Here is a 55131-nt window from a genome sequence, read left to right as displayed (position 1 = left end):
CTTTTATAAGGAGTGGTTTCATGTTTTCAAGCTTTCAATTGCCCATTTTAAGGCATCCACCACTTGGTCTATATGTTCCCTTTCCACCACCAAAGGCATCATCAAAACCATCACATCCCCTAATGGTCTGAGGAACACGCCTTTTTCTCTGCATTTGTAAGCTACCTTAAAGCCCGTCCTTTCTCCATAGGGAAAGGGTATTCCCTTTTCCTTGTCCTTTACCAGTTCTATGCCTGCCATAAAGCCTAGCTGTCGGACATCCCCTACGAAGTCCAACTCCCAAAACTCCTTTAGTCTTTGGCTCAGGTATTCAATCTTTGGCTGGAGCTTTTCTAAGGTTTTCTCCTCCTCAAAGACCTCAAGGTTTGCCAAGGCTACCGCACATGCCAAGTTGTTGCCCGTGTAGGTATGCCCATGGTAAAAGTGTTTCATCTCTCCAAACTCACCAAGGAATGCATTGAAGACCTCCTCGGTGGTCAAGGTTGCCGCCAAAGGAAGATAGCCACCCGTTAAGCCCTTCCCCAAGCACATAAAGTCTGGGCATACATCCTCCTGCTCGCAGTAAAACATAGTTCCCGTCCTTCCAAAGCCTGTGGCAACCTCATCCACGATCATTAAAACCCCATACTTTTTAGTCAGTTCCCTAACGCCTCTAAGGAAGCCCTTCGGAAAGGGCAACATACCCGCTGCACCCTGGATGCCAGCCTCCAAGCTAACCGCCACTATATCGTCCCTGCTTTTTAGGATTTCCTCCAAGATTTCCAAAAGGGCATTCTTGCACTCTTCAGATAGCCCTCCGTAGTTCTTTTTGCAGAAGATGTAAGGAGAGGGCAGTTTTATGGTTTCAAAGAGTATGTCTTTGTAGGTGCCATGGAAGAGGTCAATCCCACCCAAGCTGACCGCACCGAGGGTGTCTCCGTGATAAGCCTCAGAGAGGGTGATAAAGATCTTTCTCTTTTCTCCCTTGTTTCTCCAATACTGGTAGGCAATCTTTATGGCAATTTCCACCGCCTCTGCACCGTCTTCGGAGTAAAAAACCTTGGTTAGGCATTTAGGAGATATCTCCACCAACCTTTTGGCTAACAGAATAGCGGGCACGTTGGAACTGCCCAGTGTGGTGGTGTGGGCAACCTTTTTAAGCTGGTCTATTAGGGCTTGGTTTAGCTTTGGATGATTGTGTCCATGCACGTTGCACCAAAGGGAAGAGATGGCATCTATAAACTTTCTGCCCTTTACATCGTAAAGATAAACACCCTCTCCCCTCTCAAAGATCAGGTTTTCTTCCTCCCTGTAGACCTTCATTTGGGTGAAGGGATGCCAGAAGTATTCCTTATCCCACTGTTCCAAAATGCGCCAATTCATAAGAAAAGAATTTTACATTAAAGGAGCACTTCTAAGAACCTTTTAAGTATCAAGTTGTCCTCGGTTTTCATTCTCCTCTGCAGACACTCAAGGGCGTCTGCGGTTCCTATGTTCAAAAGGGCTTTTGCAATTTCAATAAGCTCAAAGGTGTCCCTGTCTTCAAAGAGCATTCTGCAGAGCTTAGGCACCGCCCCTTGCGTTTTTCTCCTGCCGAGCACCTCAATAACGAACATTCTGCTCTGCGTTATAGGACAATCAAGGGCAAGAATTAGTTTTTGGTCGTAATCTAAGGAACTAAAGCCCTTGAGGTCCGCACCGCAATGAGGACAAACTTCGTCCCTCTCATCTACCTCATTCCAACAGTAAGGACAAAACCAACGAACCATAGGGTATCATGGAATATATTTAAGCCCTTCCCAGAGAAGTTTTTGAGGATGCTAGCGGACAGTCAGCTTAACAGAAACTTAACAATTCCCTGCTAAACTGCATTCCCAAGGAGGTTCAGCATGAAAAGGACTGCTATTCTACTTTCTGCACTGTTTGGTAGTTTGGCTTTTTCTCAAGAGACACTAATAAAAGTTAGAGTAGAAGAAGAGGGTGGAAAGGAAGCCATCCTGCCGGTGGAAGTTAAAAGAAGAACTCCAAAGACGGAGACCACTGTAAAGGAGGAAGAGCTAAAAGTCAGATCTGGTGCGGGAAGTGTAAATATCTTCAAAGCCATAGAGCTCACGCCCTCCTTGAACATCCAGACGGATGATGCCTACGGTCTTGGCGGTGGAACCATAAGACTGAGAGGCTTTGACGATACTCAAATCGGAGTAACCATTGACGACATGCCCCTAAACGACTCTGGAAACTTCAGGCTTTATCCTCATGAGTACGCAGACGTGGAAAATTTAGAGAGCATCACCGTAGAAAGAGGTGTGGTGAGCAAGAGAAACCCCTTCTACGTAGAGATAGGAGGTGCCATAAGGGTCAGAACAAGACCTCCCGCCAACAAGTTTGGGATCACTCTCAGCGAAAAGTACGGTTCCTTTAACTTTAAGAGGCACTTTATAAGACTTGATACGGGATACCTTTTAGGAAACAGAAACCTTCCCAAGCTGTTTGTATCTTACTCTCACACGGAGGCGGACAAATGGAAGGGTCCAGGCAAACACCCCGAATACAGAGACCACTACACAGTGGGCATATCCCACAAAGTTGGCAGGCTCTTTTGGGAGTTTTACTACGACAAGAACGTCCAGCTGAACTACTTTTACAGAGGGTTTACCTATAGTGAACTTAGCACAATGTTCAGAAGGGGAGACTATAATGATAGACTGCTCTATCCAAATACAGGAGCAACTAACCAAAATCATAACAGATTATACTACGAATTCCACAAAAACCCCTACACCAACCAACAGCTTAGGGCTAACATAGAGCTGGACATAACAAGCAGTGTAAAGCTAAGCTTAAAGCCCTACATGTGGATAGGTAGGGGTTCGGGAACGAGTGCCATAAGAAGAACCACTCCACCACCAGCAAGAGTATACTTTAGAGAATCCTTCAACTACACGGACAGACCTGGTGTTATAGCAGAATTGAAGTTTGAACTGCCAAAGGACTCAAGACTATTTTTGGGATACTGGTATGAGTATGCGGACCTAAAGCAGTGGCAACCACACCGCAGAGTCGACGTCTATCCGGACGGCACCTTCACCTTGAATGATAATGACTCTTATTATGGATACATCCAACGCACAAAGACCATAACAAATACACCTTATTTATTCCTTGAGTCCAAGGGACTTTTGGATAAAATGGACATCAACCTCGGAGTGAGATTTGCAAGCGTAAAGAGAGACTTTAAAAGCTACCAAACTCCAACTACACTCCCTTATTACCCAGAAGACGGCATTTATAAGCATCCGGGGCTAACTCTGGATCCAGATAGAACCTACGAAAAGACCTACAGAAAAACACTTCCCAGCTTTGGAGTTGGCTACCAATTTACAAACTTTGCCTACGGTTATTTTGCCTATGCAAAGAACTTTAGGGTGCCCCAAAACTTTTTAGGCACGATACCCTCAGGCGTCTCTGCACAGTTTGTGGCGGACCAGCTAAAGCCAGAAGAGGCGGACAACTATGACTTGGGCTTAAGGTTTGACTTTGATAAGTTCTACATAGCACCTTCTGTTTACTATGTGAAATACAAAAACAGGCTTATACGCATTGCGGACCCCAATGACCCAACCCTCATATACCTTAGGAACGCAGGAAAGGTGGATGCTTATGGGGCGGAGTTGGAACTGGGTATTGTGCCCGTAAGGAAAGTAAGCATTTATACATCCTTCTCCTACAACGAAGCCAAGTTTAAGGATGAGAGTTTTTACGATGGGAATACAAGGTATAACATAAAGGATAAAACAGTGCCCGACACTCCCGAGCGCATGATAAAGCTTGGTGGTAGGTTTGAACTATTGGGATTTAGAATAAGTCCAAGCGTTCAGTATGTTGGTTCAAGGTACGGAAACTTTATCAACACGGAAAGGGTATCTCCGTATACTCTGGTAAATCTCAACGTGCAGAGGAGGATATACAAGGGCATAGACTTACTCGTGGATGTGGTGAATTTAACGGATAAGAAGTACGTGGGAAGGATATCTCCCGGAACCGAGAGGGGAACCTACTATGCAGGAGCACCCTTTACAATCTCCGTAGGACTCAGGGGGAGGTTCTAACCATGCAGACGGTAAAGATAGCGGTCTTTATACTGATGTTCCTTGTCTTTTTCTACGGAAACTACATAGTGTTTTTGAAGCTGTTGAGCCTAAGAAGAAAGCCAAACACAGAACCTATGGATTTAGTGCGTTGGCTCTTAGACTTTAAAAAGGGTCTTTGGTTTTTGGACTTTTCTGCCACCACCTCCCCCCTCCTGGGGCTTTTGGGGACGGTAATAGGCTTAATAATTGCTTTTGTGGAATTGGGAAGGAAGGGAGTGGCGGGTGCTGGTGAGATAAGCAGTGCCATAGGCTTGGCGTTGGTGGCTACCGCGGTGGGTATAGCCATGTCCCTTTGGTTTTATCTGTGGTATAAGTTCTTCATCTCAAAGCATCACCAGATAAAAGAAGAGCTAAAGATCAAACTTTTGGAGGAAGAGTATGAAGAGACAAAGACTTTTGTCAATGCTTGAGGAACCAGAGCAAGAAAAGGAAGAGATACAAATAATCCCAATGATAGACATAATGCTCTTTTTGCTAACCTTCTTTATTCTTTACACTTTGAACGTCTTTCCCATGCTCTTTCAAAACCTAAAGCTTCCTACCTCCTCCACCCTTGAGACTATCCAAGTGAAAGAGCCCCTTAAGGTTTACATAGGCAAAGACGGAGACATAGAAACCGAGAATGTAGGAAGGGGCATTCAAGCCCTAAGGTCCTACCTAAAGGGTATAACCCAAAAGGATCAACTGATGGTGGTTATAGTGGCAGACAGAGATTCAAAGGCTCAGCACCTTATGAATGTAATAGATGTATTAAAGGAGGAGGGAATCTCCAGAATCGCCATAGCGGGTGAGAAAAAATGAACGCAGGGCTGAAAAGGGAGAGGTTATATACTATTATCAGTTCATTTGTTTTCTCTTCCTTTTCAGCTGTGGCGGTAGCACTTCTTTTCTCAAGGCTCACCCTCTACTCTTTGCCAGAAACTCCCCAGCAGGTGGTGGAGGTGATAAGCCTTCCCATTTTGGAGCAAAAGCCTCAAAGCCCACCTGAGCAACGAAAGGTTGAAAGACAAGCCCAGCGGGAACAAAAAAGGGAAAGGATAGAAAGAAAAACTCAAGAAAAACTCCCACAACAGCCACCGAAAGCGCAGGAAGAAAAATTAAAAGAAGAGACAACGAGACAGACTCCAGTTCAAGAGAGCCCAGTGGCGCAGGAAGTTAAACCTCTTGCCACTCAGGAGGCAGGCACAAGAGAAACTCCTAGGGAGGAGAAGAGAATAATCGGTGGAGAGGCTCGCGCGCAACAGGAAGCTCCTCGCAGTGGAGAGGTTCAAAGACAGGAGGTAGCTACTCGCGAAAGGGTGGAAAACCCACCGCAGGTTCAAGAAAAAAAGCCCACCTTGTCCCCTCCTGCAGACCAACTGAGTAGATACTTTGCCCTGGTGAAGGGTATAATAGAGTCCAAAAAACGCTATCCAGAGGAGGCAAAGAGAAGGGGAGAGGAGGGAACAGTGGTGGTTAGCTTTACCATAGATGAATCTGGAAACCCCGTCAATGTGAGGCTTGCAAGCTCCAGCGGAAGCTCCTCCATAGACAACGAAACCCTCAGGCTCATAAGGAGTCTAAAGTTTCCCCCTCCCCCAGATGGAAAGCCTGTCAACCTGAGGGTGGAGGTGGAGTACCAACTGAGGAGGTAAAGGCATGCTTACAAGAAGAGAGTTCATAAGCGTGCCTCTGCTGTGCTTACTTACCAGAAACTTGGAAGCCTTTGCCAGTGACACACCCGAAGTCTTTCCTCAGGGCGTCGCAAGCGGAGACCCTACCCAGGACAGCGTAGTGTTATGGACAAGAATTGAGCCAAAGGTGCACGAAAGTATGAAAAGGGACCTGGTGCTTGAGATATCCACAAAGCCTGACTTTTCGGAGGTGGTCCAAGTTCGCATACCTGCAGACAGAATAAACCCCTCAAGGGACTACACAGTAAAGCTTACCATAGATGGATTAAAGCCAGGTGGCACCTACTACTACCGCTTTGTGTATGCAGATGTTCCATCTCTAACGGGAAGGTTCAAAACACTGCCTGCAGGAAGCCCGGAGGAGTTTAGGTTTGCTTTTATCACCTGCCAAAACTATGCGGATGGCTACTACTCCGCCTTTAGGCACATTTCCCAAGAGGACGTAGGTTTTGTGGTGCATTTGGGAGACCAAATTTACGAGAAGATCTACGGACCGCCTAGGGTGCCCGGAAGGGATCTGAACCTTCCCTCCGGTGGAAGAATAGCCCTCACCTTGGAAGACTACCTGTACCTATACAGAACCTATCTTTCTGACAAGGACTATCAGCTTGCCCGTGCCATGCATCCTTTCATATACATCTGGGATGACCACGAGTACGCCAACGATTACTCCTATGACTACGAGGGAGGCTACTACCTATTGCCCAGACATCCCTTTTACAGGAAAAAAGCCCAGAGCTTGGCACTAAGGAGGATAGCCATACAGGCATGGCTTGCCTACACACCCGCCAAGGTAAAGGTAGACCTAGATTCAAGGGATCCATTAAAGTGGATAACCATATACAGGGACTTTAAGGTGGGAGACCTTCTTCACTTGATATGCACCGACGAGAGGTCCTACAGGACGCCTCAACCTTGTGAAAAGAGATTTGCACACCCAGGCTGTCCCGAACAGAGAAAAACCTCTATGCTGGGAAAGGAACAAAAAACTTGGTTGTTCAGAAAGCTGGAGGAAAAAGGCTACAACTGGAAAGTTTGGGCAAACGAGGTTCAGTTTGTTCAGGGTAGGGTCAACGGACTCTTTGGTTCCTTGGATGCTTGGGATGGCTACGCAGGAGAGAGGGAGGAGATCCTCAGGTTTTTAGGGTCAAAGGCTATAAACAATCTGGTTATCATAACGGGAGACAGGCATGCGGGGCTAGTGGCAGAGGTTCCAGACAAGTTTGAAGGAGACTATCAAAAGGTTCTTGGGATGGAGTTTATGACGCCAGCCCTTTCCTCCATAAGTGCCGCAGAGACCACCTGGTGGAGAGATTACGGCGTGTCAAACCACGTGGAGTTTGCCCAGGCGGAAAAGAACCAAAACCCTTGGACTAAATATATAGAACATAAAATCTGGGGCTACTCGGTCCTTACGCTTACAAGGGATAGGGCTGTAGGAGAGATGTTCTTCGTGGATAAGTACAGGAAGGATGCGGAAAAAGTAAGGGCAGTTAGGGCAGTTTATGAAAGAGGAAAGCCGATAACTTTGCTGTAAGGGATTATAATTTTTCCTGTGCGTATTAGAATTGCCCACAGCCCAGATTCAGACGATGCCTTTATGTTTTATCCTCTCACTGCAGGGGTCATAGACACGGAAGGTTTAGAGATAGAGCACGTTTTGGCGGATATTGAAACCCTCAATCAACGTGCCCTGGAGGGAACCTACGAAGTTTCTGCGGTGTCTTTTCATGCGTACCCATACATAGCGGACAAATACTTGGTGCTTCCAAGCGGTGGCAGTGTAGGAGATGGCTACGGTCCCTTGGTTGTGGCAAGGGAAGAGTTAAAGAGCTTGAAGGGAGAAAAGGTCGCGGTGCCGGGGAAGTTGACCACCGCCTACTTGGTTTTAAAGCTTTACGAGCCGGACTTTGAGCCGGTGGTTATGCCCTTTGACAAAGTGCTTGATGCGGTGCTTTCGGGGGAGGTAAAGGCAGGCTTGGTAATCCACGAAGGACAACTGAGCTACAAAGATAAGGGACTAAATAAGGTGGTTGATTTGGGTGAGTGGTGGAAGGAAAGCTTTGGTTTGCCTTTGCCCTTGGGTGGAAATGTGGTTAGGAAGGACTTGGGAAAGGAAATCATCCAAAAGATAGAAAGGCTTATGAGAAAGAGCGTAGAGTACGCCTTGTCCCACCCGGAGGAAGCCCTAAAATACGCAAGGGAGTATGCAAGGGACATAAAAGAAGACACAGAAAAAACAAAAAAATTTGTGAGCATGTATGTGAATGAAAGGACAATAGATTACGGAGAGGATGGCAGAAGGGCGGTGAGGCTACTTTTGAGCCTTGGCTACCAAAGGGGGATTATAAAGGTCCCTCCACCAGAGGTGATATTTTCCGATGAGGTTTAAATTTTAAACTATGCCCATAGACCAACTTGGAAGAGAGCTAAAGGACCTGCGAGTATCGGTAACAGACCGGTGCAACTTCAGATGTCAGTTTTGTATGCCGGAGGGGGAAAACTATGAGTTTTTCAAAAGGGAAGAGATTCTGAGCTTTGAAGAGATCGCAAGGGTGGTGCGTATAGTCAAAGGGCTTGGAGTTAAAAAGGTAAGGCTTACAGGCGGAGAGCCACTTCTCAGAAGGCACTTGGAAAACTTAGTAGCCCTCATAAGCCAAGAGGTAGAGGACATAGCCCTTACCACCAACGGCTTTTTGCTAAAGGACAAGGTCCAAGATTTAGCTTCGGCAGGATTAAAGAGAGTAACTGTGAGCCTTCCTTCTTTGAGGGACCAGACCCTTTCTAAGCTTGTGGGAAGGGATGTTAAAGTGGGTCAGATTTTGGAGGGCATACACAGGAGCTTGGAGCTTGGGCTTTCGGTCAAGGTTAATGTATGCGTGGTGAGGGATATAAACGACGATGAAATTTTAGACTTTATAGAGTTTTTCAGACCCTTGGGGGTGGAGGTTAGGTTTATAGAGTTTATGGATGTGGGAACTTTAAACGGATGGTCCCTTGAACGGGTCTTTTCTGCTAAAGAGATTATCAACGCCATCTCCCAAAGGTACAGAGTAAAACCCATCGGAAGGCAAAGGAGGGGAGAAACTGCGGAGAGGTTTATGCTGGAGGATGGCTACAAGTTTGGGATAATAGCGTCTGTAACACAGCCCTTCTGTGGGGAGTGCAACCGTTTAAGGCTAACCGCAGATGGCAAGCTTTTCACGTGCCTTTTTGCAAGCGACGGCTATGACCTGAAAAGCCTTCTAAGGGGCGGTGCAAAGGACGAGGAAATAAGGGATTTTATAGTGGCCCTTTGGGAAAAAAGAAAGGACAGGTATTCAGAGGAAAGGCTTGAGCTTTTGAAAAAGGGCATAAAGCCCAAAAAAGTGGAGATGTTTAAGCTGGGGGGATGAAAAAAGAAAAAACATTCTTTGTCTGTCAGGAGTGCGGATACTCTTCCACCAAGTGGTTTGGAAGGTGTCCTTCTTGCGGTGCTTGGAACAGTATGGTGGAAGAGAGGGAAAGGGTTGCCACCAAGACCCTTGGTCCTGCCATGGTCTACAAGCCCTTACCCATGTGGGTGGAGGAGGACTTAAAAAGGCTATCTACTGGCTTTGAACAGATGGACTTAGCCTTGGGCGGAGGGCTTGTAAAGGGACAGGTTTTACTGATCGCAGGGGAGCCGGGCATAGGAAAATCTACCCTGCTTTTGCAGTTGGCGGAAAAGTACTCAAAGGCTTACGGAAAGGTTCTGTATGTATCAGGGGAAGAGTCAGGCAGTCAGATAGGAACGAGGGCAAAAAGGCTAAAAGTGGAAGGGGAAAACCTCTACCTTTTGCCCGAGACTGAGCTTGAGTATATTTTGGAAACCATCCAAGAACTAAAGCCAAGCCTTTTGGTAGTGGATTCCATACAGACCATCCATTCTTCCCAGTTGGAATCTGCACCCGGTTCAGTGGCACAGGTTAGGGAGTGTGCGTACAAGCTGGCAGAGTTCTGCAAAAGAAGGGACATCCCAGTGTTCATAGTAGGACAGATCACCAAGGAGGGAAGCATTGCAGGTCCAAAGGTTCTGGAACATCTGGTGGATACAGTCCTTTATTTTGAAGGAGAAAGGTTCAGCTTTTACCGAGTTTTAAAGGTGGTTAAGAATCGCTTTGGTGCAAGTGGGGAGGTGGTGGTTTTTAAGATGACGGAAAGGGGATTGGAGGAGGTGCCCGAGCCATCAGCCCTATTTTTGCAAGAGAGAAGGGCAAGCCCGGGCAGTGTGGTATTTCCTCACACGGAGGGCAACAAGCCAGTGCTTTTGGAGGTGCAAGCCTTAGTCATAGACGCCCTGTACACAACACCTCAGAGAAGGACCCAGGGCTATGACATAAACCGCCTTGCCCTTATCCTTGCGGTCCTTGAGAAGGAGGCTAAAATATTCACAAGGGATAAAGATGTCTTTGTGAACGTGGTGGGGGGTATGCAGATCGTGGAACCTGCGGGGGACCTGGCGGTAGCCTTAGCCATAGCATCCTCTGTGAAAGGAAAGGAGCTGGGGGATGTGGTGGTCTTTGGAGAGCTGGGCTTGGGTGGAGAGGTCAGGGCGGTGCATTTTCCAGAGATGAGACTAAAAGAGGGCAAACGCTTTGGCTTTAAAAGGGCAATGGTTCCAAAGGGCAACATCCTTGAGATGGATGATATGGAAATATACGCAGTTTCCCACATAAAAGAAGCCCTTGAGCTTTTGCTATGAAGGTGCTTTTGGTGGAGGATGACCGGCTTTTGGGGGAGAGCCTAACAGAGTACCTGCAGTCGGAGGGATTTATTACAGATTGGGTGTATGACCCAAGGGAGGTTATGGACCTCTTGGAGGTATCCCGCTACGATGTGATCGTCCTTGACCTGATGATGCCGCACATAGGGGGTGAGGAGCTTATAAAGGCTATCAGAGAAAAGGACAAAGAAACTCCCATCCTTGTTCTTACCGCCAAGCAGAGGCTTGAAGACAAACGCACCTGTTTTGAGCTTGGGGCGGATGACTATCTAACAAAGCCCTTTGAGATGGAGGAGCTAACCTTGAGGCTAAAAGCCCTATACAGAAGGAAAAACCCGCAGGATGTGGTGGTTATTGACGAAGTGGAGGTCTGCTTTAGCAAAGAGATGGTAAAGGTGAAAGGAAAGCCAATTCCTTTGAGCAAAAAGGACTGGCTTATTTTGAAGTTTTTGGTAGAAAACAGGGGGCGCTTTGTCTCCCACGAAGAAATCCTTAACTATGTGTGGGGTGACGAACCGGTGGGGGAAGATGTAGTGAGGGCACACATAAAGAACCTTAGAAAGTTGCTACCAGAAGGATTTATAAAGACCATGAAGGGAAGGGGATACCGGGTTGGGTGAAAGGCTAAAGCTTATGCTGATTTTTCTTTCCCTGATTACAGTCGGATTTATAACCTTGAACATTCTCATGTTCTTTGAACTAAAAAGGGTAGTAGAGGAAAGCATCTACTTTAGGGCATACTCCCACTATCTTCTTTACACCATAAGCAAAACCCACAGAGGGGATGAAAACTTCCTTGTCTCGGAGCAAATTCCAACGGGCTTTTCCTTTTCCTTTAGGGACCCTTCCGACCCTTCTAAAAATGTCTATGTGGCTGTAAGGGAAGAGTATTTAACGGAGAGCATAAAGCCGAGCCTAAAGAGATTATTCTTTTTTCAGTTTTTGCTGATCCTTTCCTTGATTTTGGTCTATCAGTTGGCTTTGGACAGACTTTGGAAAAATGTAGAAGAAGGCAGGGAGTTTGGCATGTATTTAATAAAGTCCGTAAGCCACAAGCTTGGGAACTTTCTGGCAGTTCAAAAGACAAACCTTAGCCTTTTGCAAAAAAACAACTCTCCTCAAGCCTTGGGTAGGATGCAAAGAAGTATAAAGAGGCTTGAGAAGGACGTTAGCTTAATCCTCAGACTATCGGAGGAGGAGCTAAAGCCTGTTAAGGTTTGGGTGGATTTTTGGAATGTTCTGGAGAATGTGCTCAGCCTCTTTGAGGAGGAGATAAAGGAAAAAAAGCTTATCTTCATAAAAAGGAAAGATCTTTACCTGCATACGGACGAACGAATTCTGGAGGATGTGCTTTATAACCTCCTCAGCAACGCCATAAAGTATTCAAAGAACTTTATACATCTGAGGGTCTCTGTGGGCAAGGACTGGGTGCTCTTCAGCGTGAGAAATGACTTTGTGGAAAATGCTAAAGGAGGCATGGGCTTGGGGCTAAAACTTTTACAAAGGCATGCCCAAAGGATGGACAGTGAGTTATTTATCCGCATAAAAAAGCACTACACCGCCCACCTTTGCTTTAGGGAGTTTAGAGTGATTTAAGACTTTCCTCTTGACCTATAACAAAGGATGTAAGATAATCTTTTAAGTGAAAAGCGTAAGGAAAGTTCGGTGCCTAAAGGGTGAGCTAAGGGTTCCCTCCGACAAATCCATCTCCCACAGGGCGGTTATATTGCCAGCTTTGGCAGAGGGAGAAAGCTACGTTCAGGAGTGGCTGTGGTCCAAAGACACCTTAGCAACCCTTAACATAATAAGGGCTTTGGGTGTTAAAGTCCGGTACAAAAATGGCACCTTGAGAATAAAGGGTTCAAACTTTGAGCTTTCGGAACCTCAAAGGGTCCTTGATGCAAAAAACTCGGGCACTACAGCCCGGCTCATGCTCGGCGTCCTGGCTACTCAGAGGTTTTTTGCGGTCCTCACGGGAGACCAAAGCCTGAGAAGAAGACCTATGCTCAGGGTGGTGGAACCTCTAAGAAGGATGCGTGCCCACTTGGATGGCAGAGAAGGGGGAGACAAGCTACCCATTGCCATAAGGGGCGGAGCACTAAAAGGCATATCCCTCTTTAACAAAAAGGCATCTGCCCAGGTAAAATCCTGCGTACTTTTGGCTGGGCTAAGGGCAGAGGGTATTACAGAGGTGTATGAACCCTACCTCTCTCGGGACCACACTGAAAGGCTACTTTCTGCAATGGGTGTAAAGCTCATCTCTTACGATGGAAAGGATGGCAGGGTTGTAAAGCTGGAGGGAGGGCAGACCTTGAAGGCTACGGAGATCCTTTGCCCTGCAGACCCATCTTCCGCTGCCTTTTTCACTGCGGGTGCAGTCCTCTTGGAAGGTAGCGAGATTCTCCTTAAAGATGTCCTTGTAAATCCTACAAGAGATGGCTTTTTTAGAAAGCTAAGAGAGATGGGTGCCCATGTGCAATACGAAAACCTGAGGGAAATATCCGGCGAGCCCGTTGCAGATGTGTATGTCAAGTACTCGGGAGGACTAAAGGCAGTGGATGTTCATCCTGAGGAAGTGCCGAGCCTTATTGACGAAATCCCAATACTTGCGATAGTTATGGCCCATGCACAGGGTGTTTCTACCGTCAGGGGAGCGGGAGAGCTTAGGGTAAAAGAGAGCGACCGTATAAAGGCAATCGTGGAGAACTTAAGAAGGATGGGTGCTAAGGTAGAGGAGTACGAAGACGGCTTTTCTATTGAGGGAGGAACTCCCTTACGAGGTGCCCTCATAAAAACCTACGGAGACCACAGAATAGCCATGAGCTTCACCATCGCTGGGCTTACCGCGGAGGGAGAAACCCAAATAGACGAGCCAGAGTGCGTGGCGGTTTCATACCCTAACTTCTTCCAAGACTTAGAAAGGCTAACATGCTGAGGAAACTACTCTTTGAAGATATTCAATACAAGGTAGTATCCCTTATTGTGGGCTTTTTACTGTGGTCTGCGGTAAATTTTGGAACGAGGGCAAGCCTATCTGTGGAAAGAGAAATAGAGCTTAAAAACGTCCAAGACAACTATGTCTACAAGCTATCAAGAAAAAAGGTCAGGATGAAAGTTAGCTTTGTGGAAAGGCTTGTTTCAGAGAGTGCCTTGGAAAACCTACAGCCCTTTGTGGATGTTAGAGGTTTAAAAACCGGAAGGTACTTGTTAAAGGTGGATGTGAGGAACCCTTATAAATTCTTGGTATTGGTGGATAAGGTGGAACCGGAAAAGATTGAAGTTATAATTCAGGAAGCCCCCCAAAGGGGGGAGAGATAGTTTTATCCGCAGGAGAAGCTATTTCCGCAACCGCAGGAGCCGGTCACGTTGGGGTTCCTGATGGTGAATCCACCACCCATAAAGTCCATAACATAGTCCAGCTCTGCGTTATTTACATAGGGCATGGAGAATTGGTCTATGGCTATTTTAAGCCCGGGGTATTCAAAGACGAAGTCTGTTTCTTCTATGGTGTCGTCAAAGCCCATGGCATACTGAAAGCCAGAGCATCCGCCGGGAACAACCCTTATCCTGAGGATGGGCTCCTCTATGTTGTTTTCCTTTGCTATGCGTGTTACTTCCTGAACAGCCCTTTCGGTGGCAAAAAAGTTGTAAGTTACGTTTTGCATGACTTACCTCCTTAAAGGTTTTAGTTAAAAGTAAAAATAATAACCCTTTCATAGGATGCAATATGATGGTTATCACCTAATGCCCGCCAAGCTTTCCAATATGTATCTAAAACTCTTTGGATCTATAAGCTTTATGCCCACCCGGTCTGCCCACCGATGCAGTCCCTCATCTCCCGTTATCAGGATGGCATCCAGCTCGTAAGCAAGCAGTAAAACATCCGCATCCTCCTTGCTGTCTATTATGCCAACCCTTAGGGCTTCTCTGTATTTTTCCCTGAGTTTGGTTATTACTCTACCCGTTTCGGTTTCTGTTAGCCTTCCCGCCTCCCTTGTGTGCTCTTCTGCCACCCTCAAGCCCTTGTTTATTCTGTATCTGACTTCTTCTATGAATTCATACAAAAACTCCGCTGGGATCATAAGGTTATATCTCCTTGGGGAACGTATTCGCACCACCAACTCAAACTTGGGCTTTAGCTCTCCAAGGGAGACCATATTGTTGAATTCTTCATAAACCGAAAGGGGCATATAAAACTGAGCCTTTGAGTGATAAGCCAAAGAGAGAAAGTTCTCTATGGCACCCAGCTGATCCTTTTCAAACTGGGAATACACATCCGGGTTTGTAAATACGCTTGTATCAAGCACGAAGATTTCCATGTCTGATTAAAATTATACCTGAACCTATGGAAAAATCTATGAGGCGAGGGTTTAAAATAAAAGCATGCGTTTTTATGGTATTCCATCGGAAGACCGGGCTTTGGAGCTTTTGGCAGGAATGCCAGAGGGAAGGTGGGTGTTTGTGGAAAACTCCACACAAACGGAGTTAGATTTAGAGCAGGCAAGGGAAAAACTGAGGGAGATCTTTTTGCTAATAAAGGGCTGGAAAGAGAGCAACAAACACATTCCACAGACTACTACCTTTATTTTTGTGCATACACCCGATCAACCCAAGCACTTTAAGGTCTATGACCTCTCTTCCCTTGGCTGTAGCGTCAGTCTTAACCCGCCAAGGTGGGAATGCTATCTCCTTGAGAACAAATAAAAGAATATCCCAACCACAGGAAAGACAACCATCAAAAGGGCGGAAAACTTGTAGTCGTTGCCCGTCAGGAGCATAAAAAGGCTCCAAACCCAAAGCCCGGTGGTGGATGCTATACGCTCGCTCAAAGAAAGAAAGGACATCCGAAGGGATACAGTTTCCAAGGGAAAAAGCTCCAAAAGTAGAACCCTTGAGGTAGTCCAAAGGTGAGAGAGGGAAAGACCACCCAAAAAGCCTACAAATAGTAGCAGTTCCCTTGGTGTTAAATATAAAACAATCAAAAACAAAGACCAAAGAACAAAGCCCAGGGGAAATAAACGCCTTGCCTTTAGTTTGTCCGTCAGTTTGCCAAAGAGCAGTCCTCCAAAGACACCACCCAAGGCAGAAAGCCCAATCACTTTGTATATTTCCCGATCCTCCAAACCATAGGCATGCTTTAAGTATATGCCCATCATAGCAATCAACGTATTTGCCACTTCAGTCAGGCTAAGAATGGCAAGGACTAAAAGCAAAAACCTCCTGTCCTCTAGCTCTTTTCTTAGGCTTATGGTGGTTTTTTGGGGTGGGTTTGGCAAGGAAAAGATGGCTGGCAGTGAGAGGAAGAGAAAAATTAGGGCGGTTTGGTAAAAGACCTCCGGTACCTTGAAAAATTCTGCTAGAAGGAGAAGGCTAAGGGCAGAGCCAAGGTATCCAAAGGCAACGCCCACGCCAGAGGTAGTTCCCTTGCTTTCAAAACCACCAAGCAGTGAATTGTAAAAGACCATAGCCTGCTGGTGAAAGACCGCCATCAAAAGATAGAGAAAAAGGTTCAAAGCGGGCATGTGGAGGTTAAAGCTAAGAAGGATGCCAAGGACTGAGGTCAAAAGGGTAAATAGAACAAAAAACCGCTTGCGGTATGCTCTGCTGTCTGCGAGCTTTGCAAGGGGGACCGCCATTAGAAAGGAGAGAAAAAAGGCAAAGCCATAGAGGGTAGAGTAAAGCTTGGGGTCTATATGCTTGGTAATGTACAGTGGATAAAAGGTAGAAAAGACGATTGCACCAAGGATGGTTTCTCCTGTATCATAGAGGGCAAAGGAGAGAACTCTTCTCAGGTTGAATATATTATAAAGGTTTTCCTTTTTCCCTTTACCTTGCTTGCGGGAATGTCTTCACCCTTGAGGAGTTTTTCATAAACCTTTCTTTTTTCTTCGCCCTTTAGGGCAAAGATCACTACGCAGGAGGAGTTTAGGTATTGGTAACTCAGGGAAACTCTTTGGGTGCCATCGGGGGCAACGGAGGTACAAACCTTTGGAGTTATAGCAAAGCATGGAGAGTTGGGAAAGAGGGATGCGGTGTGTCCGTCCTCTCCCACTCCAAGCAAACACACATCCAAGCTCTGAGGAAGTTTTTGGGAGTAATCTACGCATGCGTCCTTTAAAGGTAGTTCTGTATTCACATAGATTATCTTTGCCTTAGCTCCGAGGTTTTCCCGAATGTTTTTGTAGTTGCTTTGGGGAGAATTTAGGGGGACAAACCTTTCGTCCGTTAAATAAAAGTAAAGCCTTTCCCAAGGGAGGCATTCAAGGGAAAGCATCCTGTAAAAGGGCATAGGTGTTTTTCCGCCCGCAAGGGCAATATGCACATGTTCTTTATTCTTCAAAAAGATTTTTATCAGTCTAACAAATAACCTTAAAAGCTTTTCCTCCATCAAAGGAACCAACTTCTTCCGTCCCTCTGTATAAACTCTATGGCAAAGTCTGGCAGTTTGCCGCGGGGATAAACTCGTGGGTTATCTTCGGAAGAAATTAGAGGTTCCACCTTTTCCCACATTACTTCTATCTCGTCCGCTCTTATGAAAAGGCTCTGGTCTGAGTCAAGGATGTCCTCCAGGAGGGTCTCGTAAGCCTCCGGTAGGGTCTGTCCGAGGGCTTCTTCTAGGTCATACTTCATGGTGGTTTCTATGGGGCAGGCTATAAAGCGACCGGTGGGTGGTTTTAGCTCAAAGGATATGCTGAGGAGGTTTTTGGGTGCCACCTGAAAAACTATTCTGTTCTGCTTTGGCATACAGTCCAAAAGGGAGACAAAACTCTTGGGTATCTCCCTAAAGACTATAGTTATTTGGGTTAGCTTTCTGCCAAGGGCTTTTCCAGTCATGAAGTAAAAGGGAACGCCCTGCCATCTTAGGTTTTCAATGTATCCCTTTGCTACCACTAAGGTTTCGGTCCTTGAGCCCTCCTTTGGGTATCCTTCATACTGTCCTTTCATAAAATCAAAAAAGCTTAAACTTCTCAACAGCTTGACCTTTTCGTCCCTTATGAACTGGGGAGCCATGGCACAGGGTGGTTCCATGGTGGTAAAGGCGAGCATCTGCAAAAGGTGATTCTGGAGCATGTCCCTTATGGCTCCCACCTTGTCGTAAAATTCTATGCGGTTGTCTGCATCCACATCTTCCAAAGCTACGATCTGCATATGGTCTATAAAGTTTCTGTTCCATACACCTTCAAAGATTATATTGGAAAACCTCAGGGAAAATATGTTCTGCACCGTGTCCTTTCCCAAAAAGTGGTCTATTCGGTATATTTCCTCCTCCACAAAAAACCTATAGAGAAGGCTGTTTAGCTTTCTAGCAGATTGCAAGTCAAAGCCAAAGGGCTTTTCCACCACCACCTTTCTCGCGTTTGAAAAGTTTCTGAGGAGCCTTCCAAGGTTGAGTATGGTATCCTCGTAAAGAAAGGGAGGGAGGGAAAGGTAAAAGATCAACTCATAGTCCTTTAGCTTCTGTAGTTCTTTACTGAGTTTTTTGTAATCTTCCCAATTGACCACATCAAGAGGTATAAAATGGCATAGTTTGGTAAAGCCTGCGTCCAAATTACAAGCAATGCCCTCCCAATCCTCCCTTTTGGAACGGGCTATGGAATAGACCGCCTTTAAGTCATTCCTACGCTTTATGATCCTTGCCAGGGCAGGAAATAGCTTTTTTCTTGCTAAGTCTCCCGTGCCACCAAATATAAAAAGGGCTTTGGGCTTACTCATTTTTCTTTATATCATGCCTTCCAAACTGATACCTAAGCACCGCCAAGAGCCTGTCTCTGAAGGAGTTTTCTTGCCTTGACCTAAAACGCATAAAAAGGGAAAGGGCTATAACGGGCATCGGCACTCCCAACTCAACTGCTGATAAGGTGGCCCATCTTCCTTCGCCCGTGTCCTCCACATAGGGCTTTATATCCTCCAGCGTGCCAAATTCCTCAAAGGACTTTTGGGTTAGCTCCATAAGCCAAGACCTTATCACACTGCCCGTATTGTAGATGCGTGCCACCTCCTTTAGGTCGTAGTCAAATCCACTCTCCTTCAACAGTTCAAAGCCCTCGCCTATGGCTTGCATCATAGCATACTCTATGCCGTTATGCACCATCTTGGCAAAGTGTCCCGCACCAGACCTGCCCAAATAGGCATAACCCTCTCCTTGGTAGGAAAGATCCTTCAGGATTGGATCCACAAAGTCAAAGGCTGGCTTGTCTCCTCCTACCATCAGGCAGTATCCAAGCTCCTCTCCATAAACGCCACCGCTCACTCCCACATCCAAAAAGTGTATTCCCTTAGCCTTAAGGCTATTATATCTCCTTTGGGATTCTTTGTAGTAAGAGTTCCCACCATCTATGACTATGTCTCCCTCTTCCAAAAGGTCTTCAAGCTGTCTTAAAACATCATCCACCGCAGAGTGGGGAACCATAATCCAAACTACCCTCCTGCCTTCAAAGAAGTCCTTTACCTTGAAAAGGCTGTCAAAGGTCAAAAAGTACTGGCTTGCAATCTTGCGGTTTTCTTCCTTTGGGTCGTAGCCTCCCACCTTATGCCCTCTTTGGGCTAAGCGCTTCCCTAAACCCTTTCCCATCCTCCCAAGTCCTACAAAAAATATCTCCGCCATAGGAGCCCTCCCGCCTTTATTTTAACCTTTCCACCTCCTGAAAAGCTCGTGTTCTATCCTTAGAACATCCAATATCTTACCTACTACAAAATCCACCATTTCCTGCACGCTTTTGGGTTTATGATAGAAGGCAGGGCTTGCGGGGATGATTATGCCACCCGCCCTTGCTACCCGTAGCATGTTCTCTATGTGGATGACCGAGTAGGGAGCCTCCCTTACGAGCAGAACAAGGGGCACCCTCTCCTTGAGGGCTGTTTCGCAGACCCGGTGGATAAGGTTTTGATTTATACCGTTAGCAACGCAGGAAAGAGTGCTCATAGAACAGGGTGCCACCACCACACCTTTATATTTGATGAGTCTAGAACCGCTGGCTATTCTGTCTCCTATAGCTTTTTCAGAAATGAACCTTACCTTTGGAAACTTCTCTTGGATGTCCTTAACGGAGAGCTCAAGCTCTTCCTTTAGCACCAAAGCACCCGCACTGGATACTATGAGGTCTATTTGAAAGCCCTTTTCGTACAGAACCTCCAAAAGCCTGAGCCCGTATATGCTCCCGCTGGCACCGGTGATGCAAAGGACTATACTTTCCAACCCTTAGCCCGCCTTAAAGCCCAAGAAAAACCCACCCACAAAGGCTGACGAAAAGGCCACGGTTTTTAGGGCACCCTTTACAAAGGTGTCAACACCCTGAAAGAGGGATTTAAAGAGCACCCAGAACTGTTCCCAATTTATTTCAATTATTCCTTTGCTCTGAAGCCAAAAGAGGGAGAGAAGATATAGCCCGACGAACATGAGAAATAGGTTTATGAGTTTTTTTACCGCAAAACCTACCACAAAGCCCGCAAAGCCTGCATAACCCAAGTCTGTGAGCAAGTTTTCCCAGTTCATTGGTACCTAAAGACGCTAGGATTAAGTATATCCGGATAGTTGGTGGTCATCTCGTAGTCAAAGAGCTGTTTTCTGATACGCTCCAGATCTCTTTTTTCTGGCTTGAAGGGATAGCTCCTTATATCCGTAGGGGAGCTGTCTCCGAAGGGTCTGTTGCAGGCAACCTCTGTGGTCTTTCCTCTACAGCCGGAAGTCATGAAGGGTCTTCCGCTCCAAAAGAGTTCCTCAAAGGTGTCTTTGTCAATGCCAAAGTCTATAACCTGACCATTTTCGTTGAACTTCATATCCTCGTATCGGGCTATTTGGTTGTCTATTAAATACCTTGCAAACTGAACCCTTCTATATTGAGGTGCAGGGCAGGGCTTTTCCTTCTCCATCATAGAACCTTCCTCTGGCCAGAAGGAGAAAAGGTGCGTCCTTGCTCCCAAATCCCTGACCTTTTGTATGGTCTCTATCATCTCCTGTTCTGTTTCTCCCAAGCCCACCACCAGATGGCATCCTGCATAGCCATCACCCATAACATCACAAGCCCACTCTAAGACCTTCCAGAAGGTTTCCCATTTGTGAGGGCTGTTCATGGGTTTGCCCCTCAACCTTTCAAAGATCTCTGGCGTCGCACAGTCTATGGCAACGGTAACGGTGTCTGCACCCAACTTTTTATAATCCAGTATATCCTGATAGGTAGTTCCCGTGGCGTTTATGAGTAAAGAGACAAATATCTTATCTCCAAGCCTCCTTAAAACCCTTTCTAATACCTCTTTGGTGTCCCTTATAGCCCTCGGGTGGGTTATCTGGGCTATACAGAGCCTCTCCACATGTCCTACCTTTTCTGCCCTGTCTATGATCTCATCCAAGGCAACTGTAGGCCACTCAACCCTTATGAAGTTCTTCTTTGAATACTCCACTTCCCTTGCCTTTTGAAGCCCACAGTAGGCACATGTAGCATGACATCCAGAAGGATAGGTCAAAAGGGTGTTTATGCAACTGAGCTTAGTGTTTCTGTAAAACTGCCCGGGCACAAGCCCTAAGGTCATGGCCGCAGCCATGCTTATCTGAAGGTATTCTGGGCTCTCTCTTTGAACGGTGAGGCTTTCCAAAAGGCTCCTGTGCATCTTTCACCTCCTAAGGAAGTAATTATAACCTGTCTTATAATTTATTTGCATGACCCGTAAATATTTGACATTGCTTGACTTATACAAAGAGACCTTTATTCCAAATACCCAGTGTCTGAAAGATATCTTAAAAAAAGTCTTCTACTTTCACGAAAGAAAAGGTAGAGAGTTTTCCCTTATACTCGTTGATATTGACAATCTACGGCAGATAAACAGAGAAAAGGGCTACTTTGTGGGTAATAGGGTGCTTTTGCTTGTGGCGGATACAATAGGCAACAGCATAAGAAAGAGTGATATAGCAGGGAAGTATAAAAGTGGGAGTTTTCTCATAATACTTCTGGAAACGGACAAGGAGGGAGCAAAGGTAGTTTCGGAGAGGCTTGCAAAAAGGCTTGCGGATATACAAGTGGAGGGGTGTTCTGTAAGTGCAACCATTACTTTATGTAGCTATCCAGAGGATGGAGAATTGCCGGAAGAACTTTTAAACTTTTTGGAGGAACAAACTGCAAAGGCAAAGGGTAAAAATAAGCCGATAATAACATTTGAAAGCTTTAGAACACAAAAGACAAAGGAAATAACTGTATGGGATCTCATCTCTGCCATTGAGGAAGATAGGGTGGTGCCTGCCTTTCAACCAATTCTTAACCTTAAGAAGGATTCTATAGAAGGTTACGAGGTTTTAATGCGTATAGAAGATCAAGGTGGTTACATTCCTGCTATGGCTTTTATAGACAAGATTTACGAACTTTCCCTCTTAACGGTTTTTGAAGAAATAATCTTTGATAAAGCTATAAATGCTTGGTTTGCAGGGAAGGTTAGTGAGAAGCTATTCTTTAACATGCCTTCTTATTTTGTCCATTACTTGGCAAAGGGTAAGGCAAAGCTTGAGGACTTTAAAAAAGAGCTTACAAAAGCTGGCATTCCTGCAGAGGATGTGGTGATAGAGATTCCCGAGAGTAAAATCACAGCTACCACTGAGGAATTAGTAGAGGTGGTCAGTAACATAAGGGCTTTGGGTTTCAAGGTGGCGGTGGATGATTTTGGCGTTGAGAATTCATCCGTTGAAAGGTTGTTAAAAACAAAGCCCGATATTGTAAAAATAGATGGGTTCTTTTTAAAGGAGGAGAGAAACATGCTTAGGTGGATAGTAAAGGGTTTAAAGAGATTGGGTTACGTGGTGGCTATGGAGCATGTGGAAAAAGCAGAAGACCTTGAGCTTGCCAAAAAACTTGGAGCGGATTATGCTCAGGGCTTTTACATAGGCAAACCCGAGGTGTTGGCTTGAAGGACTTTTTGATCCCAGCCATTGACCTAAAGGAAGGGCGCTTGGTAAGGCTATACAGAGGACAAGAGGACCATGCAAAGGTCTATTCAGAAAAGCCAGAGGAGGTGGCAAGGTTTTTTGAAGAGCTCGGTTTTTCTCGGCTCCACGTTGTGGATTTGGACGGTGCCCTTGGGGGTGTGCCAAGGAACCTACAGGCAATAAGGAACATAAGAAAAGTTTTTTCTGGAACCATTCAGGTGGGTGGTGGAATAAGGTCTATGGAAACCCTGAAAATCCTTGACGAAGAAGGTATAAACCTTTTTGTAGTTGGCACGGTAGCCCTCAAGAACCCCCAGCTTTTTGAAGAGATGCTAACAGCCTTTCCCGGCAGGTTGATACTCTCGGTGGATAGCAAGGGAGGGAAGGTTTCCGTGGGCGGATGGAAGGAGGAGAGTTCCTATACACCTCAGGATTTGGCTAAGGTGTGGGACCAAAAGCCCATATGGGGCTATCTTTATACGGTGGTGGAAAGGGATGGTACCCTGGAGGGTGTGGACCCAAAGCCCTACGAGGAGTTCAAAAGGGTTTCAAAAAAACCACTCCTCGCCAGCGGTGGGGTGGCAAGCCTGGAGGATCTGAAAAAACTTTACGGTTTGGTGGAAGGAGTGGTGGTTGGAAAGGCAATCTACGAGGGCAAAATAGACTTGAGAGAACTAAAATAAAGCTATGGAGAAAATTGCGGTTCTGCTTTTAAACATGGGAGGACCAGACTCCTTAGACGCCATCAGACCCTTCTTATACAATCTATTTTCGGACCACGACATCGTAGAAATACCAAGACCCATCCAAAAACCTGTAGCCTTCTTTATATCCTTCTTTAGGGCAAAAAAGACGAGGCACTACTACGAGTTGATGGGAGGGAAATCTCCTCAGCGGGAACAGACAGAAGCCCAAGCAAAAGCCCTGCAAAAAATTCTGCCCGAGAATTTCATTGTAAAGCCTGCCATGAGATATTGGAAGCCATTTATAGAAACTGCAGTAAAGGAATCTATAGAAGAAGGAGCAAGGGCTTTTGTGCTTCTTCCTATGTATCCCCAATACAGCAAAACCACCACCGGCTCTTCCTTTAACGAATTTGAAAGGGTATATAAAAGGCTTGGCTTGAACCTCCCCTTCGTAAAAATCCACTCTTATCACAACCATCCCCTTTACATAAGGGCAATGGTGGAGAGGATCAAAGAGAGGGTAAAAGAACCCGAAAAATACTTTTTCCTCTTCAGTGCCCACAGCCTGCCGGTAAAGGTAATAGAGAGGGGAGACCCCTACAAGGATCAAACGGAAGAAACGGTAAGGCTAATAATGGAGCATTTTCCCGGAGTTAAGTATGCCCTGGGTTATCAGAGCAAAGTGGGACCTGTCAAGTGGCTGGAGCCACAAACAGAGGAGCTCTTGGAGAAGGTTGTAAAAGCCGGCCATAAAAGGATCGTTGTGGTGCCCGTTTCCTTTACCTGCGAGCACTCGGAAACCCTTTACGAACTTGACCATCAGTATGGCAACCTTGCTAAAGAGTTAGGAGTAGAAGAGTATGTGAGGATTCCCACTTTGCAGGATCATCCCACCTACATAGCCCTCCTCAAAGAGTTAGTTTTAGATGCTCAGAAAGAGCTTGAAGGGCAACTTTCGGGCTTGGCTCACAGCCAGTCCATAACCTAAAGCTCTCCAATCCCTGATATACGAGCATCTTCAAGCCGTCTGAGTATATAGCTCCCCTTTTTTCCGCCCACTCCTTTAGAAGGGTTTGCCTGTTGTAAAGCAGTTCAAAGACCACCTGCCCCTCTCTTATGAGGGAGTAATCAAAGAGCATATAGTCTTCCGTCAAGCCCACCGAAGTGGTGTTTACTATTAGGTCTGCCTCTGGCACAACCTCCTCTGGAGATTCCACCACATCCACCCCAAAGCTTTGGGAGAGCAGTTTAGCCTTTTCTTTTGTTCTGTTCCACAAAAAGACCTGCGCTCCCTCTTGCTTTAGGGCATAGAGCACCGCCCTGGCAGAACCACCAGCCCCCAAAACTAAAACCTTTTTACCCTTTAACTCGGGAAGAATTTCTTTAAGGCTTTTTAAAAAGCCAACCCAGTCAGTGTTGTAGCCTTCTGTTCTCTCTCCAAACTTGACCGTATTTACCGCCCCAATATTTTTGGCATGCTCGTCTGCGTAATCAACGAGCTCAAGGACCTTCTCCTTGTGTGGGATAGTAACATTCACACCTTTTATTCCCAGTGCCTTTAGCCCTTCAAGGGCAGTCTTTAGGTCCTCGGGTTTTACCTCAAAGGGAACATACACCGCGTTTAAGCCCAAATGCTCAAAGACTCTGTTTTGAAAGACAGGAGAAAGGGAGTGGCTTATGGGATATCCGACGACGCCGTAGAGGGCGGTCTTTCCGGAGATTTTCATAAAAGATTGTGCTTGGGAACGGAGATTTCCACCTTCTTTACCCAGTCTAGATTGCCCTTGAGGGCAATGTCCACCACTTCCTTTACGCTAACGTCCACTATGGGACAGTCGGTGCATCCACCCTCAAACTGTAGATACACCTCACCCTCTTTGATGTCCACAACCTTTAGGTTTCCGTGATGTTCCTTAAGGGCTGGTCTGATTTTTTCAAGGACCAGTTCAACTTCTTTTAGTTTTTCTCTTTCCATGATGAATCCTCCAACTCTCTAATTAAATTTTGGATTTCCATCCAGAGTTTTCCCTGATCTTCCTCATCCAACTCCATCAACCTAAAGAAGCCCTTAAGGGTTAGCTTGTCTGCCACTATGTCAAGAAGGTCTTCCTCTTCCAACTTGCCAAGTCCATAATCCCACAGTATTTCCTTAGTCTCCGGGTATTTCTCCAAAAGTTCTTTGAGGTTTATGTCTAAGGTGATCCTCTCCCTCATAGTTCTTTTACTTTTCTGATAAAGAGATGAAACTCGCCGTCTTCTTCGTACATGCCCAAGAACTCTTGCCCCGTAGCCTTGCACCAGGCGGGAATGTCCTCCACCACGCCCGGGTCATCCGCTATCAACTCTAAAATCTGCCCTATTTGCATCTGTTTGATCATTTTAGAGGTCTCTGCTACGGGCACAGGGCAAAAGGTCCCCACTACATCATGAACTACGTCGGGCTTTATCTTATCCAACTCCATGGGACGCTCCTTTAAGTATTTTAAAGCTTTCTAGGATCTCATCCTCCAAAGGCTCCCCTAGTATCACCATTTCCTCGTCTTTTACCTTTATTATCACCTCTGCGGGTTCCCTCTTTGAGTACCTGCAAACCACGCCTGCTATTAGGGGGTATTCCTCCTCCTTTGGTACTCCTTTAATTATAACAAGGGTGCCCTGTTGGTCCTTTCTGTGGGCATAGCCATAACGGTTTTTAAAACCACTCAGAAAATTAACCTCTCCCTCGTTCCTTGCCACCACAAGCTTGACGCCGGAGGGAAGTCTTAGGTGCCTTCCCACAGATAAAAGGACAAGGTCTTCCCTTGTTATGGAGCCTTCCCTCTCCAAGGTCTCTTTAAACTTTAAGGCATAGTTGGGATCCGTCAGGTAGCAACACCCTCCAGCGGGCTGTTCGTAGTCTAGGCCATACTTTTTTGCAAGGCTTATTTGCACCTTCCTGCCCCTTCCCTTTATGTCTAGTAGTTTTTCCCGGTCTACCCAACCCATCTTTTCAGGCACCGTTGGTGGAAGTAGCTTAGCGGATAAAGGTCTAAGGACATAGCCTTCCAAGCCCGCCTCTTTTTCTATAAGCTTTAGTATGGGTAGCCTCTGGCTCATGGGTCTTTGACCCACCACCTCCCCAGTGATCACAAAGTGATAGCCCTCCCTATCCATTATTTCCTTCGCCTTTCTCAGCATCATTATCCGGCAGTCTATGCACGGATTTACGTTTTTACCGTAGCCGTACTTTGGGTTCAGCAGTACATTAAAGTATTCTTCGGAGATATCTACAATCTCTACAGGCACACCCAACTGCGCCGCAGCCTTTAGGGCTGGGTTCACATACTGGGAACCGTCCTCTTTTTTTATTCCCAGCCTTCTCTTATGCTCAGTTATACAAAAGCCTGTATAAAAGTGCAGGGCATGGACAAAAATACCCTGCTCCTGCACTAACTTTATTGCCAGTGTGCTATCTAATCCACCCGAAAGCAGTGCCAATGCCTTTATCTGGCTCATAGAGATAGGAACTCAAACTCGGTCTTTTCCTCTTCTTGCTCTTCGTAGCAGTCGGGAATCTTTTCTGCCTCTTCAAGCCTACCCTGCTTTATAAGGTAATCCTTGATGGCCACATGCAGAGTTTCCAAGCCCAAGTTGGTGCAGTGGATCTTTTGAGGGGGAAGTCCGCCCAGCTCTTCAAAGATGTCCTTGTAGGTTAGGTTGAGGGCGTAGTCTATGGTCTTGCCTTTGACCATCTCTGTAAGCTGAGAAGAAACCGCTATGGCAGAGCCACAGCCGAAGGTTTTAAACCTCACATCCTCTATAACGTCTGTCTCGGGGTTTACCTTTATGGTAAATAGCATAGCATCTCCGCAGGCAGGGTTTCCACACTGCCCAATGCCGTTGGCATCCTCCAAAACACCCACATTCCTTGGGTTCAAAAAGTGATCTAATACTTTTTCGCTGTATTCAAACATGGCTTACACCTCCTTACTTTGATGGATTTTATTTTAGGGGAAAAACAAAAGATAACAATGATAATTATCAAGAAGTAAGCTCAGAGATCTTAGCCCTCAAAAGCTCCACACAGTCCTCCAAACTCAGTCCCAAATACTCCAAAAACTTTTCAATGCTCACCCACCTTTTTAGCACCATACCTTGGGTGATGAGCCTTTCAAAGGGCTCTGGATCCTTCACAAGCCCAAGGTCAAAGAGAAACTTTTGGAAGAACCGGGCATACAGAAGGTGCAAGACCGCATGCTCTATACCGCCTATGTAGTAATCCACCGGCATCCAGCTTTCCACCTTCTTGGGGTCAAAGGGTAGATTGTCGTTCTTTGGGTCGCAGTAGCGGAGGAAATACCAAGAAGAATCAAAGAAGGTGTCCATGGTGTCCGTTTCTCTTTTGGCGGGACCTCCGCACTTGGGACAGGTGGTATTTACCCAATCCTCCACCTTCTCTAAAGGATTTCCATGTCCTGTGATCTCCACCTTTTCTGGCAGTAAAACAGGGAGTTGATCCTCCGGTACTGGCACAGTACCACAGCTTGGACAGTAAATTATGGGAATGGGTGTACCCCAGTATCTTTGGCGGGATATGTTCCAATCTCTCAGCCTGTATGTGATTTTGAAGTCCGCCAAACCTTTCTCCTTTAGCCACTGGGTTATTTCCCTTTTTGCCCTCTCTGAGTCCATTCCGTCAAAGGGTCCGGAGTTTATGAGGATGCCAGGATCTATGTAGGTTTTGCCCTCTGGCGGGTCTGAGTCTTTGGGTTTGACTACCACCTTTATGGGAAGGTTGTACTTTTGGGCAAACTCGTAGTCCCTTTGGTCGTGGGCGGGCACGCACATGATCGCCCCAGTGCCATACTCATAGAGCACATAGTTGGCGGTCCATACGGGAATCAGCTCACCGTTGGTAGGGTTTTTCGCATACACTCCAAGAAATACGCCCTCCTTTTCCTCTTGGGTCCCCCTCTCCCTTGAGGACATGTGCTTCATTTTGTTGACAAACTCTTCCACTTCTTTCAGCCTACCTCCCCTCTTGGCAAGGGTCAAAGTTAGTGGATGCTCGGGTGCTAGCACCAAAAAGGTGGCACCAAAAACCGTGTCCGGTCTAGTGGTAAAGACTTCTATGGGTAATTCGTCCACATAGAACTTTATTACCGCCCCTTCGGACCTACCTATCCAGTTTCTTTGCTGGAGGATCACCCTTTCGGGCCACTTACCTTCCAAGAGCTTTAAGTCTTCCAAAAGTCTCTCTGCATAATCGGTGATCTTTATGTACCAGGAGGGCACGTTTCTCCTTACCACGGGTGTTCCACAACGCCAACACTTGCCCTCTATAACCTGCTCGTTTGCAAGGACCGTCTCATCGTTAGGGCACCAATTAACCTCCGCATCCTTTCTATAAACCAAGCCCTTTTCGTAGAGCTTTAAAAAGATCCACTGGTTCCACTTGTAATACTCTGGGTCGCAGGTAGCAATCTCCCTGTCCCAATCGTAGGAAAAGCCCATACTTTTGAGTTGCTGTTTCATGTAATTTATGTTTTCCTTGGTCCATTGGGCGGGATGCACTCCATGTTTTAGCGCTGCGTTTTCCGCGGGCAAACCGAAGGCGTCCCATCCCATAGGATGCAAAACTCTTTTTCCCTTCATCCTCAAAAAGCGCGCCAGAGCATCTCCAATGGTGTAATTTCTAACATGACCCATGTGAATGCGCCCCGATGGGTATGGAAACATCTCAAGCACATAGACCTTATTCTCTCCCTCCTCCACCTTAAAAACTCCAAGCTCCTCCCAGTGCCTTTGCCACTTCTGTTCTATATCCCTTGGATTGTAGCTTTTTTCCATAGGCTAAAATTATAAAACAGCGGGTTAGCTTAATTATCACCAAAATGAAGCCTCTTGGCTACATCTCGGGCAAAGTAAGGGTCTCCTGTTCCCAAAGCAAGCTCCAAAAGGAAGGTCCTGTATTCAAGGCTTTTGCTCAAATGCAGGTTTTCGAGGATCAGCCTTTTCAAAGTCTCATAATCCTTTGCCCAAAGGGCGCGCTTCATAACCTCCTTTTCCAAGTATAGCCTTTCCTCGGGTGTCAAAGGAAAGCTTTTTTTCATGTATTCCCTGAAGGGAAGATAGTTTTCTGTGGTAAGCCCTACTTCTATGAGCCTTTTTATCAGACTTTGCCTTTCTGCTGGTGGAAGTTCCTGATAGTAGGCTCTTGCATAGTCAAAAGCCTTTTGTAGATTTCCCGAAAGCAGTGCAAGGTTGATGGCGTCTTTTACGAAAGCTTTACCCTTCTTTTCCACCAACACATCCGCAAACCTTGAAGCCGTGGCATAGTCCTTGAAGGCTATTGAGTAGTAAAAGGCTTTCTCAATCCAAAAAAGGTTTCCCGTTCTTTCCGCCAATACAGCGGAAGTTCTGTATGCAATCTCGGGAATGTCCATACTCTCCGCTTCCTTGAAGGCTTTTTCTAAAGAGCTTGTGTCCATTTTTAGTTTTATGTAAAGACTCAAGAGCTTTTCTATCTCGTTTTTTATCCTTTTCTTTTGTCCTTCGTCTTTGACGGAGAAATACTCTGCCTTTAGCAGTTGATACTTCAAAAACAATATATCTGGGTCATTGGGATATTTTCTTTCCATTTCTGAAACTACTTCTATAGCGTCTTTAGTCCTACCTACTCTAATGTAGGACTTGACCAGGGCGTCGTATATATCCACTGAAAGGTTTGTTCTCAAAAGGGCTCTGTAGTAGGCAAGAGCTAAGTCTATGTTTATCTCCACAGACTCGGGCAGATATCTTTCTAACTTGCCTTTTGGAAAAAGAAGGATCGCCACCAGCAGTGCGGTCAGAATTATTCCCAGGTAATCCTCTATTGAAAAGGCTTTAATCAGTGCATACCGCTTTGATGTCCGCATGTTTTCCTCCTTTGAACTCAACAACCCCAGGGTTGTAGGCTTTTCCGTTTATGAACACTTTGCAAGAGGTTTCCAAACGAACCTCCAAAGGTAGGTAGGAGCTTAGCCTTAGCCTATACTCTTTTCCTTTTCTTTCAAAGCTTTCTACATAGCCGTTTGAGTATAAAAGTGCAAACTTTGGCTTTTGGGAGGAAAAGACCAAATAGTAGTCTCCCGAACCATCCAGAAAGAGATAGTTGTAGCCATCCTTCCCTTCCCTGTAGCCCACCACTCCCTTGCCCTTCTCTGCGTCCGGATAGCCCCATTCCTTTGGGTACCTCAGGGTCCTCAATCCGCCCGCGTTTTTTACTCTAAAGCCTTCTTCCCATCTCATTATGGCGGTCTGTCTGAAGTCCAAAACCCACCTGCTATACTCGGACAAGAACATGGGACTTACTTCCTTTGATAGAGCCCATTCGTAAACCCTTTTCAAAGCGTTCAAAGAAGCCAACTTTTGCCCTGAATAAAAGTGATAATAAATAGAAATAGGCTTTAACCTTCTTGGGTTTTCTGTGAGCTCAAAGGTCTGTATAACATTTAAAAAGCCCCAGAAGGGACCCGTCCAAAGGTTTGTGTATATGTTTTCGTTCTGCACGGGAGCATAGACCTGAAAGTAGGGTCCGTAATTGACACCGGAGGGACCTATGTTCTTCAGGAAGGGCTCCTGCTGGGTTATTGTGGTCAGTCCTCCATTGACGTTGAAAAGGCCAAGCTGGTAGGTTTGTCTTAGCTGTTCTCTGTTTGGGTTGCATTCGCCCGTCCAGAGGAAAACTCTAACTTTTTTTCCAAGGTCCTTCAAAACCTCTCTGTTGATCCATTCTACCGAGCCTCTTATTTCACTGTCCCAGTTGAGGTTATAGCCTTTTATTGGAAGGTTGTAGCCGTAAGGTAGCTCCCTTTTTCTGTATTTGGGTTGCCAGTCATAGGGATGGGAAAAGCTGTGGCTTGCGGGTTCAACCCACTCAATTGAGAATATGCTCTTTGTTACGTTTATTAACCTCTCTGACCTATCCGGATACAGTCCATCCTTGGAGACCTCTCCCACTACTATGGAAACGGTATGCGGAATAGGATACCTTTTTATTATTTCTTCCCTTATTACCTCTCCCAGGGTCTTGGAAGGGTCAAATTCTGCGTCTCCAAAGAAGGCATCTCCATCTATGTGGGCGGTAAGTATTCTTCCACCGTTTTGGGTGGTAAGGTCAGGGATCAAAAGGGTGGTCCCAAAGACCTTTTTGAACACCTCAAAAGGGTCAAAGCTCCACAGTTCCTCTGAGTTCAAGAGGGATTCATTAACTGCGTATCCTCCCCAATCAAAGAGGGCAAAAGGATGGTGTTTTTGTCCGAGGGAGTTTTCCACCTCAACCATGGGTGTTCCTTTTTCTGCAATTAACAGAGTATCCGTGTAGGATACCTTTATTGGCGCCTCAAAGCCCCCGTTTTCCTTCGGTCTTATCAGCCTAAAAGGGTTTATAGACCTCTCTCTGTTCCTTTCTACCCTTATACCAAAGGCTCTATAAAATTTTTCATTGTAGGGCAGCGAGTTCAAAAAGAACAGCTTTAAACCCTCTTCCTTTGCCTTTATCAACCAATCAGTTAATTTTTCGTCAAGCTTTCCTAAAAAACCCACCATTACGCCCGCATAGCCGAGCTCTGGGTAAATTTCGGGCAACTCCTCTTCTATGTCAAACATCTCGGGCACAAAACCCAAGTATTCAAGCACCATAGATGTGAGCCTGTGAGTGGGTTCATACTGGGCTACCGGATTTTCCTTTGAACTATAGAGAATGGCAACCTTTCTTGGAATTAAAGAACAGAGAGAGTATCCGACCCTTGAAAGCTCCCTGTCTGCCACGTATGGAATAAACCCAAGCTCCGCGATCTTTCCAACAAGCTCCTTTGCCTTCTTTTTGTCCCTCGGGTCTGCGTAATCCACCACTATCACGGGAATGCCATAGGACTTTATCCTGCTTAGCTGGTCCAATAGCCATTTTTTTTCCTCCTCAGAAATTGCCCTGTATCTTTTTTTTGCATCAAGCCCACTAAAAAGACTCTCCACCAAAACGCCATTTATGTCTTCTTTAACTCTATCTATAAACTCAAAGCCTCTGTTTAAAACTATCAGTTTGTTGGAATACCTTTTTCTTAGCTCCTTTACAAAATCCACAAGGGCGTCCTGAAAGTCTTTCCACTCTTCCTTTCTGGCGGAAAGCTGGTATGAATCTAAAGTGTCCAAAAGGAACCCATCAAAGCCTCTGTCCGCAATCCTTTTAGCCACCACCTCCAAAAGGAACTTTCTGTACTCTTTGTTCCTCACATCTGCCACCAAAGACTTCCACATGGGATTTCTTCCGATGGAATACTTTTTAAGGTCTTTGTAATAGTCCCTGTAGGTTTCTATCTCTCCTACGCTCATGTAACCTATGAGTTTTGCCCTCTTTTTTTGATAAAAGCTCTTCTCCTTCAAAACCTCCATATAAGGGTTGTCCGCATCCAGCACGACCCAATCGTAAGCATAGAGCACATCATCGGGCAAAGGTTTGTGATGATAGTAAAGTAGCACACATTTTAGTTCCTGCGCCAACAAACTACTCACGAAGAGCAAAAGTCCTATAATGAACATCATTCAAGAACCTCCTTAGGTATTCCATACCCAATATCATGGAAAACATTAAGGCAAACATATAGCCATAACCGTAAAAGTACGCCCCGAGAAATTGGGTTAGGAGTGTAAAGACAAAGTTTAGCAAGGCAAAAGTAAAAGTCATTTTAACCAGTTCCCTCCTTAGGTCAAAGTAAGAAAGAAGGGCATAAATAACTATGTATCCCATCAGGAATACTTTGGCAACGAGAAATATCTCAAACAGTGGAATGTAGGCGGTGGGCAGTTTGAGAAATATAAATATATACTCGTGAATGAAGATAAGTAGTATGGCGGTAAGGGCTTGAAATCTCAGAGTTTCAAAAAAGGCTGAGCGGACGCTTTCTATCATCTTGTTTGCGAGCCTGTAAAGGTCATCCAACCTTCCCCAAGTTCTGACCGCCTTGTAGTACGCGTCGTAGTTATCAAAAAACTCCAGCTCAATCTTCAGAAAAGCCACCGCAAAACCGGGTACTATTGAAATAAGAGCCAGGGTAAAGGGCACATCGTAAATGACGGACGCCTTCATGTTCCCCAGCACGTGGGTCCCCGTCATTGGACTGTACCAAAACACGTATTTGTCTATCCAAATACCTAAGTTAGCGAAAAATCCGGTTAGCATCAAGCTTTTGTAAAGCCTATCCTTTCTCAAAAAATCAAACTCCAAAAGTTTTGAAGACCTATAGTCCCTTGCAACTCTGAAAAGTATTAAAAACAGCAGTAAGGTCTGACTAAGATAAAAGCTAAGCATAAGCCATACTAATCCAAAATTTGATAGAGAAATTACCGCAAGCGCTGCTATTGAGTACGAGATAACAAAGGATGCGAATATGTGCCTGTAGCTCTTCAATCCGGTGAGTAAAGCGTTCACCACCCAAATAACGGAAAGGGTAGCAACGGTAAAGCTGAATAGCACATGATAATAGTATGGATATCCTTTAAAGAAGAAAAAAGACAGCAGAAGGGCTATAAAGAAGCTGTAGATTGCGGTCAGTATTGCCACCCCGTGGGTGTTTGGAAGAACCCTTTCAAACTCCTTTTCAAAGAGCCTGTCGGATATATACCTTGTAAAGGAAAGCTGGAAAAAGCCCGAAAGAATCAGGCTTATGGAAACGCAGTATGTGATGTATACCTGGTATTTGATTAAGGTTTCGCTCACTCCCCAAAGCTTTTCCGCTATGTAAGCGGATACAAAGATGCTGAGTATGGCAAAGAGCCAATTGCCTGTTCCCAGAACTGCAGAGTAGCCCACCGCCAAAAGGACCCTTCCTAGCTTTCCCTCTCTGTAAAGCCTTCTTAACTCTAAAGAAATACCCGCCATGGCTATTTTCCTAAATATTTTCTATACACACTTCTGTAGTTTTCTATAAATTTGTCAAAGCGGTAAAACCTTTGGACCCTCTCAAGCCCAGCCCTTTGACAGCTCTTCCAAATTTCTTCATTAGTCAAAAGCTCGTAGTATGCTTTTGCAAGCCCTATTGCATCACCCACAGGAACCACTTCTCCCGCCTTACCTATTTCTACGTCTTCTTGATTTAGCCCTCCGTAGATAAGTTGCCTGCAGGAACCCACGTCGGTGGTAACACAGGGTACACCGCTTGCCATAGCTTCCAAAACCGTCATGGGCATGCCCTCGCTTATGGAGGTCAGTGTAAATACCCCCGTTTTGGGCAGAATATCATCTATCTTTTGAAAGCCTAGGAATTTTACCCTATTTTCAACTCCAAGTATTTTTGCAAGCTCTTTGCACTCTTGGGTGTACTCGGGCTCCTCGTCCTCGGGACCTACCACCCAACCCTCCGCCTCGGGTAGCTGTTGGCACAGCAAACTCATAGCCTTTATAAAGGTTTTTATATCCTTTATGGCCACAACCCTTCCTATCAGGGAAACCACCTTCGGAATTTCCTTCGGTCTTTTTTCTAAGAGCTTTGAAAGTCTATCCACATCCACGCCGTTTGGTATAACCCTTGTCTTTTCAGACGGACAGCCCCAGCCTATCTGCTGTTTTCTTGCATCTTCAAACAGAGAAAAAACTTCCATAGCGGTGTAATAAGAAATTTTCCCAAGATTTACGAACATCTTTATCCAAAGCTTTCTGAGGGTGTCTATGTCGTATTTCTTGGATAGGTACCTGTATTGAACTCCTATCCACTTTGCGTTTAGAATGTCTATCTTTCTTTCCTTTGTGTAGATCCCATGTTCAGTAACTATAAAAGGTATTTTGTACTCTCTACTCATCAAACTTCCCAAAAAGCCCGCATAACCCGTTGATGGACTATGAATTAAGCCTATTTCTTTTTTTTCCAGTGTCATTCCAAGTTTTGCTACTACGAAGAGAGGTGCAAAAAGGTTTCTCATAGTCCAAAAGTAATCCACAAAGGGTACATCAATTTCCAACTCTTCGTAGAGTTCCTCTATAAGCTCCCAAGAGTTTTTGCTATACAAAAAGTCCTCGTAAGAGACTTCATTAAAGTAAGAAAAGCTAACAACCTCCTGCCAATGCTCTTCAAAGGCTCTGTCATCGAGAAATATCCTCAGAAGTCTTACCCTTTCGCTCTCCCTTTCGGCTTTTTCTGTTTGAACATTTTCCTCCTCCGAAAACAAATACACAGCTTCAAGATAGACCAAGTTGTCCGGAAGCTCGTAGCCAATGCCTTTGTAATCCTCGGGTCTTGAGCCAAGGAACAGCACTCCAAAGTTTAGGTCCCTCATACCAGTGATTATCTGATGGATCCAAGTAGATACTCCGCCCTTTATAAAGGGATAGGTTCCCTCCGCTATAAAGAGCACATCTATATGGGTTTGTTTATCTACAAGCTTCATACCCATGCGGAGATCAGAGCCATTCTTTTGGGATTAACTGAGTAAGTTCCTCTGTATTTTTCTGAAACCTGTTTTAACTCTTTAAAATCACGGAGCTTGTAAAGAGCTTCCAACAGGTAAGGTAATACCTTGACGGGTTCCATACCCAAATCCAAAGCCCTCTTGAAATGTTCATACGCTTTTCGATAAACTCCTGAAATCAGCTCCATTCTTCCCATTAACATATAAAGGCTAGGATCCTCTTTGATTTCTAGAGCTTTTATGACGTACTCTTTAGCATTATCCAAGTACTTTTTTGCTATTTGTTCTTCCATAAAGCCTAGATAATAAACATCCCAATTTAGAAATGCCAGTGCCCTGCACACAAAAAATTTAACATCTTTCCCTAGATCTTGGCTTTCCAGAATTCTCTCTAATTCGTATATTAGCTCCTGAAGGTATTTTTCAGCGTTTTTTAGATAACTGTTGGCAAGCAGTCTTAGTTCGTCGTTATCAGAAAAGAGAAGTTCCTTAAAAAATCTTACCGTCAGAGGGTGGTAGAACTTGGTGAAATATACCACCCTTTCTAGGTCTTTCACCTTTGCAAACCTTAAGCTTCCTTCACCCAGCCTTCTTTTCTCCGAAAGAATCCTAGCACTGAAAACTAACTCGTAATTGACTTCCTTTATAGGAAGAGGTGCCTTTGAAATTTTTGTGTAGATAAAAACTATCACACCAAACAGAACTGCAAAAGGTCCGAGGAAGAAAAAGATAGAAAAGCTAAGGATTAAAGCATGTCTGTAAGGGTATTTATAAAAAATTTTTAAAATCCCCGCCACCATTGTGGCAAGCAAGAGTGACGCAATAAAGTGAGAAAAGAGATAGGTTATGAATCCAAATACAGTTGGATATTTCATCAGTGTATACAATCCCGTTGTTTCTAACAATATCACAAGTAGTGATCTTATATATTCACCCAACATTGCAGAACTCCCCAATAGGTTTTATCTCTTTTACCTTCAAAAAGTCCATGTTTTTACTTATCCTCTCTATGAACCTTTCCACTCCTTCCTTAGGTGTTATGGGTAAAAGGACAAAAACTTTGTTTTCATTTATGCAAACTCTATCTAAACCTTTAACCATGCTTCTCAGCTTAACCACTTCTTCCCTTCTTTCGGGAGGATATTCAAAAACAACCACAAAGGAGTCTATTCCGAAGCGTTCTTTTAGCGATTGCATCCTGTAAGCTTGCAGTTCAAACTCCCTATCGCAAAACTTTGTGCAGTAAAAACCTGAAGCCTCAAAGGCTATACTGTCTCCGTAATATTCCAAAAGAATTGTCATGTAGGTTAGCACTTCCTCGTTTATGTTTAAGAAGTCCATGTCTTTTATTGCGAGTAAAAACTTGCCCGCGTAAGACTCTGCCACCACAAGGGCTATAAAGTTAACCTCTTTGCTAATAGCCTTTCTCAGTATGTCTTTAGGTGGAATATAAAAGGATGTGTTCAGCTCCAAGGCTTCCTGTATCAAAGGGTCTTCTTTATCTACCTTCACACCGCCACCCAACTTTTCTAAAGAAATGAGCTTTCCATCTTCGTACTTGTAAAGCTCTGCGGATACAATGCCAAAGAAGTCCGATATCAGCTCCATGAAAGCCTTTGAAGAGGGAACTTTAAACCTTTCCAAAATATTCCTTACGCTGTAGGGAGAAAGCACAAACTGTTTTTCCAGCAGGTCGTATTCAAACTTTAGGCTAAAGAGCTCCCTCCTATAAAGTTCCGCCATCTGTTCCGCATAGGTTTTATCTGCAAGTGCAAGCTTTATTTTTTTATCCCATATGTATCTAAACTCAGAAGACAAAAGGGCAAAAAGGAGGTTCTGCAGAAGATCGTTTAAAGGAAACGGCTGGTAAAAGAAAAAGTATCCCACAGAAAGCAGAAATATTAGCACAATAGCACCAGAATACCCGTAGTAAAGGGAAAGGGCAACCACTAAAAGGTTTATTAAGTCGTATCTACTTTTTATAAAGAGTGGGTCTTCTCGGTTGAAATACCAACCCAAAACTAACAAAAGAGTGGTTAATAGGAAAATTTCTACGAATATTACCTTTTCAATCGTTATTCTTTCACCAAGTCTAAAAGCACGCATCAGAAAGCCCGGTTTAAAAGCTTTTGGGTGAGTGTACCCAAGGACTCATGCACCCAACCACTACCGGATACTGTAACGTTTTTAACAACTTTGTTTTCTTTTGCATCATAGACAAAGATGGTTATACTTACCGCTGGTTCGCCATCCAAGCCAGTTTTGTATCTGAACTCATTGACAGAACCATGCACTATGTATCTTGCTCCGTTCTTTACTGCACTTTCCTTTAGCTTTTCAATCTCTTCTACTGCAAGTTCCCTTTCATTTATGGACCAAACTCTTGGGATCAGGTTGTAGCCCTTGCTTGCAAGCACTCCCTCTAAAATGGATGCCACTCTGTAGCCTGCGTAGGGTGTCTCTGTGTAGTTTTCAAAGGGTAGTACCACATAAGATTCTCCCTTTATAGGGAGAGTAGGTGTTTGGTTCACAACCCTCGCACAGCCTACAATCAGGAAGAGAACTAAGACTGCAAAATATACCCTTCCCATTTTTCACCTCCTTCTATGGCGAAATGTCTGCGTTAGACTGCAACAGGTAAAGGTGCACATAAACAAATAAAAGCTTTTTTTCATCCCACCCACTCCCTTTAATAAAATATAACACATAACTCTACCACTAAACATTACCTAAAGTAGTATCTGTAGATAAGATAGGGACCTATTACAGTTTCCTTTATACCACCCGTATTCTTACTGAAGGATAGTCCAAAGGATAAATTGTCGTTTCCAAAAACCGCACCACCTATACCTACTTCTGTGGATATACCCAAACCGCCAAGGGAATTGTATGCTAAGCTTGCATCAAAGAAAGGTCTCCAAAAGCGTGTGTACGAGTATTTGTGTTCAAAGCCAAAGGAAAATCCCAGCCCGAGGGAGAAGTAGTTCTCTGGTAGCACCCTAAAAATGGTAAAAGGAGAGAGCTGATCTATAACTCCCTTGCTACCTGCTTTTTCCCTGTAATTGCCATAGCTAAAGAATGCCCTTAGTGTATAGTCAGGATAGCCAAACCTTAGCTTATATTGGGCTTCATTGTACGTATAAAAGCCCGTTCCCAACCTTTTTATATCCTGTGAATAAAACTCACTTAACTCTAAGCTGGAGTAAAAGCTAAGCCTACTGTAAGGAGTAAATGTTAGGCTAAGCTTAGCGTAGTTTTTTAAACCGCCAAGCTCAAGGTAAAGGCTCTCTGTGCTGGGCTGTCTGTATCCGACCTCAAAGCCCGCCGATAGCCCGCTAAATAGGTAGGACTCTCCAAAGACACGGAAATTCGTCACCGACCTGAGCCTTTCCAATTGTCCTATTCCAAAGCCAATGTATCCCCTATCAAACCGCCTACGTAAGTAAAGCTCCGCTTGATAACCCCCTACCTTTTGTCTTATGACTTGATCATCTTTATATGTGGGTTGAAAGGTGGAAGACCTAAACCCAACGGAGTAATTGGTGTCTCCCAATTTAGTTTCTACCTCCAGTCTTTCAACAAACTGTCCGTAAGCGTCTCTCCTTTGGTGGGATACTTCCAAGCTTACTTTGTTTGATTCTTGCACCGCCAAGTCTCTGAACTGTTTGTAAAGTTGGTAGTCATACGGGTTTTCCTCCAGACCCTTAAAGGCAAGCTCCAAGGCTCTCCTTGGCTGACCTACTCGCCTTAAGGCCTCCACCCTGTCCCTTATGGGAAGGGCTTCTAACTTACTTTCTAAGAGTTGTAGCACCAAATACCTATCGTCCTGCCAGAGGGCCAAATTTAGCCACATCCAAGGCTTTAGTGGATACTTGTATAACCTTTGCTTTAGAATTGCCCTCTCCCTTTGCTCCTTTGAAAAGAGATAAACAAAATATATATCTTTCCAAACTGCGTCCGAAAGAACCCCCTTCGCCCTCTGGAGTTTTCTTTCAAAGACCTCCGGATTTTCAAATTCCATAGCCAAGGAGAGGTATATCCTCAATTTTTCAAGGTCATCCAGAGGTAATCCATCACTTGTTAGCTCTCTGTATGCTTTTAGCTTTATAGCTTTGGCTTCCTCCTCCATACCCATCACGTTAATAATGTCTGCGTAGAGTAATGGGTCCTTGGAACCGGATAGTTTGTAATATCTTAGGGCAGTTTGACCCTGTTGTAAAAATATGTATGCTACCGCATAGGCTTGGGCTACCGAAGGATTCCTTGTGTATGCTTCGTATTCCTTTAGGGCGCTTTTTAGCTTTTCCACCCGTTGGACTTCCACCAAGGAGTAGATGTAGAAGGAGACAAGCTCGGGAGCTTTAGCCTTTGCCAAAATCTTTTCTAACTCTTCAAGGGCTTCTTCCCTTTTACCAAGCTGTTGTAGAGCAAGCAGATAGGGAAACACGGTATTTACGTCATCTTGTAGCTTGTCTCTGTGGTCTTTAAAGATGGCAACGGTTTGATCGTATAATCCCAAAGCGTAAGAATAGTAAAGGGCAGTTTTCAAAAGTATCATGTCCTCAAACTTTTTGTAGCCCTCCAGGGCGAGGGAAACTGCCCTTTTTGAACCCTTTCTAAAGTATATTTCGGATAGTCTGATGTAATCCGTCGCCTCACCCTTGGAAAAGCTAATTAACTTTTCGGAAGCCAAAGCTGTGGCGTCGTAATCTTGGAGCATCCAGGCAAGGTCGCTGAGGGTCCTGTAAAATTCCACATTATCCTCTTTGGCACTTGGCAAAAAGTCCTTTAAAACCTTTAAGGCTTGTTCAAACTTCCTGTCCGAATAATAGATGTTTGCCAAAAGTAGCACGCTTTTTTCATCCTTCCCGTATAGTTTTATATACTCGTAAAGAGTTTCTTCTGCCTCTTTTTTTCTTCCTAACGCACTGAGTATTTCCGCTCTCATTAAAAGCATGTCTTTGGTTTTTAGCGTGTATAAAAACTTTAAAAGCCCTTCAACATCTCCCAATTGGTCGTAGATATAGACCTTTACATCGGGAGGAACAGAAACTACCTCCATAAGCTCCTTGGCAATATCTATCCTGTTAAAGGCTAGGGAGATTTCGAAGGCTTTTTGAGCAAGTTCTTTATTTTTTGTGTTCTTATAACCTTCGTAAAAAACTTCCCCCGCCTTGGCTCCCATGTTGTTCCAAATTAGCGCCTGTCCATATAGCTCCCACCACTTGGGATTTTGTGGAAATCTTCTGACCGCATCCTCCAGCACCCTTAGGGCGCTTTGTAGGTCGTTGGCACCCAAAAAGCTCTGAACTAAAAGCTGGTAGTATTTTTCCTCTATTTTGTATGAAGTGCCTCTTTGGTAAGTTGGGTTTTGGTTTATAAAACTTTGTTCAACAAGCTTATCTTTTGGGCTTTTTTCTTTGGCAAAAAGGATCGCTGATGGCAAAAGGGAAAGCACAATAATTAACTTACCTTGCACTATCTTTCCTGCAAGCTTATAAGTATTCATCCCATCCTCTCTGTTATACTTTGTTATGCTTTACCAAAATATTAACAAACACATTATACTCCAGGGATGTTATGTGTTAAGATTACAGTATGGAGCCAAGCGTAATTAACCCCATATACAGTCTTCTGAGTCTCATTTTTTGGTTCATATTCTTTTTCCTCTTCTTGATGCCCGCACTACGCAGGTACAGCCTTAACAAGGCAAGGGAAGCCCTCATCTCCACCCTTGAGGAGAAGAGAAAAAGCAGGGTGATAACACTCATACACCGTCAAGAGAGCGTAGGCTTTTTTGGAATACCTTTCATAAGATACATAAACATTGAGGACTCAGAGCAAGTTCTAAGGGCTATAAGGCTTACGCCACCGGATATGCCCATAGACCTTATCATTCACACGCCCGGGGGGTTAGCCCTTGCAGCTACCCAGATTGCCAACGCCCTCGTCAGACACAAAGGTCCCGTGAGGGTAATAATCCCCCATTATGCCATGTCTGGTGGCACTTTAATAGCCCTTGCAGCAGACGAAATCATAATGGACCCCAACGCGGTGCTCGGTCCCGTGGACCCACAACTGCAGGGCATACCTGCTGCGTCCATACTGAAGGTTTTGGAGAAAAAGGAGCTAAAAGACATAGAAGACCATACCTTGATAATGGCAGACGTAGCCCAAAAGGCAATAGATCAGATGGTTAATTATGTGGTTTGGCTTTTGATGGAAAATGGTATGGAGGAGGAAAAGGCTAAGGCTATAGCCCAAGAGCTGGCCACTGGCAAATACACCCACGATTTTCCCCTGGGGGTTGATAAGCTGAGGGAGCTTGGCTTGAATGTATCCACCGAAGTGCCAGAAGAGGTTTACCAACTGATGGAGCTTTACCCTCAGCCCATGGGTGCTCAGGTGCCTTCTGTTCAGTATATACCCGTGCCCTACAGAACGGAAAAGAAGTTATAATTTTATCCCATGGCAAAGGTGAAGGGTTTAAGGTGCAGAGAGTGTGGAAAGGAGTATCCTGCTGAACCTATCCATGTGTGTGAGTTTTGCTTTGGGCCCTTGGAGGTGGTCTATGATTACGAGGAGATAAAGAAGAATATCTCCAGGGAGAAGATAGAAAGAGGACCAAAGAGTCTTTGGAGATACATAGATATTTTGCCCGTGGAGGAGCCAAAGGTAGGACTTACCGCCGGATACACACCTCTGAAGAAGGCTGAAAATTTAGGTAAAGTCCTCGGTCTTAAGAACCTCTACATAAAGGATGACTCGGTAAACCATCCTACCCTTTCCTTCAAAGACAGGGTGGTCTCCGTTGCCCTTTCAAAGGCGGTGGAGTTCGGCTTTGACACTGCGGCGTGTGCCTCTACGGGCAACCTTGCCAACTCGGTGGCGGCGCATTGTGCCCAAGCTGGACTGAACTGTTTTGTGTTCATACCCGCAAACCTTGAGTCTCAAAAGATCTATGGTAGCTTGGTTTTCTCTCCCACGGTGGTGGCGGTGGAGGGCACCTACGACGATGTGAATAGGCTGTGTTCTGAGATCGCCAACGAGCTATACTGGGCTTTTGTCAACATAAACATAAGACCATACTATGCGGAGGGTTCCAAGACCCTTGCCTTTGAGGTGGTAGAACAGCTGGGTTGGAGGGCACCGGATGCGGTGGTAGCTCCCGCTGCCTCAGGCTCTTTGATAACAAAGATATGGAAAGGACTGAAGGAGTTAAAGCTCGTGGGTCTAATAGATGAAATGAACACCAGAGTGTATGGTGCCCAGGCGGAGGGTTGTAGCCCTATAGCCCAAGCTTGGAGGGAAGGCAGGGACTACATAAAGCCTGTGAAACCCAACACCATAGCTAAGTCCATAGCCATAGGCAACCCAGCGGACGGCATCTATGCCCTTCAAGTTACCAAAGAAAGCAGAGGAGATTGGGAAACTGCCACAGACGAGGAGATCATAGAGGGCATTAAATTGCTGGCGGAAACGGAGGGTATCTTTACCGAAACCGCAGGAGGAACTACTATCGCAGTCCTCAAAAAGTTGGCAGAAAGGGGTGCCTTCAAAGAGGATGAGGTGGTGGTAGCATACATCACTGGCAATGGCTACAAAACCTTGGAGGTCTTGGAAGGGCATGTAAAGGAAACAATAAGGATCAAGCCGACCCTTTCGGACTTCAAAGAGAAGATTTTGGTTAGGGTTTGAGGCTACTTGGACTTTTTTTGACCTTGCTTTTTGTTTCTTGTGCCCAAAGGGAGGTTATCCCCCCCCTCTCCCTTGAGACCTTAGACGGGAGTGAGGTATCCCTAAGTCAGTTTAAGGGAAAGAAGATTGTTCTCTACGTGTGGAGTAGAACCTGTGTGGGACACTCGGAGCAGTTAAAACTTCTCAACGAGCTCTTAGAAAAGAGAAATGACCTTTACATCATATCTTATGCGGTGGCCATGGTGCGGGAGGATGTGGTCAAGTCTTACAGAGATATAGGCATAAGCCCTAAATTTATTACCGTTCTTGACCCAGAGGTGAAGTTCAACGATTACTACCGGATCGTCTTTCTTCCCTCCACCTATCTTTTTGACGAAAAGGGTAGGTTCATAAAGGCTTATCCAGGCTTGCCAGAGGATATTCTTTCTAACCTCAATAGCTCCGCCTCTAACTCCCTCCTTTTATCTTCTACAGCGTCTTCTGGGCTTACTATGATCTCTTTGCCCACTAAAAGTTGGGCTTTTGTGAAGGGATAGGGAATTACAAGTCTGTCCCAGGTGTTGAGGCGGAAGAACTTTTCAAACTTTACACAGGCGGGGATTATCACCGCACCGGTCTTTTGGGCTAAGAAAATCACTCCATCCTTTGCCTTAAAGGGGGGTCCTTTGGGACCATCTACCGTTATGGCTACGTTTTTGCCTTCTCTCAAAAGTTCCATGAGCTTTAAAAGGGCAGACCTTCCTCCCTTTTCCTCCCTTCCTTCCTCCGTAGAACCCCTGACGGTTTCAAAGCCAAACCTCTTTAGAAGACCGTCCGCTATGTCTCCGTCCCTGAACCGGCTAACCAAAGCCACTATACCCCTGTCTAATCCAAAAAAAGCCAAGGCTAAAGCGTATCCGTGCCAGAGGGCGTATATTTTCCCTTTGTCCTTATCAAAGTCATACCTGTTCTGCCACCTTATGGTCCTTGCCCACAGTCTGAGAAGTAAGGATATAAAGGGCAGAAGAAGTATAACAAGTTCCCTTCTAAGTTTCCTTATCATTTTTCAAAGGCAGTGTCTATGTTAGTTTTGAGCCATTTGGGATCAAGCCAGTAAATAGGGTCCACCTCTTGCCCGTGCACTACGATGCCAAAGTGAAGATGGTCCCCCAAGGCAAGCCCAGTCCTGCCCGTCCTTCCTATAATGTCTCCCTTCTTTACATACTGTCCTTCCTTGACTGAAATCTCTGAAAGGTGCCCATAAAGGCTAAAGAGCCCAAGCCCGTGGTCTATCAAAACCACGTTGCCGTATATACCCAATGTGCCCACAAAGACAACTACCCCATCGTTGGAAGCGGGAACGGGTGCCCTTTCTACCGAGGCAAAATCGTAACCCATATGCCTGCTTTGGCTAACCTGCTGTCCCTTGTAATAATATAATCTATCAATGCCATAAGTTGAAATCACCTTGCTGTTTGGTAGCTGTAAAAAGGCACCCTTCCAAAGTTTTACAGGCTCGCTCTTTTGAGTTATCTCAGAGAGCTTATTTACATCCCTTTTTCTCCACTCTTCGTTTACCATCTTAAAGGCGGAGACAGGGTCTAACCCTTTGGCTTGTTCTCCCAAGAGGGGATAGATCACAGAGTTTATAAAGTCATCGGTTAGGTCTATCCTTTCCTTTTTAAAGTTTGCCCTTTTGATGGCTATCCTTAAAGTTCTTTGGGCTGAGTTGCCCGCCTGGTCTTTGGCAGTTATACGTAGGTCTATGCTCTCCGCATCTAGAGGAGCTGGGAAAAGGGCAACATAACCCTCCGGAGAAACTGGGGTCATTAAAACCTTTTTACCATCCCATTCCAAAGATACCTCCACGCCATCGCTTTTTACCCTCAAAACGCCCACGGAACCTTCCCTTAGGCTTGTAGGATAGGAAAGAATTTCAAGAGAAGGTGGTGTTAGGTCTACCTTTGCGTCAATGGTGTATTCCCTTTCTCTAAGGAAGCCCGCGCTTACCCATAGTTTGACCTTGGCATCTCCCTCCTTTATTCCCAAGGCTTTGGCGTTTATGCTCATCTTCAAAGAGTCTGTCCCATCTGGGAAATTCCCCTCAAAAACTTTGTAGCTTTTTCCCTCCTGCTCTACATACAGCTTGGCGGATTTTATTTTGCCTTCTTTAACCTTCAGGTTATACTCCCCCTCCGCTGGGATGAACTTTAAAGACTCCAGTCCCTCCAACTGATGTCTTCCACCAATGGAAATAAGGAGGGCATAGAAGCTCAAAAATAACAGAGAAAGGACTGCGAGCCTTCTTATGAGTTTTAAGAAAAGGGGTCTTTTGGGACGCTCATAGGAGTAGGGTTTATACCTATGCTTCACCAAAAACCTCCTGCAGGGAATAGACCTCAAGGCTTTTGTTGTGTTCTAAATAGCACCTTATTGCCTCTAGCATGGCATAGCCTCCTCTTACGGTGGTGGTGTAGGGAATGCCCTGCTGGACTGTCGCCCTGCGGATGTGGTAGGCATCAGACCTCGCCCTTCTGCCGGTGGGTGTGTTTATAACTGCCTGTACCTCTCCGTTTTTGATCATATCCACTATGTTTGGTCTTCCCTCGGAGACCTTTAAAACCTGCTTAACATTCAACCCCCTTTCCTTTAAAAATCTGTAGGTTCCTGCGGTTGCAAGTACCTCAAAACCAAGGTCCAAAAACCCCTTTGCCAGCTCAAACACTTTGGGCTTGTCTCTGTCTGCCACGCTTATGAAAACTCTGCCCTCTGTGGGCAACCTACTACCAGCTGCAAGCTGGGCTTTGTAATAGGCAAGACCAAACTTTTTGTCTATGCCCATCACCTCTCCCGTGCTCTTCATCTCCGGACCCAAAAGGGGGTCCACCTCAGGAAATCTGTTCCATGGAAAAACCACTTCCTTAACGGTGTAGTAATTCCAATCCTTTGGCAGGAAATCACTGCAGTAATGGACATCGCCTTTTTCAAGCCTTTCAAATACCTCGGGCACAAGTTCCCTTAGTTTTCTTCCCACGCACACCTTGGCAGCAAGCTTTGCCAAAGAATAGCCTATACTCTTGCTAACAAAGGGCACAGTGCGAGAAGCCCTCGGATTAACCTCCAACACATACACTTCTCCATCCTTTACCGCAAACTGGAGGTTGATGAGCCCCTTTACCTTCAGGGCTTTAGCTATTAGTCTGGTTTGCCTCTTTATCTCCTCCACCGTATCCTTTCCAAGGGTGTAGGGAGGAATAGACGCGGCGCTATCTCCCGAATGGACACCAGCCTCCTCTATGTGCTCCATAACCGCACCTATCAAAAAGTCTTCACCATCCCCGATGGCATCCACATCCACCTCCACGCTGTCGGAGAGATACCTGTCCAAAAGGATGGGTCTTTGGTAGCTAACCTCCACCGCCTCTTGCAAATACTCAACTAGCTCCCCCTCTTCATAGACGATCCTCATGGCCCTGCCTCCGAGCACATAGGAAGGTCGCACAAGTAGTGGGTAGCCCAGATCCTTTGCACGCCTCAGGGCTTCTTCTTTAGTTCTTGCAGTCAGGCTCTCTGGCTGTTTTAACCCCAGTTGGTTTATTAGATCCCTGAACTTTTCCCTGTCTTCTGCTATGTCTATGCTCTCTGGGTCTGTGCCCAAGATGGGAACTTTTAAGTTCCTCAAAGGTATGGAAAGCTTTAAGGGTGTTTGTCCCCCAAACTGGATCAGAAGTCCGTCAGGCTTTTCCCTCCTTATTATCTCAAGGACATTTTCCAGGACGATGGGCTCAAAATACAGCCTGTCTGCGGTATCGTAGTCGGTGGAGACGGTCTCCGGGTTGCAATTTACCATAACCGTTTGAACACCCTCTTCCCTTAGGGCAAATATGGCTTGAACGCAGGCATAGTCAAACTCTATGCCCTGACCTATTCGGTTTGGACCACTGCCAAGGATGAGAACTTTCATTAAAAGGGAGATTTTAACCCAAAATGTTCCATCAACTCCTCAAGGCTATCAAAGGTAAGGTCTGGCTCAAAGTTCGCCCTTTTTAACTCATCCCTTGTATATTTGCCCGTGGTCATAAAGATGGTCTTTATACCTAACGCTTTGGCACCCAAGAGGTCTGTGTATATGTCATCGCTTATGAGATAAACTTCCTCTCCCTCAAGCCCATCCAAGGCATAGTCTATAAACTCCTTTGAAGGTTTTCCGAGGTTTGGAAGTTCATCCGGGTAGTTGGTGGCATGTTTTAGCATTAATGCCACACTGCCCGCACCGGGGAAGTAAAGCCCATCATCGTCCTTTACGATCCTGCTCAAGTTCACCGGAATGATCTTGGCGGATGCCAAAAAGACCGCAGAGACAGCCAGCCTTAGCTTATGAAAATCAAGGCTCCTGTCCTGGGCTACCACGACTCCTTGAACCTGATGGTCTTCAACCACTTCAATGCCCTCTTCCATAAGATACCTCTTTACTGGTTCCATACCTATCAGTAAGACCCTTTTGATGCTCAGGGACCTCAGATACTTTGGCAGAACTTTAAGGGGGCTCACAAAGCGTTCCTCTTCCAACTCTAAGCCCTTTTCCCTTAAAATCTTCACGATTTCAGAGGGTGGCCTTGTGGAGTTGTTGGATACTACCCTAAAGGGGATACCTTTAGACCTTAATACTTCAAGGAACTCCTTTGCCCCCTTTATAGGGTTAAGCTTTTTGTCCCCTACCAAGACGCCGTCAAGATCTATCAAAAAAATCTTCCCCTTCATTGCTTGAAGGGTATGCTGATCCAGAGCTCTTCAAAGCCCTCCCTTTCTTTTTTTATATCTACTTCAATCTTATTAACATCAAACTGGGAATATTTGGAGAAAACACACACCAGGTCATCCCTAAGCCTTTCTACAAAATTGGGTGGTAGTCCTTTCCTTTCGTAGGCAAGCACGAGGGTAAGCCTCCTCTTTGCCTCATCTTTGCTATTACTGCGTCCAAATAAAAAGTCCAAGATCATTGCCATCTCCCAAACAGCCTTTCAAGTAGTCCCTTCTTCTGTCCATGATATACCATGGGGACATCTTCTCCCGCTATTCTCCTTGCTATATCCATGAGTGCCCTTGACGCAGGATAGTCTTCCAAAACAATAGGTTCTCCTCTGTTGGTAAAATCCACAAGCTTTGGTTCTTCAGGCACAACACCTAAGAGAGGTGCCCTTAGGATTTCCACTATATCCTCCACAGAAAGCATTTGACCCTTTTCCACTGCGTCCCATCTTATCCGGTTTATTATCAGCTTGTAGTCGGTCTTTCCCATGTTTTCCAACAGTCCTATGATCCTATCCGCATCTCTTACAGAGGATACTTCAGGATTTACCACCACCAAGGCACTGTCCGCGGGGGAAGATGCGATCTGAAAGCCCCTCTCTATTCCAGCGGGAGAGTCTATGAATATGTAATCGTACTGCCCTAAACTTTTTATATCCTCAACGAGCTTTAGCCACTTTTCTGGGTCTACAGCGTCCTTGTTTTTGGTTTGGTTGGCGGGCAAAAGCCACAGGCTAAAACCCCTTTTGTCCTTGACCAAAGCCTTTTGAAAATCTACCCTTCCCTCAAGGACATCCAGCACATCATAGACAATCCTGTTTTCCAAGCCCAGGATCATGTCAAGGTTTCTAAGTCCTATGTCTGCATCAATGCATAGGACCTTCTTTTCCATTTTTGCAAGGGCTACTGAGAGGTTGGCGGTTATGGTTGTCTTTCCTACACCGCCTTTGCCCGATGTAACCACAAAAACCTTTGTCATCTTTATACCCTTTCAAGAATTATAGCACCATTTTCCACTCTCGCAATCTCAGGATAACCGGGAGATATCCTCTCTTCCTCGTTAGATATGGCGATCTTTCTACCTATTCTTATCTGCTGGGGTTCCATCCGTAAGGCTACCACCACCGCGCTTTCATCTCCGAGAGCTCCAGCTATAGCAATGCCTCTGAGAGTACCCATAACTATTATGTTTCCCGTGGCCACGACTTGTGCGTCCTTATTCACATTCCCAAGCACTAACACATCCCCATTGTGCTCTATCCTTTGCCCCGACCTGAGATGCTTTTCTATAACCAAGAGCCTTGGCTCCGGAGCCCTCTTTTCTAAAGCCTTTTCAAGCTTCTTAATGTTCCTTACGTTCTTCTTTGTTAAAAACTCTTCAACTTTCTTTACCAAGGGGGAGTTCCCCTCCACTAAGAAGTAGGCACCCTCAGAGAGTTTAGAGTTGAGTAATTTTTCTAACTGTTCAAAAACTACAGATTCCTCAGCCCCCTCGGAGATCCTGATCAATAGCACTGGCAGAGTTATGCCCTTTATCTCAATCATTTTTTTTCAATGCTCCGGGGGAGGGACTCGAACCCCCAACCTGGTGGTTAACAGCCACCCGCTCTGCCCGTTGAGCTACCCCGGATGCAGTATAAAATTATACCAAATTTTCCAAACCGTACTCCCTAATCTTACGCCAGAGAGTGGTTCGGTGTATGCCAAGCACTTTCGCCGCCAAGCTCTTGTTTCCTCCCACTTGCTCTAAAACCCTTTTGATCCTCTCCTTTTCCTCTTCTTCCTTACCCTGGTGGTCCAACTGAAGGTTCTCAACCTTTATCATAGAACCCTTTGCTGTAATAACCGCCCTCTCTATTATGTTCTCCAGCTCCCTTATATTTCCGTAAAAGGGATAAGAAAGTAGCATTTTCATTGCCTCGGGGGAGATACCCTTTATCCTTCTGTTGTATTTTTTGGAGAACTTCTGAAGAAAGTGTTCCACCAATATGGGAATGTCCTCCCTTCTATCCCTCAGGGGTGGAATGGTTATTTTTATCACACTCAACCTGTAGTATAGGTCTTCCCTAAATTTGCCCCTTTGAACCAGTTCCCATAGGTTTTTGTTGGTGCTGGCTATGATCCGGACGTTGGCTTTGCGAAATTTGGTATCTCCGAGTCTCTCAAACTCCTTGTCTTGAACTAAATGCAAGATCTTTGCCTGAAGGCTCAGGGGCATGTCTCCTATTTCATCCAAAAGTAGCGTTCCTCCCTCTGCCATTTCTACCTTTCCGGGTTTGTCCTTTATGGCACCGGTGAATGCGCCCTTCACGTAGCCAAAAAGTTCTGCCTCTAAGAGCCCCTCCGGTATTGCACTGCAGTTGATCTTCACAAAGGGTTTGTCCCTTCTGGGAGAAAGGTAATGTATGTATTTAGCCAGAAGGTTTTTACCCGTTCCCGTCTCTCCCTCTATTAACACGTTGGTATCGTACTCAGCTACGCTTTGGGCAAGCTCAAGGACCTTTTGCATAGCCTTGCTTTTGAAAACAATAGCGTTTTCTTCCCCGATGGTACAGCTCAGCACCTCCTGAATGGGATGCAAAGATACCACATACCCAAAGCCGGAGCTCATGGGGGACACCAACACAGAAGCCTTCTGCTTTCCGCAGGGTGTTTCCACATAAACATCCGCCCTTTCACCCTCCGGCGGTAGCTCCTCCAAGGAGAGTTCTATAAGCTCCTTTATGTTCTTACCTACCAAGCTCTCTTCCTCTTGCCTACATAGCATCCTATGGGCTATTCTGTTGTGCTCCAGCACATAGCCCTCTTTATCCACCACGAGTATTGCTTCCACTATGGAGTTGAGTATGGCTTCCTTGTGTGCCCTTTGCCTTTCTGCCTCCACTATGCAATGGACCACATTGCTAACATCCCTGAAGGTTTCCACAAAGTAGGCATTCTTTACGAAGCTCATGCTCCAGCACACATGCCTGCCAGAGGCAGTCTCCACATCATAAACCTGAACACCCTCTCCCTCCTCCTTTACAAACTTTGCAGGACAGCTTTCGCAGATAGAAAAGAGCCCCCTGCACCCTTCCCCTATTTTTAACTTGTCCCCTAAAATCTCTTTGGCAGACGGGTTTGCATAAACAACCCTTAACTTTTGGTCTATGACAAGGACCCCCTCAAAAAAGTTTTCAAAGACCTCAAAGTCCATCAGGTTTTATTTTATGTCCCAGTCGGTGGGAATGTTACCCATCATCTTTAAACTCTCCTCAAAGGCGGACATATACTTCATGGCGGTGATCATGGAGCCCTTGAACTTTAGCCTTTTGGTTAGCAGAGCAGCCTTTGGTCCCATATCTCCCGTGGCGAGCCTTTTCCAGTTATCCAAGCTTGCCCAGAGTTCAAAGTCGTAATCCATTGAGTCCGCCTTTCCTGCCTCAACAGCCTCCCCGTTTTTCACTATAAGATGGACTGCGTCTCCTTCTTTTCCCTCTATGTAATACTTTATGCTGGCGGAAAAGTCCTTCAGCTCCTCTTTGAGCTTTTGATTTTTGTTCCATTCCTCTTTGTAAGCCTTTATCCAATCTTCCGAAAGGAACTTGTGCATTTTCTCCTCCTTTAAAAAGGGGGCGGGCGTGCCCCCGTACGGCTTTACTTACCTGCCACTTCCCTTAAAACCTTAAAGACTTCGTTAAAGGACACTTCGTCGTTGTTAACAAAGACGCCCACATTGCCTATCACGCAAACCGAATACTTGGGACCTGCCACAGCCCAGCCTATCAGAGGTGTCCATTCTTGACCAGAGAGGGCGGTCCAGCCCTGCGTTTGCATCTCTGCCATCAGTGTGTTGGCGGCGCACATCATCGCAGCCATAGCTGCGTGCTCTTCGGATATGTTGCCCTTGTAGGCAATTAGCTTACCATCGGGAGAAAACTCTCCCGCAGCCCAAACGCCCTTTACGCTCATGAGTTTGTCCAAGTCTGCCATGGCTCTCACCTCCTTTTATAAGTATTTGGACAGTACTTCAAAGGTTTTGTCAAAGTCTGCCTTATCAAGCTCCACAAAAACACCCACATTGCCCATTATGCAGGCGGCGTATTTTCCACCGGCTACCGCAAAGCCGTATACAGGGTAAAAGCCCCCTTGACCGGTGTATGCACTCCAGCCCTTTGCCTGCATGTTGAACATGAGCTTGTTGGCAGCGCACATCATGGCTGCAACCTCGGCAGACTTCTCATCAATGTTGCCGTAGTAGGCAATCAGCCTACCATCATCTGCAAATTCCCCAGCTGCAACAGCGCCGGGTATGGACATAAGCTCTTTGAGCTTGCTTAGTGTTGCCATGGCTTACACCTCCTTAAAGGTTTTTCACTTAATATACGTGCAAAAATGATGCCAAAAGGGTACAGTTTTAAAAGGCTTTATTTTCAAGGCTTTTAAAAGGGTACTCTTTTAGATTGCGTTGCATGTTGCAACATATGATGCAACAGTCTTTTGGGTAAAAATATTCATTATGAAACTGAGGGTTCAGTACAGAGGAAAGGAGTTAGAGTTGGAGTTTGAAGGGGACAAGGTAAAGGCAAAAGACCTTTTAAAGGCTATGAACCTTTCAAGGGAGTATGCCTTTGTGGTGGTCAATGGAGAGGTGGTGGAGGAGGACTTTTACATAAAGGAGGGAGACCAAGTGCGGGTGATAAATGCCATTTCGGGAGGGTAGGTTTAAGATTAAAAACTTATGAAAAGGTGTGCTAAGTGTTCCCAAAAGGCGGTTGTTTATTTGCCCCACCATAGGATTGCCCTGTGCAAAGAGCATTACATTGAGTGGTTCGAAAGGAGGGTGGAAAGGACAATAAGAGAGTTTAGAATGTTTTCAAAAGAGGATAGGGTTTTAGTGGCGGTATCTGGTGGGAAGGACAGCCTTTCCCTCTGGCATGCCCTCCATAAGCTCGGCTACCAAGCGGATGGGCTCTACATAAACTTGGGCATAGGAGAGTATTCCAAACTATCGGAGGAAAAAGCTAAAAAGTTTGCCCAGGGCTTAGGAAGGACCCTGCATGTAATAAGGCTCAAGGATTTGGTGGAAGATATACCAACCCTAAAAGAGATAGAGAAAAGGCCTGCCTGTTCTGTGTGTGGAAATCTCAAAAGGTATTACATGAACAAGAGCGCCAAAGAGCTTGGTTTTTCGGTGATCGCCACAGGGCACAACTTGGACGATGAGAGCGCCACCCTCATGGGAAACGTCCTCTCTTGGAACTTAGGCTACCTGCGGAGGCAGTATCCAGTTTTAAAGGAGGGCAACGGCTTTGTGAAAAAGGTAAAACCACTGTGCCTTATTACAGAGAAGGAAAGTGCCCTGTATGCCCTTCTTTCCGGTATAGACTTTGTGGAGGAAGAATGTCCCTACTCGGTGGGTGCCTCTTCAATTGAGTATAAGCTTTTGCTCTCTCAGATAGAGGAAAGGAGCCCCGGCACCAAGCTTAGGTTCTACTTAGAGTTTTTGAGAAAGGTTCAGCCCCTTCTCAGGCGGGAAGAAAAACTTGAGCTAAAGCCATGCTCCATTTGTGGTGAGCCCACCTCTGGGGACGTATGCACTGTTTGTAGGCTAAAACAAAGGCTCACCCTTTCTGAAAAAGGACAAGGTTCCTAAAGACTTTACACAACTCACGGACCCTCTCCCTTGTCCTTTCAAGGCTTTGGCTGTTGTCTATCACATAGTGGGCTTTTTTTAGCTTCTCTTCAGGTGGAAGTTGCTTTTGCCACCTTCTCTCAAAGTCCTCCAAAGACATACCTTTGGCGAGGACCCTCTGTTTGCAAATCTCATAGGGTGCATAAACCAAAACCACAAAGTCGTACCTGCCTTGTGTTTTTTTCTCCAGAACCAAGGATGCCTCCACCACTGCTATAGCGTGCTCGGGAAGTTTTTTAAACTCCTCCTCCAATCGCTCATAAAGGGCAGAGTGGGTGATCCTTTCCAAAAGCAATAGCTTTTCTCTGTCTGCAAACACAATGTCCGCAAGCTTTTTTGTGTTTATGTTTCCCCCTTGGTCTAATATTTCATTCCCAAAGGCTTTCAGAACCTCTTCGTACACCTTTCCCCTCTCTTCATAAAATCCCTTTATTATTCGGTCTGCATCAAAGACATAAAAACCGCACTCCTTGAAAAACTCCGCCACCGTGGATTTTCCAGAACCTATGTTGCCAGTTAGGGCTATCTTGAGCATTAGAATATATTACAGCTTCCTCGTAATGAAGGGCAAATATCCCTGAAGTTTGGCTTATATTTAAAGCTCATGGAACTAAAGGCCAAAAGCTTAAAAGAGCTTTACGAAAAAGATTTCTACCTTTGGTTGCTGGAGAATCTCAAACTTTTGAAAAGCAAAGAGTACGAGCTTTTAGACTGGGAACATTTGCAAGAGGAGTTGGAGGATATGGGAAAAAGCCTGTTTAGCACTGTAATCAGCCAGATGGCACGAATTATGGAACATCTTTACAAGTGGGAAAACTTTAGGTATATCCCCTACATGGGAAATAACTGGGTTCAGAGCATCAATTCAGCAAGGAGGGAGTTAAGAAGAATTTTTGAAGATAGCCCTTCTTTAAGAAAGCGAGCCCAAGAAAAAGAAGTACTACAAAAAGCTTGGGAGATGGCGGTTCTTGATCTCATAGACTGGCTTGAAGAACCAAAAAGCAAAAGATTTATAGAAACATACTTTAAGGGTAAAATGCCCACAAAAAATGACTTTCCTAAAGAGTACCCATACACCTTTGAACAGGTGATGAAATATAAACCTTGGGTGGGATTAACTTAGCAAAATCTGGCAGGACCTTTCCAAAACAGAAATAAGACTGTAGCCCTCCAAGGGATCGTTGCCTACGGAAAAGACGCCGTGTCCCCTTACCACCACAAGTTTTGAATTTTTTAGTTCTTCTGAGACCGCACGGGCAAGTTCAAGGCTACCCGAAGGATAATCGGGCAGTACTTTTACGCTACCTAACAGGGCTTTTCCCTCCGAATCAATGGGTTCTATGCGATCCAAAGACATGGAAAGGATTACCGCCTTTGGTGGATGGGCATGGACCACCGCCCTGTGGGAAG

Annotated in this window: 61 protein-coding genes, 1 tRNA gene and 1 pseudogene (2 of these 63 cut by a window edge); 22 read left to right on the top strand and 41 right to left on the bottom strand. The window is 45.4% G+C overall.

Features of this window, described 5'->3' with window-relative positions; genetic code table 11:
* The 3 genes in view from THERU_RS05960 to THERU_RS05950 are tightly spaced (at most 17 nt apart) and all read right to left on the bottom strand, a layout consistent with a single transcriptional unit that may run on beyond the window.
* Positions 1-22, bottom strand: the 5' portion of a protein-coding gene (locus tag THERU_RS05960) for a dihydroorotase (RefSeq protein ID WP_025306367.1). The gene continues 1250 nt to the left of window position 1, outside the view; only the first 22 of its 1272 coding nucleotides appear in the window; it begins with the start codon at positions 20-22; its stop codon lies off the left edge, out of view.
* The gene (gene bioA / locus THERU_RS05955; RefSeq protein ID WP_025306366.1) at positions 19-1362 is read right to left on the bottom strand and encodes an adenosylmethionine--8-amino-7-oxononanoate transaminase; all 1344 of its coding nucleotides are present in this window, start codon (positions 1360-1362) and stop codon (positions 19-21) included. Before bioA ends, THERU_RS05960 begins: the two co-directional genes overlap by 4 nt.
* A gap of 17 nt (positions 1363-1379) precedes the next feature.
* On the bottom strand, positions 1380-1748 hold the full coding sequence (locus tag THERU_RS05950) for a HEAT repeat domain-containing protein (protein ID WP_038532194.1): 369 nt from the start codon (positions 1746-1748) through the stop codon (positions 1380-1382).
* Between the two features lie 120 nt (positions 1749-1868).
* Here THERU_RS05950 and THERU_RS05945 point away from each other — a divergent pair, with 120 nt between their 5' ends.
* The 12 genes from THERU_RS05945 to THERU_RS05890 all read left to right on the top strand — a co-directional run bounded on the left by THERU_RS05945 (position 1869) and on the right by THERU_RS05890 (position 13865).
* Positions 1869-4088 carry a TonB-dependent receptor gene (locus THERU_RS05945; RefSeq protein ID WP_025306365.1) on the top strand — a complete coding sequence of 740 codons (2220 nt, stop codon included), beginning with the start codon at positions 1869-1871 and terminating at the stop codon, positions 4086-4088.
* Positions 4089-4090: 2 nt separating this feature from the next.
* Entirely contained in the window at positions 4091-4540 is a 450-nt protein-coding gene (locus THERU_RS08360; RefSeq protein ID WP_025306364.1) for a MotA/TolQ/ExbB proton channel family protein, read from the top strand.
* A complete protein-coding gene (locus THERU_RS05935) occupies positions 4509-4931 on the top strand; it encodes an ExbD/TolR family protein (protein WP_038532191.1) in 423 nt (140 codons plus the stop codon). The genes THERU_RS08360 and THERU_RS05935 overlap by 32 nt, the downstream gene beginning before the upstream one ends.
* A 68-nt stretch (positions 4932-4999) precedes the next feature.
* Complete coding sequence (locus THERU_RS08355; RefSeq protein ID WP_245565805.1) at positions 5000-5764, top strand: energy transducer TonB; 765 nt, start codon at positions 5000-5002, stop codon at positions 5762-5764.
* A gap of 4 nt (positions 5765-5768) precedes the next feature.
* The gene (locus THERU_RS05925) at positions 5769-7340 is read left to right on the top strand and encodes an alkaline phosphatase D family protein (protein ID WP_025306361.1); all 1572 of its coding nucleotides are present in this window, start codon (positions 5769-5771) and stop codon (positions 7338-7340) included.
* Between the two features lie 18 nt (positions 7341-7358).
* Complete coding sequence (locus THERU_RS05920) at positions 7359-8195, top strand: menaquinone biosynthesis family protein (protein WP_025306360.1); 837 nt, start codon at positions 7359-7361, stop codon at positions 8193-8195.
* 10 nt (positions 8196-8205) lie between these two features.
* Positions 8206-9198, top strand: a complete 993-nt coding sequence (moaA, locus tag THERU_RS05915) for a GTP 3',8-cyclase MoaA (protein WP_025306359.1) — start codon at positions 8206-8208, stop codon at positions 9196-9198.
* Entirely contained in the window at positions 9195-10526 is a 1332-nt protein-coding gene (gene radA / locus THERU_RS05910) for a DNA repair protein RadA (RefSeq protein ID WP_025306358.1), read from the top strand. The genes moaA and radA overlap by 4 nt, the downstream gene beginning before the upstream one ends.
* On the top strand, positions 10523-11167 hold the full coding sequence (locus THERU_RS05905) for a response regulator transcription factor (RefSeq protein ID WP_025306357.1): 645 nt from the start codon (positions 10523-10525) through the stop codon (positions 11165-11167). Before radA ends, THERU_RS05905 begins: the two co-directional genes overlap by 4 nt.
* A 13-nt stretch (positions 11168-11180) precedes the next feature.
* Positions 11181-12143, top strand: coding sequence for a sensor histidine kinase (locus tag THERU_RS05900; protein WP_169727097.1), 963 nt, complete (start codon positions 11181-11183; stop codon positions 12141-12143).
* A gap of 46 nt (positions 12144-12189) precedes the next feature.
* Positions 12190-13482, top strand: a complete 1293-nt coding sequence (aroA, locus tag THERU_RS05895; protein WP_025306355.1) for a 3-phosphoshikimate 1-carboxyvinyltransferase — start codon at positions 12190-12192, stop codon at positions 13480-13482.
* Complete coding sequence (locus THERU_RS05890) at positions 13476-13865, top strand: YbbR-like domain-containing protein (protein ID WP_025306354.1); 390 nt, start codon at positions 13476-13478, stop codon at positions 13863-13865. The genes aroA and THERU_RS05890 overlap by 7 nt, the downstream gene beginning before the upstream one ends.
* A gap of 2 nt (positions 13866-13867) precedes the next feature.
* Here the strand turns inward: THERU_RS05890 and THERU_RS05885 are convergent, their stop codons facing one another.
* Together THERU_RS05885 and THERU_RS05880 are read right to left on the bottom strand one after the other, a co-directional pair.
* Positions 13868-14212 carry a HesB/IscA family protein gene (locus THERU_RS05885; protein ID WP_025306353.1) on the bottom strand — a complete coding sequence of 115 codons (345 nt, stop codon included), beginning with the start codon at positions 14210-14212 and terminating at the stop codon, positions 13868-13870.
* Between the two features lie 72 nt (positions 14213-14284).
* On the bottom strand, positions 14285-14866 hold the full coding sequence (locus THERU_RS05880; RefSeq protein WP_025306352.1) for an RNA ligase partner protein: 582 nt from the start codon (positions 14864-14866) through the stop codon (positions 14285-14287).
* 64 nt (positions 14867-14930) lie between these two features.
* Here THERU_RS05880 and THERU_RS05875 point away from each other — a divergent pair, with 64 nt between their 5' ends.
* Positions 14931-15251, top strand: coding sequence for a hypothetical protein (locus THERU_RS05875; RefSeq protein ID WP_025306351.1), 321 nt, complete (start codon positions 14931-14933; stop codon positions 15249-15251).
* Here the strand turns inward: THERU_RS05875 and THERU_RS05870 are convergent.
* From THERU_RS05870 to THERU_RS05840, 7 genes are all read right to left on the bottom strand, one after another.
* Positions 15230-16183 (bottom strand): MFS transporter, encoded by a 954-nt coding sequence (locus tag THERU_RS05870; protein WP_342666000.1) that lies wholly within the window; start codon positions 16181-16183, stop codon positions 15230-15232. The two genes, THERU_RS05875 and THERU_RS05870, sit on opposite strands and share 22 nt — an antisense overlap.
* 152 nt (positions 16184-16335) lie before the next feature.
* Positions 16336-16935, bottom strand: a complete 600-nt coding sequence (gene pgl, locus THERU_RS05865) for a 6-phosphogluconolactonase (protein WP_025306349.1) — start codon at positions 16933-16935, stop codon at positions 16336-16338.
* Positions 16935-18260: a glucose-6-phosphate dehydrogenase gene (locus tag THERU_RS05860; protein WP_025306348.1), complete on the bottom strand. Its 1326-nt coding sequence runs from the start codon at positions 18258-18260 to the stop codon at positions 16935-16937. Before THERU_RS05860 ends, pgl begins: the two co-directional genes overlap by 1 nt.
* The gene (gnd, locus tag THERU_RS05855; protein WP_025306347.1) at positions 18253-19152 is read right to left on the bottom strand and encodes a phosphogluconate dehydrogenase (NAD(+)-dependent, decarboxylating); all 900 of its coding nucleotides are present in this window, start codon (positions 19150-19152) and stop codon (positions 18253-18255) included. Before gnd ends, THERU_RS05860 begins: the two co-directional genes overlap by 8 nt.
* Positions 19153-19173: 21 nt before the next feature.
* Complete coding sequence (locus THERU_RS05850; protein WP_025306346.1) at positions 19174-19743, bottom strand: UbiX family flavin prenyltransferase; 570 nt, start codon at positions 19741-19743, stop codon at positions 19174-19176.
* 3 nt (positions 19744-19746) lie between these two features.
* Complete coding sequence (locus THERU_RS05845; RefSeq protein WP_025306345.1) at positions 19747-20040, bottom strand: FUN14 domain-containing protein; 294 nt, start codon at positions 20038-20040, stop codon at positions 19747-19749.
* Positions 20037-21152 (bottom strand): radical SAM protein, encoded by a 1116-nt coding sequence (locus tag THERU_RS05840; protein WP_025306344.1) that lies wholly within the window; start codon positions 21150-21152, stop codon positions 20037-20039. Before THERU_RS05840 ends, THERU_RS05845 begins: the two co-directional genes overlap by 4 nt.
* A 49-nt stretch (positions 21153-21201) precedes the next feature.
* Here THERU_RS05840 and THERU_RS05835 point away from each other — a divergent pair, with 49 nt between their 5' ends.
* The 3 genes from THERU_RS05835 to hemH are packed head-to-tail and all read left to right on the top strand — an operon-like array spanning position 21202 to position 24129.
* Positions 21202-22437 carry an EAL domain-containing protein gene (locus THERU_RS05835; RefSeq protein WP_025306343.1) on the top strand — a complete coding sequence of 412 codons (1236 nt, stop codon included), beginning with the start codon at positions 21202-21204 and terminating at the stop codon, positions 22435-22437.
* An 8-nt stretch (positions 22438-22445) separates the two neighbouring features.
* Complete coding sequence (gene hisA / locus THERU_RS05830) at positions 22446-23138, top strand: 1-(5-phosphoribosyl)-5-[(5-phosphoribosylamino)methylideneamino]imidazole-4-carboxamide isomerase (RefSeq protein ID WP_245565804.1); 693 nt, start codon at positions 22446-22448, stop codon at positions 23136-23138.
* A gap of 4 nt (positions 23139-23142) precedes the next feature.
* Positions 23143-24129 (top strand): ferrochelatase, encoded by a 987-nt coding sequence (gene hemH, locus THERU_RS05825; protein ID WP_025306341.1) that lies wholly within the window; start codon positions 23143-23145, stop codon positions 24127-24129.
* On the opposite strand, the gene THERU_RS05820 is transcribed toward hemH, so the two are convergent.
* From THERU_RS05820 to THERU_RS05750, 15 genes are all read right to left on the bottom strand, one after another.
* Positions 24050-24868, bottom strand: coding sequence for a shikimate dehydrogenase (locus THERU_RS05820; RefSeq protein ID WP_025306340.1), 819 nt, complete (start codon positions 24866-24868; stop codon positions 24050-24052). The two genes, hemH and THERU_RS05820, sit on opposite strands and share 80 nt — an antisense overlap.
* Complete coding sequence (locus THERU_RS05815) at positions 24865-25116, bottom strand: NifU family protein (protein WP_025306339.1); 252 nt, start codon at positions 25114-25116, stop codon at positions 24865-24867. The genes THERU_RS05820 and THERU_RS05815 overlap by 4 nt, the downstream gene beginning before the upstream one ends.
* The gene (locus THERU_RS05810) at positions 25098-25355 is read right to left on the bottom strand and encodes a DUF1858 domain-containing protein (protein WP_025306338.1); all 258 of its coding nucleotides are present in this window, start codon (positions 25353-25355) and stop codon (positions 25098-25100) included. The genes THERU_RS05815 and THERU_RS05810 overlap by 19 nt, the downstream gene beginning before the upstream one ends.
* Positions 25352-25603: a sulfurtransferase TusA family protein gene (locus THERU_RS05805; protein ID WP_025306337.1), complete on the bottom strand. Its 252-nt coding sequence runs from the start codon at positions 25601-25603 to the stop codon at positions 25352-25354. Before THERU_RS05805 ends, THERU_RS05810 begins: the two co-directional genes overlap by 4 nt.
* Complete coding sequence (locus THERU_RS05800; protein ID WP_025306336.1) at positions 25590-26636, bottom strand: hypothetical protein; 1047 nt, start codon at positions 26634-26636, stop codon at positions 25590-25592. Before THERU_RS05800 ends, THERU_RS05805 begins: the two co-directional genes overlap by 14 nt.
* Complete coding sequence (locus THERU_RS05795; protein WP_025306335.1) at positions 26633-27094, bottom strand: iron-sulfur cluster assembly scaffold protein; 462 nt, start codon at positions 27092-27094, stop codon at positions 26633-26635. Before THERU_RS05795 ends, THERU_RS05800 begins: the two co-directional genes overlap by 4 nt.
* A gap of 67 nt (positions 27095-27161) precedes the next feature.
* On the bottom strand, positions 27162-28970 hold the full coding sequence (gene leuS, locus THERU_RS05790; protein WP_025306334.1) for a leucine--tRNA ligase: 1809 nt from the start codon (positions 28968-28970) through the stop codon (positions 27162-27164).
* 29 nt (positions 28971-28999) lie between these two features.
* The gene (locus tag THERU_RS05785) at positions 29000-30037 is read right to left on the bottom strand and encodes a hypothetical protein (RefSeq protein WP_025306333.1); all 1038 of its coding nucleotides are present in this window, start codon (positions 30035-30037) and stop codon (positions 29000-29002) included.
* Positions 30006-32702, bottom strand: a complete 2697-nt coding sequence (locus THERU_RS05780) for a bifunctional glycoside hydrolase/polysaccharide deacetylase family protein (protein ID WP_025306332.1) — start codon at positions 32700-32702, stop codon at positions 30006-30008. Before THERU_RS05780 ends, THERU_RS05785 begins: the two co-directional genes overlap by 32 nt.
* Positions 32665-34038 carry an exopolysaccharide Pel transporter PelG gene (gene pelG / locus THERU_RS05775; protein ID WP_025306331.1) on the bottom strand — a complete coding sequence of 458 codons (1374 nt, stop codon included), beginning with the start codon at positions 34036-34038 and terminating at the stop codon, positions 32665-32667. The genes THERU_RS05780 and pelG overlap by 38 nt, the downstream gene beginning before the upstream one ends.
* A 2-nt stretch (positions 34039-34040) precedes the next feature.
* A complete protein-coding gene (pelF, locus tag THERU_RS05770) occupies positions 34041-35546 on the bottom strand; it encodes a GT4 family glycosyltransferase PelF (RefSeq protein WP_245565803.1) in 1506 nt (501 codons plus the stop codon).
* Complete coding sequence (locus THERU_RS05765; RefSeq protein WP_156916204.1) at positions 35537-36436, bottom strand: tetratricopeptide repeat protein; 900 nt, start codon at positions 36434-36436, stop codon at positions 35537-35539. The genes pelF and THERU_RS05765 overlap by 10 nt, the downstream gene beginning before the upstream one ends.
* Positions 36437-36491: 55 nt before the next feature.
* Positions 36492-37667 carry a hypothetical protein gene (locus tag THERU_RS05760; RefSeq protein WP_025306328.1) on the bottom strand — a complete coding sequence of 392 codons (1176 nt, stop codon included), beginning with the start codon at positions 37665-37667 and terminating at the stop codon, positions 36492-36494.
* A complete protein-coding gene (locus tag THERU_RS05755; protein ID WP_025306327.1) occupies positions 37667-38152 on the bottom strand; it encodes a hypothetical protein in 486 nt (161 codons plus the stop codon). The genes THERU_RS05760 and THERU_RS05755 overlap by 1 nt, the downstream gene beginning before the upstream one ends.
* Positions 38153-38286: 134 nt before the next feature.
* Positions 38287-41070: a tetratricopeptide repeat protein gene (locus tag THERU_RS05750; protein ID WP_025306326.1), complete on the bottom strand. Its 2784-nt coding sequence runs from the start codon at positions 41068-41070 to the stop codon at positions 38287-38289.
* Between the two features lie 89 nt (positions 41071-41159).
* Here THERU_RS05750 and THERU_RS05745 point away from each other — a divergent pair, with 89 nt between their 5' ends.
* From THERU_RS05745 to THERU_RS08715, 3 genes and pseudogenes are all read left to right on the top strand, one after another.
* Complete coding sequence (locus THERU_RS05745; protein ID WP_038532178.1) at positions 41160-42020, top strand: SDH family Clp fold serine proteinase; 861 nt, start codon at positions 41160-41162, stop codon at positions 42018-42020.
* Positions 42021-42029: 9 nt separating this feature from the next.
* A complete protein-coding gene (gene thrC / locus THERU_RS05740; RefSeq protein WP_025306324.1) occupies positions 42030-43259 on the top strand; it encodes a threonine synthase in 1230 nt (409 codons plus the stop codon).
* Positions 43256-43633 (top strand): annotated as a pseudogene (locus THERU_RS08715) (TlpA family protein disulfide reductase); the annotation flags it as partial. The gene thrC and the pseudogene THERU_RS08715, both read left to right, overlap by 4 nt.
* A 23-nt stretch (positions 43634-43656) precedes the next feature.
* On the opposite strand, the gene THERU_RS05735 reads toward THERU_RS08715, so the two are convergent.
* From THERU_RS05735 to THERU_RS05680, 12 genes are all read right to left on the bottom strand, one after another.
* Entirely contained in the window at positions 43657-44301 is a 645-nt protein-coding gene (locus tag THERU_RS05735; RefSeq protein ID WP_025306323.1) for a lysophospholipid acyltransferase family protein, read from the bottom strand.
* On the bottom strand, positions 44298-45611 hold the full coding sequence (locus THERU_RS05730; RefSeq protein WP_025306322.1) for a peptidoglycan DD-metalloendopeptidase family protein: 1314 nt from the start codon (positions 45609-45611) through the stop codon (positions 44298-44300). The genes THERU_RS05735 and THERU_RS05730 overlap by 4 nt, the downstream gene beginning before the upstream one ends.
* Positions 45601-47202: a carbamoyl-phosphate synthase large subunit gene (gene carB, locus THERU_RS05725; RefSeq protein ID WP_025306321.1), complete on the bottom strand. Its 1602-nt coding sequence runs from the start codon at positions 47200-47202 to the stop codon at positions 45601-45603. The genes THERU_RS05730 and carB overlap by 11 nt, the downstream gene beginning before the upstream one ends.
* Complete coding sequence (locus tag THERU_RS05720) at positions 47202-47981, bottom strand: HAD-IIA family hydrolase (RefSeq protein ID WP_245565802.1); 780 nt, start codon at positions 47979-47981, stop codon at positions 47202-47204. Before THERU_RS05720 ends, carB begins: the two co-directional genes overlap by 1 nt.
* A gap of 14 nt (positions 47982-47995) precedes the next feature.
* Positions 47996-48238 carry a cell division topological specificity factor MinE gene (minE, locus tag THERU_RS05715; protein WP_025306319.1) on the bottom strand — a complete coding sequence of 81 codons (243 nt, stop codon included), beginning with the start codon at positions 48236-48238 and terminating at the stop codon, positions 47996-47998.
* On the bottom strand, positions 48235-49026 hold the full coding sequence (minD, locus tag THERU_RS05710) for a septum site-determining protein MinD (RefSeq protein WP_025306318.1): 792 nt from the start codon (positions 49024-49026) through the stop codon (positions 48235-48237). The genes minE and minD overlap by 4 nt, the downstream gene beginning before the upstream one ends.
* A 2-nt stretch (positions 49027-49028) precedes the next feature.
* On the bottom strand, positions 49029-49592 hold the full coding sequence (gene minC, locus THERU_RS05705) for a septum site-determining protein MinC (protein WP_025306317.1): 564 nt from the start codon (positions 49590-49592) through the stop codon (positions 49029-49031).
* Positions 49593-49604: 12 nt separating this feature from the next.
* Positions 49605-49677: transfer RNA gene (locus THERU_RS05700), tRNA-Asn, on the bottom strand.
* 12 nt (positions 49678-49689) lie between these two features.
* A complete protein-coding gene (locus THERU_RS05695) occupies positions 49690-51243 on the bottom strand; it encodes a sigma-54-dependent Fis family transcriptional regulator (protein WP_025306316.1) in 1554 nt (517 codons plus the stop codon).
* Between the two features lie 6 nt (positions 51244-51249).
* On the bottom strand, positions 51250-51639 hold the full coding sequence (locus tag THERU_RS05690; RefSeq protein WP_025306315.1) for an SCP2 sterol-binding domain-containing protein: 390 nt from the start codon (positions 51637-51639) through the stop codon (positions 51250-51252).
* Positions 51640-51683: 44 nt separating this feature from the next.
* Positions 51684-52019, bottom strand: coding sequence for a DUF2173 family protein (locus THERU_RS05685; RefSeq protein WP_025306314.1), 336 nt, complete (start codon positions 52017-52019; stop codon positions 51684-51686).
* 15 nt (positions 52020-52034) lie between these two features.
* Entirely contained in the window at positions 52035-52376 is a 342-nt protein-coding gene (locus THERU_RS05680) for a DUF2173 family protein (protein ID WP_025306313.1), read from the bottom strand.
* Between the two features lie 169 nt (positions 52377-52545).
* Here THERU_RS05680 and THERU_RS05675 point away from each other — a divergent pair, with 169 nt between their 5' ends.
* Entirely contained in the window at positions 52546-52749 is a 204-nt protein-coding gene (locus THERU_RS05675) for a MoaD/ThiS family protein (RefSeq protein WP_025306312.1), read from the top strand.
* 18 nt (positions 52750-52767) lie between these two features.
* Positions 52768-53682, top strand: coding sequence for a TIGR00269 family protein (locus THERU_RS05670; RefSeq protein WP_025306311.1), 915 nt, complete (start codon positions 52768-52770; stop codon positions 53680-53682).
* Here the strand turns inward: THERU_RS05670 and coaE are convergent.
* Positions 53651-54256, bottom strand: coding sequence for a dephospho-CoA kinase (gene coaE, locus THERU_RS05665; protein ID WP_025306310.1), 606 nt, complete (start codon positions 54254-54256; stop codon positions 53651-53653). The genes THERU_RS05670 and coaE overlap by 32 nt on opposite strands.
* A 69-nt stretch (positions 54257-54325) precedes the next feature.
* On the opposite strand from coaE, the gene THERU_RS05660 reads away from it, so the two are divergent.
* On the top strand, positions 54326-54844 hold the full coding sequence (locus tag THERU_RS05660) for a DUF29 domain-containing protein (RefSeq protein WP_025306309.1): 519 nt from the start codon (positions 54326-54328) through the stop codon (positions 54842-54844).
* Here THERU_RS05660 and THERU_RS05655 read toward each other — a convergent pair.
* Positions 54836-55131, bottom strand: the 3' portion of a protein-coding gene (locus THERU_RS05655) for a class II aldolase/adducin family protein (RefSeq protein WP_025306308.1). It continues 244 nt past the right edge of the window; only the last 296 of its 540 coding nucleotides appear in the window; its start codon lies off the right edge, out of view — the gene reads right to left on this strand; its stop codon occupies positions 54836-54838. The two genes, THERU_RS05660 and THERU_RS05655, sit on opposite strands and share 9 nt — an antisense overlap.

The organism is Thermocrinis ruber, from assembly GCF_000512735.1.
Classification (GTDB): Bacteria; Aquificota; Aquificia; order Aquificales; family Aquificaceae; genus Thermocrinis; species Thermocrinis ruber.
The sequence above is the reverse complement of the archived record's forward strand: the minus strand, read 5'-3'. Positions and strand labels throughout refer to the sequence as shown.

Excerpts from the sequence above, each read along its gene's own strand:
- THERU_RS05845 (WP_025306345.1), bottom strand. The coding sequence starts at position 20,040 with ATGAACTGGGAAAACTTGCTCACAGACTTGGGTTATGCAGGCTTTGCG.
- coaE (WP_025306310.1), bottom strand. The coding sequence starts at position 54,256 with ATGCTCAAGATAGCCCTAACTGGCAACATAGGTTCTGGAAAATCCACG.
- THERU_RS05745 (WP_038532178.1), top strand. The coding sequence starts at position 41,160 with ATGGAGCCAAGCGTAATTAACCCCATATACAGTCTTCTGAGTCTCATT.
- THERU_RS08360 (WP_025306364.1), top strand. The coding sequence starts at position 4,091 with ATGCAGACGGTAAAGATAGCGGTCTTTATACTGATGTTCCTTGTCTTT.
- THERU_RS05690 (WP_025306315.1), bottom strand. The coding sequence starts at position 51,639 with ATGCACAAGTTCCTTTCGGAAGATTGGATAAAGGCTTACAAAGAGGAA.
- THERU_RS05660 (WP_025306309.1), top strand. The coding sequence starts at position 54,326 with ATGGAACTAAAGGCCAAAAGCTTAAAAGAGCTTTACGAAAAAGATTTC.
- THERU_RS05685 (WP_025306314.1), bottom strand. The coding sequence starts at position 52,019 with ATGGCAGACTTGGACAAACTCATGAGCGTAAAGGGCGTTTGGGCTGCG.
- THERU_RS05900 (WP_169727097.1), top strand. The coding sequence starts at position 11,181 with ATGCTGATTTTTCTTTCCCTGATTACAGTCGGATTTATAACCTTGAAC.
- THERU_RS05885 (WP_025306353.1), bottom strand. The coding sequence starts at position 14,212 with ATGCAAAACGTAACTTACAACTTTTTTGCCACCGAAAGGGCTGTTCAG.
- THERU_RS05670 (WP_025306311.1), top strand. The coding sequence starts at position 52,768 with ATGAAAAGGTGTGCTAAGTGTTCCCAAAAGGCGGTTGTTTATTTGCCC.
- hemH (WP_025306341.1), top strand. The coding sequence starts at position 23,143 with ATGGAGAAAATTGCGGTTCTGCTTTTAAACATGGGAGGACCAGACTCC.
- thrC (WP_025306324.1), top strand. The coding sequence starts at position 42,030 with ATGGCAAAGGTGAAGGGTTTAAGGTGCAGAGAGTGTGGAAAGGAGTAT.
- THERU_RS05925 (WP_025306361.1), top strand. The coding sequence starts at position 5,769 with ATGCTTACAAGAAGAGAGTTCATAAGCGTGCCTCTGCTGTGCTTACTT.
- THERU_RS05875 (WP_025306351.1), top strand. The coding sequence starts at position 14,931 with ATGCGTTTTTATGGTATTCCATCGGAAGACCGGGCTTTGGAGCTTTTG.
- bioA (WP_025306366.1), bottom strand. The coding sequence starts at position 1,362 with ATGAATTGGCGCATTTTGGAACAGTGGGATAAGGAATACTTCTGGCAT.
- THERU_RS05780 (WP_025306332.1), bottom strand. The coding sequence starts at position 32,702 with ATGATGTTCATTATAGGACTTTTGCTCTTCGTGAGTAGTTTGTTGGCG.
- minE (WP_025306319.1), bottom strand. The coding sequence starts at position 48,238 with ATGATCTTGGACTTTTTATTTGGACGCAGTAATAGCAAAGATGAGGCA.
- THERU_RS05950 (WP_038532194.1), bottom strand. The coding sequence starts at position 1,748 with ATGGTTCGTTGGTTTTGTCCTTACTGTTGGAATGAGGTAGATGAGAGG.
- THERU_RS05805 (WP_025306337.1), bottom strand. The coding sequence starts at position 25,603 with ATGGAGTTGGATAAGATAAAGCCCGACGTAGTTCATGATGTAGTGGGG.
- moaA (WP_025306359.1), top strand. The coding sequence starts at position 8,206 with ATGCCCATAGACCAACTTGGAAGAGAGCTAAAGGACCTGCGAGTATCG.
- THERU_RS05935 (WP_038532191.1), top strand. The coding sequence starts at position 4,509 with ATGAAGAGACAAAGACTTTTGTCAATGCTTGAGGAACCAGAGCAAGAA.
- THERU_RS05810 (WP_025306338.1), bottom strand. The coding sequence starts at position 25,355 with ATGAGGGAGAGGATCACCTTAGACATAAACCTCAAAGAACTTTTGGAG.
- THERU_RS05735 (WP_025306323.1), bottom strand. The coding sequence starts at position 44,301 with ATGATAAGGAAACTTAGAAGGGAACTTGTTATACTTCTTCTGCCCTTT.
- pelG (WP_025306331.1), bottom strand. The coding sequence starts at position 34,038 with ATGGCGGGTATTTCTTTAGAGTTAAGAAGGCTTTACAGAGAGGGAAAG.
- pelF (WP_245565803.1), bottom strand. The coding sequence starts at position 35,546 with ATGGGTATGAAGCTTGTAGATAAACAAACCCATATAGATGTGCTCTTT.
- THERU_RS05695 (WP_025306316.1), bottom strand. The coding sequence starts at position 51,243 with ATGGACTTTGAGGTCTTTGAAAACTTTTTTGAGGGGGTCCTTGTCATA.
- THERU_RS05675 (WP_025306312.1), top strand. The coding sequence starts at position 52,546 with ATGAAACTGAGGGTTCAGTACAGAGGAAAGGAGTTAGAGTTGGAGTTT.
- THERU_RS05800 (WP_025306336.1), bottom strand. The coding sequence starts at position 26,636 with ATGAGCCAGATAAAGGCATTGGCACTGCTTTCGGGTGGATTAGATAGC.
- minC (WP_025306317.1), bottom strand. The coding sequence starts at position 49,592 with ATGATTGAGATAAAGGGCATAACTCTGCCAGTGCTATTGATCAGGATC.
- THERU_RS05945 (WP_025306365.1), top strand. The coding sequence starts at position 1,869 with ATGAAAAGGACTGCTATTCTACTTTCTGCACTGTTTGGTAGTTTGGCT.
- THERU_RS05760 (WP_025306328.1), bottom strand. The coding sequence starts at position 37,667 with ATGCGTGCTTTTAGACTTGGTGAAAGAATAACGATTGAAAAGGTAATA.
- gnd (WP_025306347.1), bottom strand. The coding sequence starts at position 19,152 with ATGGCGGAGATATTTTTTGTAGGACTTGGGAGGATGGGAAAGGGTTTA.
- THERU_RS05820 (WP_025306340.1), bottom strand. The coding sequence starts at position 24,868 with ATGAAAATCTCCGGAAAGACCGCCCTCTACGGCGTCGTCGGATATCCC.
- THERU_RS05870 (WP_342666000.1), bottom strand. The coding sequence starts at position 16,183 with ATGGCGGTCCCCCTTGCAAAGCTCGCAGACAGCAGAGCATACCGCAAG.
- THERU_RS05755 (WP_025306327.1), bottom strand. The coding sequence starts at position 38,152 with ATGGGAAGGGTATATTTTGCAGTCTTAGTTCTCTTCCTGATTGTAGGC.
- THERU_RS05680 (WP_025306313.1), bottom strand. The coding sequence starts at position 52,376 with ATGGCAACACTAAGCAAGCTCAAAGAGCTTATGTCCATACCCGGCGCT.
- THERU_RS05905 (WP_025306357.1), top strand. The coding sequence starts at position 10,523 with ATGAAGGTGCTTTTGGTGGAGGATGACCGGCTTTTGGGGGAGAGCCTA.
- THERU_RS05765 (WP_156916204.1), bottom strand. The coding sequence starts at position 36,436 with ATGAAATATCCAACTGTATTTGGATTCATAACCTATCTCTTTTCTCAC.
- carB (WP_025306321.1), bottom strand. The coding sequence starts at position 47,202 with ATGAAAGTTCTCATCCTTGGCAGTGGTCCAAACCGAATAGGTCAGGGC.
- THERU_RS05750 (WP_025306326.1), bottom strand. The coding sequence starts at position 41,070 with ATGAATACTTATAAGCTTGCAGGAAAGATAGTGCAAGGTAAGTTAATT.
- minD (WP_025306318.1), bottom strand. The coding sequence starts at position 49,026 with ATGACAAAGGTTTTTGTGGTTACATCGGGCAAAGGCGGTGTAGGAAAG.
- THERU_RS05860 (WP_025306348.1), bottom strand. The coding sequence starts at position 18,260 with ATGAGTAAGCCCAAAGCCCTTTTTATATTTGGTGGCACGGGAGACTTA.
- THERU_RS05890 (WP_025306354.1), top strand. The coding sequence starts at position 13,476 with ATGCTGAGGAAACTACTCTTTGAAGATATTCAATACAAGGTAGTATCC.
- THERU_RS05785 (WP_025306333.1), bottom strand. The coding sequence starts at position 30,037 with ATGCGGACATCAAAGCGGTATGCACTGATTAAAGCCTTTTCAATAGAG.
- THERU_RS05815 (WP_025306339.1), bottom strand. The coding sequence starts at position 25,116 with ATGGAAAGAGAAAAACTAAAAGAAGTTGAACTGGTCCTTGAAAAAATC.
- THERU_RS05840 (WP_025306344.1), bottom strand. The coding sequence starts at position 21,152 with ATGCACAGGAGCCTTTTGGAAAGCCTCACCGTTCAAAGAGAGAGCCCA.
- THERU_RS05880 (WP_025306352.1), bottom strand. The coding sequence starts at position 14,866 with ATGGAAATCTTCGTGCTTGATACAAGCGTATTTACAAACCCGGATGTG.
- radA (WP_025306358.1), top strand. The coding sequence starts at position 9,195 with ATGAAAAAAGAAAAAACATTCTTTGTCTGTCAGGAGTGCGGATACTCT.
- THERU_RS05835 (WP_025306343.1), top strand. The coding sequence starts at position 21,202 with ATGACCCGTAAATATTTGACATTGCTTGACTTATACAAAGAGACCTTT.
- leuS (WP_025306334.1), bottom strand. The coding sequence starts at position 28,970 with ATGGAAAAAAGCTACAATCCAAGGGATATAGAACAGAAGTGGCAAAGG.
- pgl (WP_025306349.1), bottom strand. The coding sequence starts at position 16,935 with ATGGAGGAAAAGCTTTTAAGGTTATTTGTTAGACTGATAAAAATCTTT.
- THERU_RS05795 (WP_025306335.1), bottom strand. The coding sequence starts at position 27,094 with ATGTTTGAATACAGCGAAAAAGTATTAGATCACTTTTTGAACCCAAGG.